Origin of the sequence: Achromobacter sp. ES-001 (genome assembly GCF_019448355.1) — a bacterium.
GTDB lineage: Bacteria > Pseudomonadota > Gammaproteobacteria > Burkholderiales > Burkholderiaceae_B > Achromobacter > Achromobacter spanius_B.
Window position 1 is genome coordinate 2,742,898 of record NZ_CP079940.1, and the last position, 56,569, is coordinate 2,799,466.

Annotated in this window: 51 protein-coding genes and 1 pseudogene; 18 read left to right on the forward strand and 34 right to left on the reverse strand. The window is 66.2% G+C overall.

Features of this window, described 5'->3' with window-relative positions:
- The first annotated feature begins 119 nt into the window (after positions 1-119).
- The 4 genes from KYT87_RS12440 to sodC all read left to right on the forward strand — a co-directional run bounded on the left by KYT87_RS12440 (position 120) and on the right by sodC (position 4,564).
- Positions 120-1,049, forward strand: coding sequence for a LysR family transcriptional regulator (locus tag KYT87_RS12440; protein WP_104143790.1), 930 nt, complete (start codon positions 120-122; stop codon positions 1,047-1,049).
- A 60-nt stretch (positions 1,050-1,109) separates the two neighbouring features.
- Complete coding sequence (locus tag KYT87_RS12445; protein ID WP_255594087.1) at positions 1,110-2,525, forward strand: AI-2E family transporter; 1,416 nt, start codon at positions 1,110-1,112, stop codon at positions 2,523-2,525.
- Positions 2,526-2,649: 124 nt separating this feature from the next.
- Complete coding sequence (locus KYT87_RS12450; protein ID WP_143215434.1) at positions 2,650-3,894, forward strand: DUF445 domain-containing protein; 1,245 nt, start codon at positions 2,650-2,652, stop codon at positions 3,892-3,894.
- A gap of 145 nt (positions 3,895-4,039) precedes the next feature.
- The gene (sodC, locus tag KYT87_RS12455; protein ID WP_046805909.1) at positions 4,040-4,564 is read left to right on the forward strand and encodes a superoxide dismutase family protein; all 525 of its coding nucleotides are present in this window, start codon (positions 4,040-4,042) and stop codon (positions 4,562-4,564) included.
- A 69-nt stretch (positions 4,565-4,633) separates the two neighbouring features.
- Here the strand turns inward: sodC and KYT87_RS12465 are convergent, their stop codons facing one another.
- The 9 genes from KYT87_RS12465 to KYT87_RS12505 form a co-directional block, all read right to left on the reverse strand.
- Positions 4,634-5,404 carry a glutathione S-transferase family protein gene (locus KYT87_RS12465; RefSeq protein WP_255594088.1) on the reverse strand — a complete coding sequence of 257 codons (771 nt, stop codon included), beginning with the start codon at positions 5,402-5,404 and terminating at the stop codon, positions 4,634-4,636.
- A gap of 299 nt (positions 5,405-5,703) precedes the next feature.
- Positions 5,704-6,987 carry an MFS transporter gene (locus tag KYT87_RS12470; protein ID WP_255594089.1) on the reverse strand — a complete coding sequence of 428 codons (1,284 nt, stop codon included), beginning with the start codon at positions 6,985-6,987 and terminating at the stop codon, positions 5,704-5,706.
- Between the two features lie 153 nt (positions 6,988-7,140).
- Entirely contained in the window at positions 7,141-7,932 is a 792-nt protein-coding gene (gene map / locus KYT87_RS12475; RefSeq protein WP_046805911.1) for a type I methionyl aminopeptidase, read from the reverse strand.
- The gene (locus KYT87_RS12480; protein WP_046805912.1) at positions 7,933-8,175 is read right to left on the reverse strand and encodes a ParD-like family protein; all 243 of its coding nucleotides are present in this window, start codon (positions 8,173-8,175) and stop codon (positions 7,933-7,935) included.
- 175 nt (positions 8,176-8,350) lie between these two features.
- Positions 8,351-10,264 carry a radical SAM protein gene (locus KYT87_RS12485; RefSeq protein WP_219992361.1) on the reverse strand — a complete coding sequence of 638 codons (1,914 nt, stop codon included), beginning with the start codon at positions 10,262-10,264 and terminating at the stop codon, positions 8,351-8,353.
- A 111-nt stretch (positions 10,265-10,375) separates the two neighbouring features.
- Positions 10,376-11,047 carry a DUF2894 domain-containing protein gene (locus KYT87_RS12490; RefSeq protein WP_255594168.1) on the reverse strand — a complete coding sequence of 224 codons (672 nt, stop codon included), beginning with the start codon at positions 11,045-11,047 and terminating at the stop codon, positions 10,376-10,378.
- A gap of 148 nt (positions 11,048-11,195) precedes the next feature.
- Positions 11,196-11,846, reverse strand: a complete 651-nt coding sequence (locus tag KYT87_RS12495; RefSeq protein WP_219992363.1) for an OmpA family protein — start codon at positions 11,844-11,846, stop codon at positions 11,196-11,198.
- Positions 11,843-15,466, reverse strand: a complete 3,624-nt coding sequence (locus KYT87_RS12500; protein WP_219992364.1) for a DUF802 domain-containing protein — start codon at positions 15,464-15,466, stop codon at positions 11,843-11,845. Before KYT87_RS12500 ends, KYT87_RS12495 begins: the two co-directional genes overlap by 4 nt.
- A gap of 10 nt (positions 15,467-15,476) precedes the next feature.
- Entirely contained in the window at positions 15,477-16,355 is an 879-nt protein-coding gene (locus KYT87_RS12505; protein WP_219992365.1) for a DUF3348 domain-containing protein, read from the reverse strand.
- 503 nt (positions 16,356-16,858) lie between these two features.
- Here KYT87_RS12505 and KYT87_RS12510 point away from each other — a divergent pair.
- From KYT87_RS12510 to KYT87_RS12530, 5 genes are all read left to right on the forward strand, one after another.
- Positions 16,859-18,088 (forward strand): helix-turn-helix domain-containing protein, encoded by a 1,230-nt coding sequence (locus KYT87_RS12510; RefSeq protein ID WP_219992654.1) that lies wholly within the window; start codon positions 16,859-16,861, stop codon positions 18,086-18,088.
- A 32-nt stretch (positions 18,089-18,120) separates the two neighbouring features.
- On the forward strand, positions 18,121-18,753 hold the full coding sequence (locus KYT87_RS12515) for a glutamine cyclotransferase (RefSeq protein ID WP_046807488.1): 633 nt from the start codon (positions 18,121-18,123) through the stop codon (positions 18,751-18,753).
- A gap of 282 nt (positions 18,754-19,035) precedes the next feature.
- The gene (locus KYT87_RS12520; protein WP_219992366.1) at positions 19,036-20,160 is read left to right on the forward strand and encodes a TRAP transporter substrate-binding protein; all 1,125 of its coding nucleotides are present in this window, start codon (positions 19,036-19,038) and stop codon (positions 20,158-20,160) included.
- A 19-nt stretch (positions 20,161-20,179) separates the two neighbouring features.
- Positions 20,180-20,806 (forward strand): TRAP transporter small permease subunit, encoded by a 627-nt coding sequence (locus KYT87_RS12525; protein ID WP_104143796.1) that lies wholly within the window; start codon positions 20,180-20,182, stop codon positions 20,804-20,806.
- Positions 20,803-22,920, forward strand: coding sequence for a TRAP transporter large permease subunit (locus KYT87_RS12530; RefSeq protein ID WP_219992367.1), 2,118 nt, complete (start codon positions 20,803-20,805; stop codon positions 22,918-22,920). Before KYT87_RS12525 ends, KYT87_RS12530 begins: the two co-directional genes overlap by 4 nt.
- A 188-nt stretch (positions 22,921-23,108) precedes the next feature.
- On the opposite strand, the gene KYT87_RS12535 is transcribed toward KYT87_RS12530, so the two are convergent.
- A complete protein-coding gene (locus KYT87_RS12535) occupies positions 23,109-24,404 on the reverse strand; it encodes a hypothetical protein (protein WP_219992368.1) in 1,296 nt (431 codons plus the stop codon).
- A gap of 224 nt (positions 24,405-24,628) precedes the next feature.
- The gene (locus tag KYT87_RS12540; RefSeq protein WP_219992369.1) at positions 24,629-25,378 is read right to left on the reverse strand and encodes an SDR family oxidoreductase; all 750 of its coding nucleotides are present in this window, start codon (positions 25,376-25,378) and stop codon (positions 24,629-24,631) included.
- A 103-nt stretch (positions 25,379-25,481) separates the two neighbouring features.
- Between KYT87_RS12540 and KYT87_RS12545 the strand changes: the two genes are divergently transcribed.
- Positions 25,482-26,399, forward strand: a complete 918-nt coding sequence (locus KYT87_RS12545; RefSeq protein ID WP_219992370.1) for a LysR family transcriptional regulator — start codon at positions 25,482-25,484, stop codon at positions 26,397-26,399.
- A gap of 102 nt (positions 26,400-26,501) precedes the next feature.
- Here the strand turns inward: KYT87_RS12545 and gstA are convergent, their stop codons facing one another.
- A complete protein-coding gene (gstA, locus tag KYT87_RS12550) occupies positions 26,502-27,116 on the reverse strand; it encodes a glutathione transferase GstA (RefSeq protein WP_219992655.1) in 615 nt (204 codons plus the stop codon).
- 100 nt (positions 27,117-27,216) lie between these two features.
- On the opposite strand from gstA, the gene KYT87_RS12555 reads away from it, so the two are divergent.
- Positions 27,217-28,152: a LysR family transcriptional regulator gene (locus KYT87_RS12555; protein WP_219992371.1), complete on the forward strand. Its 936-nt coding sequence runs from the start codon at positions 27,217-27,219 to the stop codon at positions 28,150-28,152.
- A gap of 162 nt (positions 28,153-28,314) precedes the next feature.
- Positions 28,315-29,115, forward strand: coding sequence for a DUF169 domain-containing protein (locus KYT87_RS12560; protein WP_219992372.1), 801 nt, complete (start codon positions 28,315-28,317; stop codon positions 29,113-29,115).
- On the opposite strand, the gene KYT87_RS12565 is transcribed toward KYT87_RS12560, so the two are convergent.
- Entirely contained in the window at positions 29,112-30,137 is a 1,026-nt protein-coding gene (locus KYT87_RS12565) for a LysR family transcriptional regulator (RefSeq protein WP_219992373.1), read from the reverse strand. The two genes, KYT87_RS12560 and KYT87_RS12565, sit on opposite strands and share 4 nt — an antisense overlap.
- Positions 30,138-30,294: 157 nt before the next feature.
- Here KYT87_RS12565 and KYT87_RS12570 point away from each other — a divergent pair, with 157 nt between their 5' ends.
- Positions 30,295-31,479 (forward strand): CynX/NimT family MFS transporter, encoded by a 1,185-nt coding sequence (locus KYT87_RS12570; protein WP_219992374.1) that lies wholly within the window; start codon positions 30,295-30,297, stop codon positions 31,477-31,479.
- An 83-nt stretch (positions 31,480-31,562) separates the two neighbouring features.
- On the opposite strand, the gene KYT87_RS12575 is transcribed toward KYT87_RS12570, so the two are convergent.
- The 10 genes from KYT87_RS12575 to KYT87_RS12620 form a co-directional block, all read right to left on the reverse strand.
- Positions 31,563-32,522, reverse strand: coding sequence for a DMT family transporter (locus KYT87_RS12575; protein WP_219992375.1), 960 nt, complete (start codon positions 32,520-32,522; stop codon positions 31,563-31,565).
- A gap of 162 nt (positions 32,523-32,684) precedes the next feature.
- Positions 32,685-33,563, reverse strand: coding sequence for an AraC family transcriptional regulator (locus tag KYT87_RS12580; protein ID WP_255594090.1), 879 nt, complete (start codon positions 33,561-33,563; stop codon positions 32,685-32,687).
- 366 nt (positions 33,564-33,929) lie between these two features.
- Positions 33,930-35,204, reverse strand: coding sequence for an RNA polymerase sigma factor (locus KYT87_RS12585; RefSeq protein WP_219992376.1), 1,275 nt, complete (start codon positions 35,202-35,204; stop codon positions 33,930-33,932).
- Positions 35,201-35,653 (reverse strand): VOC family protein, encoded by a 453-nt coding sequence (locus KYT87_RS12590; RefSeq protein WP_255594091.1) that lies wholly within the window; start codon positions 35,651-35,653, stop codon positions 35,201-35,203. The genes KYT87_RS12585 and KYT87_RS12590 overlap by 4 nt, the downstream gene beginning before the upstream one ends.
- A 40-nt stretch (positions 35,654-35,693) precedes the next feature.
- Positions 35,694-36,104 (reverse strand): YciI family protein, encoded by a 411-nt coding sequence (locus KYT87_RS12595; RefSeq protein ID WP_219992377.1) that lies wholly within the window; start codon positions 36,102-36,104, stop codon positions 35,694-35,696.
- A gap of 346 nt (positions 36,105-36,450) precedes the next feature.
- Positions 36,451-36,870 carry a type II toxin-antitoxin system VapC family toxin gene (locus KYT87_RS12600; RefSeq protein WP_219992378.1) on the reverse strand — a complete coding sequence of 140 codons (420 nt, stop codon included), beginning with the start codon at positions 36,868-36,870 and terminating at the stop codon, positions 36,451-36,453.
- Complete coding sequence (locus KYT87_RS12605; protein WP_046807503.1) at positions 36,867-37,118, reverse strand: Arc family DNA-binding protein; 252 nt, start codon at positions 37,116-37,118, stop codon at positions 36,867-36,869. The genes KYT87_RS12600 and KYT87_RS12605 overlap by 4 nt, the downstream gene beginning before the upstream one ends.
- 96 nt (positions 37,119-37,214) lie before the next feature.
- Positions 37,215-37,568, reverse strand: coding sequence for a YciI family protein (locus KYT87_RS12610; protein WP_120155297.1), 354 nt, complete (start codon positions 37,566-37,568; stop codon positions 37,215-37,217).
- 158 nt (positions 37,569-37,726) lie between these two features.
- Complete coding sequence (locus KYT87_RS12615; RefSeq protein WP_219992379.1) at positions 37,727-38,791, reverse strand: OmpA family protein; 1,065 nt, start codon at positions 38,789-38,791, stop codon at positions 37,727-37,729.
- Entirely contained in the window at positions 38,788-39,678 is an 891-nt protein-coding gene (locus KYT87_RS12620) for a motility protein A (RefSeq protein ID WP_219992380.1), read from the reverse strand. Before KYT87_RS12620 ends, KYT87_RS12615 begins: the two co-directional genes overlap by 4 nt.
- A gap of 287 nt (positions 39,679-39,965) precedes the next feature.
- On the opposite strand from KYT87_RS12620, the pseudogene KYT87_RS30020 reads away from it, so the two are divergent.
- From KYT87_RS30020 to KYT87_RS12635, 3 genes and pseudogenes are all read left to right on the forward strand, one after another.
- Positions 39,966-40,797 (forward strand): annotated as a pseudogene (locus KYT87_RS30020) (NYN domain-containing protein); the annotation flags it as partial.
- 1,455 nt (positions 40,798-42,252) lie between these two features.
- On the forward strand, positions 42,253-42,759 hold the full coding sequence (locus tag KYT87_RS12630; protein ID WP_219992381.1) for a DUF523 domain-containing protein: 507 nt from the start codon (positions 42,253-42,255) through the stop codon (positions 42,757-42,759).
- A 301-nt stretch (positions 42,760-43,060) separates the two neighbouring features.
- Positions 43,061-43,261, forward strand: coding sequence for a hypothetical protein (locus KYT87_RS12635; protein ID WP_255444785.1), 201 nt, complete (start codon positions 43,061-43,063; stop codon positions 43,259-43,261).
- Positions 43,262-43,432: 171 nt separating this feature from the next.
- On the opposite strand, the gene KYT87_RS12640 is transcribed toward KYT87_RS12635, so the two are convergent.
- Complete coding sequence (locus KYT87_RS12640; RefSeq protein WP_255594093.1) at positions 43,433-44,347, reverse strand: tripartite tricarboxylate transporter substrate binding protein; 915 nt, start codon at positions 44,345-44,347, stop codon at positions 43,433-43,435.
- A gap of 123 nt (positions 44,348-44,470) precedes the next feature.
- A complete protein-coding gene (locus KYT87_RS12645) occupies positions 44,471-45,094 on the reverse strand; it encodes a hypothetical protein (RefSeq protein WP_046807508.1) in 624 nt (207 codons plus the stop codon).
- 172 nt (positions 45,095-45,266) lie between these two features.
- On the opposite strand from KYT87_RS12645, the gene KYT87_RS12650 reads away from it, so the two are divergent.
- Positions 45,267-45,881, forward strand: coding sequence for a TetR/AcrR family transcriptional regulator (locus tag KYT87_RS12650; RefSeq protein WP_317615887.1), 615 nt, complete (start codon positions 45,267-45,269; stop codon positions 45,879-45,881).
- A gap of 144 nt (positions 45,882-46,025) precedes the next feature.
- Here the strand turns inward: KYT87_RS12650 and KYT87_RS12655 are convergent, their stop codons facing one another.
- Entirely contained in the window at positions 46,026-47,006 is a 981-nt protein-coding gene (locus tag KYT87_RS12655) for a tripartite tricarboxylate transporter substrate-binding protein (RefSeq protein WP_219992382.1), read from the reverse strand.
- Positions 47,007-47,183: 177 nt separating this feature from the next.
- Complete coding sequence (locus tag KYT87_RS12660) at positions 47,184-47,579, reverse strand: hypothetical protein (protein ID WP_219992383.1); 396 nt, start codon at positions 47,577-47,579, stop codon at positions 47,184-47,186.
- Between the two features lie 111 nt (positions 47,580-47,690).
- On the opposite strand from KYT87_RS12660, the gene KYT87_RS12665 reads away from it, so the two are divergent.
- Positions 47,691-48,569, forward strand: a complete 879-nt coding sequence (locus tag KYT87_RS12665) for a LysR family transcriptional regulator (RefSeq protein ID WP_219992384.1) — start codon at positions 47,691-47,693, stop codon at positions 48,567-48,569.
- Positions 48,570-48,638: 69 nt separating this feature from the next.
- Here the strand turns inward: KYT87_RS12665 and KYT87_RS12670 are convergent, their stop codons facing one another.
- The 7 genes from KYT87_RS12670 to KYT87_RS12700 form a co-directional block, all read right to left on the reverse strand.
- Positions 48,639-50,033: a M20 family metallopeptidase gene (locus KYT87_RS12670; RefSeq protein ID WP_219992385.1), complete on the reverse strand. Its 1,395-nt coding sequence runs from the start codon at positions 50,031-50,033 to the stop codon at positions 48,639-48,641.
- Positions 50,030-51,067: an ABC transporter ATP-binding protein gene (locus KYT87_RS12675; RefSeq protein ID WP_046807227.1), complete on the reverse strand. Its 1,038-nt coding sequence runs from the start codon at positions 51,065-51,067 to the stop codon at positions 50,030-50,032. The genes KYT87_RS12670 and KYT87_RS12675 overlap by 4 nt, the downstream gene beginning before the upstream one ends.
- Positions 51,064-52,053: an ABC transporter ATP-binding protein gene (locus KYT87_RS12680; RefSeq protein ID WP_046807226.1), complete on the reverse strand. Its 990-nt coding sequence runs from the start codon at positions 52,051-52,053 to the stop codon at positions 51,064-51,066. Before KYT87_RS12680 ends, KYT87_RS12675 begins: the two co-directional genes overlap by 4 nt.
- 2 nt (positions 52,054-52,055) lie before the next feature.
- Complete coding sequence (locus tag KYT87_RS12685) at positions 52,056-52,973, reverse strand: ABC transporter permease (RefSeq protein ID WP_219992386.1); 918 nt, start codon at positions 52,971-52,973, stop codon at positions 52,056-52,058.
- 1 nt (position 52,974) lies between these two features.
- Positions 52,975-53,892 carry an ABC transporter permease gene (locus KYT87_RS12690; RefSeq protein WP_046807225.1) on the reverse strand — a complete coding sequence of 306 codons (918 nt, stop codon included), beginning with the start codon at positions 53,890-53,892 and terminating at the stop codon, positions 52,975-52,977.
- Between the two features lie 80 nt (positions 53,893-53,972).
- Positions 53,973-55,559: an ABC transporter substrate-binding protein gene (locus KYT87_RS12695; protein WP_219992387.1), complete on the reverse strand. Its 1,587-nt coding sequence runs from the start codon at positions 55,557-55,559 to the stop codon at positions 53,973-53,975.
- A 108-nt stretch (positions 55,560-55,667) separates the two neighbouring features.
- Positions 55,668-56,477 (reverse strand): GntR family transcriptional regulator, encoded by an 810-nt coding sequence (locus KYT87_RS12700; RefSeq protein WP_240434094.1) that lies wholly within the window; start codon positions 56,475-56,477, stop codon positions 55,668-55,670.
- Positions 56,478-56,569 lie beyond the last annotated feature (92 nt).

The window sequence follows — 56,569 nt, forward strand, 5'->3', positions numbered from 1 at the left end:
TGTCGCGTATCGCTGATCTCTTATTTCTTTATTCTTTCGCAGTAAAGATGTCTTGACAATGACATCTGGAATTGACACTACGGATAATAAAATTTGACAATGCCGCGCAAGGAGACACCATGGACACCAAATCCCTGACCTTGCTGGTCGATATCCTGGACGCCGGCAACCTGAGCGAAGCGGCGCGCAGGCTCAAGATGACGCGCGCCAACGTCAGCTATCACCTGAACCAGCTGGAACGGTCGGTGGGCATGCAGCTGGTGCGGCGCACGACCCGGCACGTTGAGGCCACCGAGATCGGCCTGAAGCTGTATCAACATGGCCGCAGCATTCAGGACGAGCTGGTGGCGGCGCGCGAAGCCGTCGATACGCTGGGCAAGACGCCGCAGGGCAAGGTGCGGCTGAGCGTGCCCAGCGGCTACGGGCAATTCGTGATGACGCCCTGGCTGCTGGAATTCAAGGCGGCCTATCCCGACATCGTGCTGGACGTGCTGTTCGAGAACAGCGTGGACGATCTGCTGCGCGACGAGGTCGACATCGCGGTGCGCATCATGTCCGAGCCTCCGCAAAACCTGGTGGCGCGCGAATTGGGCCTGGTGCGCTACGTGGCATGCGCGTCCCAGACCTATGCCGACGCCCGGGGCTTGCCCGAACGCCCGGAAGACCTGGCGCAACTGCCGGTCATCAGCGCCGCCGTGATCGGCAGGCCGCTGCGGCTATCGGCGTATTACGACGGCCAGCCGCGCCAGCACGTGGTGCTGGAACCGACGGTGATTTCCCGCAACTACGCATTTCTGCGCGATGCCATCCGGGCCGGGCTGGGCGTGGGCGTGGTGCCCGATTACGTGGTGCACGACGACATTGCGCGGGGCGAACTGCTGCCGGTGCTGACACCATGGCGTTTAAGCATTTTTGGACGCGGCATGTATATGCTGTACATGCCCAACCGACACCATCCGCGCGCGATTTCGATGCTGATCGAATTCATCCTGGAACGCGCGCAGCGCAGTCACGAAGGGCAGGCCGGCCTGCTGGCGGTGAAGGGCTGACAAGCGCCGGGCACGATACTTGCTGACCACCTCAACCAAAAAACGGAAAGTGGGGGCGGGATGGATAGCGCGACACCGGCGAACAAGACGCCGGACAACACGCGTGACAACACGCGGGATGACACGCGGGATGGCACGCGGGATGGCACGCGGGATGGCACGCGGGACGGCACGCGGGACGGCACGCAGGACAGCGCGCGGGACCGCACGCGCGACACCACAGTGCCTGACACGGCAGGCCCCGCAGCGGACGCCGCCCAGGCGAAGGCCGTGGCGGTTGCGGCCGGCGCGGCCGAGCCAAAATCACCCGAAGAACGCGCGGCGGAAAAGTCGGGGCCGGATGATCGTGCCTCGGACGAAAAAGCCACGGTCCAGGACGCCGGCATCGTCCCCGAGCCCGCGCCTGACGTCACGCACGTCTGGGCCCGCGGCGCCTGTCTGACCACGCTGACCGTGCTGGCCGTGCTGTTCTCACTGAAGATGGCGCAGGAATTCATCGTGCCGGTGGTCATGGCCATCGTGGTCTCGTATGCGCTGGACCCGGCCGTCGCGCTAATGGAGCGCGTCCGCGTGCCGCGTCCCATCGGCATCGTCATCCTGATGGCCGTGATCGCCTTCGGCCTGGCCGGGCTGGTGTATGCCACGCAAAGCCAGGTCACTTCCATCGTGGACGCCTTGCCCGAGATCTCGGGCAAGATCTCGCGCACGCTGGGCGGCTTTGCCAGCGGCGACGGCTCCATCATCGAACGCATCAAGGGCGCGGCCAGCGTGCTGCAGGAAACCGGCGGCATCCCGCCCGGCCGCCAGGTTGTGGTGACGAAGTCGGACGCGGGATTCAGCGAATTCCTGCTGTGGGGCTCCAAGGGCCTGGCCACCTTCCTGGGCCAGGCGACGATGAGCGTATTCCTGGTGTTCTTCCTGCTGCTGTCGGGCAACGCGTTCAAGCGCAAGTTCGTCAAGGTGGCGGGCAAGACCTTGTCGCAGAAAAAGATCAGCGTGCACATGCTGGACCAGATCAACAGCTCTATCCACATGTATATGGCGATGATGCTGGTGACCAATGTGGCGCTGGGCGTGCTGTCGTGGGGGGCGTTTCGGCTGCTGGGCCTGGAAAACGCCGCTACCTGGGCCGTGGTGGCGGGCGCGCTGCACATCGTCCCGTACTTTGGCCCGCTGCTGACGGCGGTGGGCACGGGGGTGGCCGCCTTGATTCAGTTCGGCGAGATCGGGCCGGCGCTTCAGGTGGCGGGCAGTTCGGTTGTGATCGCCTTGCTGATCGGCGTGCTGGTCACCACGTGGATGTCGGGCCGCATTGCCCGGATGAACTCGGTGGCGGTGTTTATGATGCTGCTGCTGTTCACCTGGTTGTGGGGCATCTGGGGCACGCTGCTGTCCGTGCCCATCGCCTTTATCGCGAAGGTGGTGGCCGACCATATCGAAGGGCTGGAGGCCGTGTCGGAGTTCCTGGGCGAATAGCGCTGTTGGTATGCTGACGCCTCGCCACGCCGGAACCGCCATGCCCGAAACTTCCTCGCCCGCCGCCGCGTTCGCCACGCATTCGTCCCTGGCTTCCGATGTGCGCCGCACGCAATTGCGGCGCATGAAAATCGCCGCGCTGGCGTTGCTGGTGGCCATGGTGTGCGGCTTCATCACCAGCCACGTCATGGGCGGACAAGGCGCGTGGGCCTGGGTGCGGGCGTTCTGTGAAGCCGCCACCGTGGGCGCGCTGGCCGACTGGTTCGCGGTGGTGGCGCTGTTTCGCCGCCCGCTGGGCCTGCCCATCCCGCACACCGCCATCATCCCCAGCAACAAAGACCGCATCGGCGACAACCTGGCGGTGTTCGTGCGCGACCACTTCCTGGACCCGGATACCTTGATGGAAAAGCTGCGCGTCTTTGATCCCGCCGCGCGGCTGTCACGCTGGCTGGTGCGGCCCAGGCAGGCGCAGGCCTTGAGCGACGGCGCGCGCCGCGTGGCGCTGCAAACGCTGGACATGCTGGACGACCACGCCGTGCGCGGCGTGATCCAGGAATTCGTCGTGAAGAACCTGCGCCGTTGGGACGCGGCGGGCACGGTGGGCGAAGTGCTGGGCCTGCTGACGCGCGACGGCCGCCATCAGGAATTGCTGGATGCCGCCATGGAACGGCTGGGCGGCTACCTGGGCCAGGACGAGGTCAAGGACCGCGCGTCGACGCTGTTGGTGAAATTCGCGCGCAAGGAATGGCCGCGCATCATCGCGGCCGTGAACGCGGTGAAGTCGGTGGACGGCATCGCCGACAACCTGGCGGACCGGCTGGCGATGGCGTTGATGGACGAGCTGCGCGACGTGCTGTCCGAACCCGACCATCCCGTGCGCCGCGACTACGAGGCGTGGGTGTTGAACTACATCGAACGCCTGAAGGCCGACCCGGCCTTGTCCGCCCAGGTTGAAGAACTGAAGCAGCGCGCCATTGACCACCCCAAGGTGCAGGAATACGTGCAAGGGCTGTGGGACGACATCCACGCGGCGCTGCGGCGCGATCTGTCCGACGAAGGCTCGGCGCTGGCGGCTCACCTTGAAAGCGCGTTGCTGGCACTGGGCCGCAAGCTGGGCGAAGACCCCGGCCTGCGCGAAGCCATCAACAGCCACGTGCTGGGCAGCGCGCGGCGGCTGACCGGGCGGCTGCGCATCGGCGTGACGGAGCACATCTCGCGCACGGTCAAGAACTGGGACGAACGCCATCTGGTCGATGAACTGGAACTGAGCGTGGGCCGCGATCTGCAATACATCCGTTTCAACGGCACGCTGGTGGGCGGCTTGATCGGCGTGGCGTTGCACGCGTTGGTGCTGCTGCTGAATCGTTAACAAGCCTGATGGCTTGTATCAGGAAGGAAGAGTGCTGGCGCGCGTTGGCGCGCCGGTGCTATTGTTTTCTGCGCCATCGGCCAGGCGGCACGGTCGCCGTGGCTGGGCATCCGCACCTTGCGTGCATGATTCCAGGAGGCACTTCATGAAGAAAATCTCGATGCTGGTTGCGGGCCTGACGTTGGCGGGCGCATCCAGCGCGGCCTTGGCCGAAGACGTCACGATGTCGTTTCTGACTGCCGAGGGCCTGGGCAAAAGCGCCGGCACGATTTCCCTGAAGGACACCAAGGGCGGCTTGCAGATCACGCCCCACCTGAAAGGCCTGCCGCCCGGCGAGCATGGGTTTCATGTGCATGAAAAAGGCTCGTGCATGCCAGGCATGGTGAACGACAAGATGGCGCCCGGCGGCGCGGCGGGCGGGCACCTGGACCCCAAGGGCACCAAGGCGCACAAGGGCCCCATGGCCACCGACGGCCATCAAGGCGATCTGCCTTTCATCGTGGTGGCCGCCGATGGCACCGCCAAAAAAGCCGTGGTGGCGCCGCATCTGAAGCTGGCCGACGTGAAAAAGCATGCGGTGATGGTGCACGTGGGCGGCGACAACTACAGCGACACCCCGGCGCCCTTGGGCGGCGGAGGCGGCCGACTGGTTTGCGGCGTGGTGAAGTAGCGCGGACAGGGCGTCAGGGCGGGGCGTGCGGACAGGGCATGCGGGCGCGGCGTCGCCCGCCTGCCAGGGTCAGGCCACGCCGTTGCGGCCGTACAGCCGATAGCCGTCGCGCTCGGTCAGGCGATCGTAGTAGGCCTGCACCGCGGGCAGCGCGGGCTTGTCGAAGGCAGGCAATGACGCCGCGGCGGATAGCGAGGCGGGCGGCGTCGTGGTCGGTGTGGCGGTCGGTGCGGCGGTCGGTGCGGCGGACGGTGCAGCGTTCGTAGCAGCGGGCGCTGCGGCGTTCGGCGCCAAGGTCGGCAAAGCGAAGGGCGTGGCGAACCAGCGGTTGACGGATAGGCCGATGGCGATGTCTGCCAGCGTGAATGCGTCGCCCGCGACGTAGGCCTTGGTCGCCGCCAGTCGCGCGTCCAGTATCCCCATATAGAACGCCCATGCCCGGCGCGAGGCGTCGATGCTTGCCGCGTCCTGGTGTGCCGGGGAATGCCGCGCCAGCGCCATGAAAGCGTAGCTCCATGACCGGTTCAGGTCAGTGGCCTGCCAGTCCATCCATTGGTCCACGCGGGCGCGTGTCTTGGGATTGGCGGGGTAGAGCGCATCGCCGCCATATTGCGCCACCAGGTAGCGGATGATGCTGTTGGACTCCCACAGCACGAAGTCGCCGTCTTCAATGACGGGCACCATGGCGTTCGGGTTCAGCGCCAGAAATTCCGGGTCGCTGGTGGGCCGAAAGCCCGCGCCCCAGTCTTCGCGGATGAAAGGCAGGTTCAATTCAGCACAGGTCCAAAGCACTTTGCGCACGTTGATGGACGAAGCTTTACCTAGAATTTTCAGCATCATGCGGGGGCGGCGTATTGTGGGGGGAGCGCAAATGAAGTGGGCGCAAATGAAGTGGGCGCAGATGAAGTGAGGGCAAATGAAGTGAGAGGCAGCTAAGGGGGTACGCCATCGGCTTACCGGCGCGCGGACAGGGGCGAGTCTAACGGGCCGTGTCGTGCCCCGCCAGATACAGAAACGCCCACCGACGACCGCAACAGCCCGCGTGGCATTCGTCGTAACGTCCGGCCAGCCAGCCACCAGCCACCAGCCACCAGCCACCAGCCAGCCATCCATCCAGCCCGCCTGATGGCAACGCCGCGCTATGCGCCCGCGCCGACGCTTTCCGGCTGACTGCGCAGCCGCAACACCGGCGACGCGAACAGCACCAGGAACTGAACCACGAACCCCGCCGTGGACGCCCACAGGCACGCTTCGACCCCCACGCGCGCCGCCAGACCCGCGCCGATCAGCGCGCCGACCGGGCGGGCGCCGAACGTGGCGGTCAGGATCACCGCCGACACGCGGCCCAACAGCGCATTGGGCGTGACGGCCTGGCGCAGCGTGGTGGTGGTGATCGTCCACAGAATCGGGCCCGCGCCGAACAGAAAGAACCCCAGGGCCGCCCACACGCCGGACGGGTAGGCCAGGGTGGACAGCAAGATGCCGCTTGCCACCAACGCCGTCAACGGCCCGGCCGCGATCATCGCGCCGAAGCTCAGCCGGCGCGCCAGCCACGGCGCCGCCAACGCACCGGCCAGCATGCCGGCGCCATACACGCCCAGCGTGATGCCCACGCCCGTGGCGCTCAGGCCCAGCCGGTCGATGGCGTACGCCACGTACACCGCTTGCAGGATGAACCAGGCGGTGTTGAAGAACACGGCGGTGATCAGCACGGGACGCAGCAATGCATGTGCCGTGACAAACGCAGCGCCTTCGCGCAATTGCGCCACGATGCCGGGGCGCAGGGGGGCGGCAACGGGAGGCGCATCCCGCGCAGGCGCTCCTGCATCAGACCCCGCCTCTTGCGGTAAGCCCGCCAGGCACACCGCCGCCAGCAGCGACAAGGTGGTGGCCAGCACATAGGCGATGGGCGCGCCCATCCAGCCCACCAGCGCGCCGCCCGCAGCCGGCCCGGCCGAGAACGCGCAGCTGCGCGCCAACTCCAGCCAGCGGTTGGCGTTGGCCAGGTCGCCGGCCCGCACCAGGCGCGGCACCAGCGCCGGGGCCGATACGTTGTACGCCACGGTGCCCACTGCACCCAGGAAACCCAGCGCCGCCAGCCACGTCAGGTTCAGCGCGCCCATCCAAAGCAGCGCCAGCAAGACCAACAGGCTGGCCGCGCGCACGCATTCGGCCCCCGTCATCAGCGCCTTGCGCGACATTCGGTCGGCCAGGACGCCCGCCGGCAGGGACAGCAGCAGAAACGGCAAGGTCTGCGCCGCTTGCAGCGCGCCGGTCTGCGCGGCCGTGGCGCCCAGCGTCAACACCGCCACCAACGGGGCGGCGGCCAATGCCATCTGTTCGGAAAACTGGGCGGCCAGGTTGGACGCGGCCAAGCGGCGAAAGGCGGCGGGCAGGGAAGACAGGACGGGCGGGACGGGCATGAAGGAATGGGGCAGGGGGCTGCAATCGCGCCGGAAACGGCAAGGGCACGATCATGATCGTGCCCTTGATGGCCTGCACTCCGGTCCTTGCCATGGACCCCGCGACGTTGGGGCGACAGGCCGCGCGGCCCGCCGCAACGGTCACACTTCCCGTCAGGGTATCGGCGGATAGTCGCCGTAGCCGTCGGGCCAGGGCGTCAGTACCTCGTAGCCGGTGTCGGTCACAACCACCATGTGTTCCCATTGCGCCGACAGCGAGCGGTCTTTGGTGACCACCGTCCAGCCGTCCGGCAACTGCTTGGTGGCCGGCTTGCCGGCGTTGATCATCGGTTCGATCGTGAACATCATGCCGGGTTGCAATACCAGCCCTTCGCCGGGGCGGCCGTAGTGCAGCACTTGCGGCTCGTCGTGATAGATCTGGCCGATGCCGTGGCCGCAATATTCACGCACGATGCTGAAGTGTTCGCGATGCGCCACCGTCTGGATGGCGTGGCCGATGTCGCCCAGCGTGGCGCCGGGCTTGACGGCCATGATGCCGGCGCGCGTGGCTTCGTACGTGGTGTTGACCAGGCGGCGCGCCAAGGGGCTGGGCTGGCCCACGTAGTACATGCGGCTGGTGTCGCCAAACCAGCCATCCTTGATGACGGCCACGTCGATGTTCAGGATGTCGCCGTTTTTCAGCACCTTGGCCGACGGGATGCCGTGGCAGATGACGTGGTTGACCGACGCGCAGATCGTTTTCGGAAAGCCGTGGTAACCGACGTTGGCCGGAATGGCCTTCAACACGTTGACGATGTATTCGTTGCAGATGCGGTCCAGCTCGTCGGTGGTGACGCCGGGCCGCACGTGTTCGCCGATCATGTGCAGCACTTCGGCCGCCATGGCGCCTGCCTTGCGGGCCATGGCGATATCAGCGGCGGATTTGATGGAAACCTTGCGCGCCATTTACGCAACCTCCTGGGCGGCGTCCGGCGTGCGCCGGGACAGCGATGCAATCGTGAAGCCTTCGCTTTGTTCGATGCGGATCAGCAACTGGCAGATGTCCGCGTGGCACATCTCGGGGTAAAGCTCGGACAGCATGCCGATGCGCATCCAATGTTCAGCTTGGGAATTGATCGAGCGGCTGAGCGCGCTGCTGGCGACACGCAGATTCTCATGCATCTGCTCGGAAATTTTGACGAGGCCCATGAAGGAATGATCCGTATATGGTTTGTATATGGATCGTATAGTACTGCGCGCGACGATAGCGTGCAAACGCGGCAAACGGGGCAAACGGGGCAGACGGGGCAACCGGGGCAATCCGGGCAAATCGGAGCAAACCGGAGCCACCCGGAGCCAGCCCCGGCCGGCGTGCGCCCCGGCTTCAGCCTTGCTGGCTGAGAGCGCGGGCGATGCGGTTTTTCGACACGGTGGTCTTGGGCACCTTGAACGGGAACCACGTACGCACGTCTTCGTCCAGGCCGATGCCATGCATGAAGTTGTAGATGGCCTTTTTTAGCGCGCGGCCCAGCGCGTCGTGGTCCACGCCCGTGGGGTCATGAAAGCCGATGTCGTTCTTGGCGAACGTGACGGGCGGCAGGGGTTGCAGCGTGACGCCGTATTCCTCGGGGTTCTTGCCCACCGGCGAATGCACCGTACAGGCAAAGCGGTGGAAGAAGCCGCTTTGGATGCAGTCGTTGGCGAACAGCTGGCGCACGTATTCCAGCGCGTCCACGGTGTCTTGCACCGTTTGCGTGGGAAAGCCGTACATCAGGTAGGCGTGCACCAGGATGCCGGCGTCGGAAAACGCCCGCGTGACGCGCGCCACCTGATCCACCGACACGCCTTTCTTCATCAGGTTCAACAAGCGGTCGGACGCCACTTCCAGGCCGCCCGACACCGCAATGCAACCGCTGTCCGCCAGCAGTTCGCACAATTCCGGGCTGAACGTTTTTTCAAAGCGGATATTGCCCCACCACGAAATGCCCGCGTTGCGGTCGATGAGTTCGGTGGCCAGCGCCTTCAGCGATTTGGGCGGCGCGGCTTCGTCCACGAAATGGAAACCGGTTTGCCCGGTTTCTTGCACGATGGCTTCGATGCGGTCGGCCAGCACCGAGGCGGATGCGCCCTCGTAACGGCCGATGTAGTCCAGGCTGACGTCGCAGAAGCTGCATTTTTTCCAGTAGCAGCCATGCGCCACGGTCAGCTTGTTCCAGCGCCCGTCGCTCCAGAGGCGGTGCATGGGGTTCAGCATGTCCAGCAGCGACAGGTAGCGGTCCAGCGGCAGGCCGTCCCACGTGGGCGTGCCGACTTCGGCAAAGGCCACGTCCGGTTCGACCAGGTTCACGTATTGGACGGCGCCGCTGTCCTTGTCGCGCAGAAACGTGCGCACCAGGCGCTGGCGCGACCGCTTGCCTTGCACGTGTTCCAACAGCGCCAGCAGCGGGCGTTCGCCGGCGTCCAGGCTGACGAAGTCAAAGTAGTCGAACACGCGCGGGTCTTTCAGTTCGCGCAGTTCGGTGTTGACGAAGCCGCCGCCCAGCACGGTGATGATGGCCGGGTCCTGCGCCTTGATGGTTTGCGCAATGCGGAATGCCGCGTATACCGCGCCCGGAAACGGCACCGACAGCAGCACCATCGTTGGCTGATGGCGGGCCAGGGCGTCGATCGTCAGGCCGTGCAACGTGTCGTCCACCAGCGTGGGCGCGCCGGCCAGGGCGTTGGCCAAAGGGTCGAACGTGGGTTGGCTGCCGGCCAGCGATTCGGCGTAGCGCACGAATTCAAAGCGCGAGTCCACCGCGTCGCGCAGCACATCCGCCAGGTCATTCAGGTACAGCGTGGCCAGGTGCTTGGCCCGATCTTGCAGCCCCAGGGCGCCGAACGCCCAGCCCAGCGGGTCGCCACCGTCTTCGTCCATATAGACGTCCAAGGTGCTGAAACGCGGGCCTTCCGGCAGAAAGTTACGGCCCACGATGCGGTGCGCCAGCGTGGAATCGCGGCCTTGCAAAAACGCGATGGTCGGGCCGATGGTGGCCAGGTAGCGCGGCTGCATCGCCACGAACGCCTGGATGGCGGGCGTGTGCTTTTCAAGCGGCAACGTGGCGATCCGGTCCGCCACGGCGCGCAGGCCGTCGCCCGACAACAGGCGCAACACCAGCGCAAGCGCCAGGTCTTCCTGATAGGCAGTGACCCCCCGCGACCGCAAAAAGCCGGTCAGATAGGCGGTGGAGGGGTAGGGCGTATTGAGCTGGGTCATCGGGGGGATGATCGACAGCACACGGATAGGCAAGGTGGACATGAGGTACGGCGACGGGGCCGTCAAAGCGGGTGGGGGCGATGGGTGGCCGACGGGGTGGCCGGATACGGATGGGCTTAATTATAGGCAGGGCCGGCAACCCGGCCGCAGCGGCTAGCCTTGCCGCGCCTTCGCCCGCGAGGTCTTTTTCGCGGCGCCCGAGCGCGTGCTTTCCTTGGGCGCGGGCGCCGTGGCCGCGTGGATCTGCTCCATCCACATCAACGCGTCCGTGTACGACAGAAACTGTTGCAGGTAACCGGGCGACAACTCGCGCATGAGCGACAGCGCACGGTGCACCAGCTGGTTGGAATTGAGCGGACCGGCGTTCTTGTGCACCTGCTCTTGCGACTGGCGCACCTGTCGGTCGGCGCTGACGCGCGACCAGACGCCGCGAAAATACTCCAGCATCTGCACGTCGGGATATGCCTCGCGCAGGCCAAGCGCATCGCGGTCCCAGGTCGGGTCGTTGTCCGGGGCGTCGGGGTACGTCAGGTAGGCCAGCAGCTGGGTCAGCGCGGCGGGGGCGGATTGGGGGGTGGCAGGGGCGGCAGGCGATGCCTCGGCCGAATCCATCGTCAAAGCGTCCGGCTCCACTGCCTCCAGCAGCTGCGCATAAGCGCGCAGATGCGTGTCCAACTTGTCCTCCAGCTGTTGGCGGGCAAGGCCTTGCAGGGGGGCGGTGCGCCGCGCCATGGCTTGAAGAAAGCGAAAGCGCACCGGGTCGAGGCGGTCGGCGCCGCTGTCGCCCCAGGCGTCCAGGGTGGCTTGTGCCGCCAGGGTGGGCACGTCAACGCCCGCTGCGTCCGCCGCGTCGGCGGCGCCCGCGGTATCCACGGCGTGGGCGGCCTGGACGGCATCGATCGGGTCCACGGCATCCGCCGCGTTCACGCCGTCCACGCCATTCACGGCATCCACCGCGCCGCCGATATCGTCGTTACTGTTCACGCGGCTTTCCCGGCTCATTGGACGGCTTCGGGATAGGCGTGATTTCCACGCGGCGGTTCTTGGCGCGGCCGGCTTCGTCGGCGTTCGACGCCACCGGCTGCTCGGACCCAAAGGCGGCGGCGAACACGGTGGCGGACGGCACGCCTTCGTCGATCAACGCGCGCGTGACCGTCAGCGCGCGCTGCGCCGACAAGTCCCAGTTGTCCGCAAAGCGGCGGTTGCCTTCGCGCACCTGCTGGTCGTCGGTGTAGCCGCTGACCATCAGGATTTCGTCGTGCGTCTTCAGGTACGCGGCCAGCGGTTCGATCAGTGTCTTCAAGACCTCGCGCCCTTCGGGCTGCAACTGGTCCGAGTTCAAGGCGAACAGCACGCTGCCGCTGATGCCGATGCGGCCGTTGATCAAGGTCACGCGGCCGGCGGCCAGCGGCCCCGCCAGCGCCTGCTCCAGCGTTTCGCGCCGCTGCGTTTCTTCCTGGCGTTGCTTGACCTCTTCTTCCAGCTGCGTCGACAGTTGCAGCTGCACGCCGATCACGCTGACCAGAATCAGCACGAAAGCGCCCAGCAGCACCGACATCAAGTCGCCGAAGACGGCCCAGGCCGGTGCGGCGGCTTCGACGCCGCCGTCGATGTCCTCGCTCATGCGATCTGCTCTCCGGCGGTGGCGCGCTGGGTGGCCAGCTGTTGCAGGTTTTCAATGATCTGCTTTTGCGACATCAGGCTCAGGTCCACCACTTCGCGCGCTTGCGCCACGTAGTACGACAGTTGCTCGTCGCCGCGCGCGATGGACTTGTCCAGCGCCGCTTCGATGCGTTGCAGGTGCGCCACCAGCTTGTCGTTGGACTCGCCGAACAGCTGCACCGCCGCGCCGAACGATTCGCCCAGGCTGGCCACTTCCACGGCGCTGCTGGTCACTGCCGCAGCCACATCGGTCAGCTTGCCGGTCTCGGCTTGGACGCGGTCGGTGAACTGCGTGCCCACGCGTTCCAGCAGCTCGGCCGACGAGGCCACCAGCGCGTCCACGGCCGTGCGCTGTTCGGCGGCGGTGTGGTTGACGGCGTTAAGCAAGGTGTCCAGCGTTTCCAAGAGGCGGTTGCGCTCTTGCAGCATGTCGTTGTCGCGCACCATGCTGTCGGACAGCTTCTGGCGCAGTTCGCCGATGACGTCGGCGGCGGCCTTGGGCGCTTCCGACGCGGCTTGCACCAATCGGCCGATTTCGGTGATGGTTTCGCTGGCATGCGCCTGCGTTTGCGCGGTGATGTCGTTGGCGGTTTGCGCCAGCGTGTCGGCAACGGCGGCCAGCTTGCCGGTCCACGCGGCCAAGCGTTCTTCGTCCTTGGCGGCCAGTGCTGCTTGCAGATCGGCGTGGGATTGGTCAAGCGTTTGCAGCAACGATGCCGAATGCTGTTCGAACGTGGCGGCGGCGGCCTCCAGCGCCTGCTGGTTGCCGTCGGCCAGTTGCTGGTTGACCTGCTCCTGGCGCGCCTGGGCGTCGGTCCAGGCCTGGGTGACCTGGCTTGCCGCCGTCTCCAGGCGGGTGGACGCGGTTTCCAGCACGCTTGCCTGCGCCTCGGCCTGCGCCGTGATTGTTTGCGTGGTGTGCGCCAGCGCCTGCGTCAATTCCTGCTGGCGGGTGGCGGCCTGCGCGCCCGCCAATTCCCATTCCTGGCCCAGCGCATCGGCCAGCGCGGCCAGCTTGCCGGTCCAGGCAGCCAGGCGCGCTTCGTCCTTGGACGCCAGCGCGGCTTGCAGATCGGCCTGCGATTGATCCAGCTTTTGCAGCAGCGATGCGCCGTGCTGCTCGAACGTGGCGGCGGCGGTCGTCAGGGCTTGCTGGTTGTCGGCGGCCAGCTTGGCGCTGACCTGTTCCTGGCGCGCCTGCGCCTCGGTCCACGCCTGCGTCACGCTGCTGGCGGCGGTTTCCAGGCGGGCAGACACGCTTTCCAGCAGGCGCGCCTGCGCTTCGGTCTGGCCGGTGACGTCCAGCGCCGTTAGCGCCAGTGCGTCGCTGATCTCCTGCTGGCGCGCCACGGTATGGTCGCCCGCGGCCTTCCACTCCTGCCCCAACGTGGCCGCCATGGCGGTCAGCGTGCCGGTCCAGGCAGCCAGGCGTTCGTGGTCCTTGGCGGCCAGCGCCGTTTGCAGATCGGCGTGCGACTGGTCCAGCTTTTGCAGCAGCGATGCCGAATGCTGCTCGAACGCAGCGGCGGCGGTCGTCAAGGCTTGTTGGTTGTCGGCGGCCAGCTTTTCGGCCACTTCGCTCTGGCGATCCAGCGCGGTGTTCCAGCGGTCCGACACGCTGTTGGCGGCGGATTCCAGGCGGGTCGATACGTTTTGCAGCAGCTGCGCCTGCGCTTGGGCTTGCGCGCCGATGTCGCGCGCGGTGCCGGCCAGCGCGGCGCTGATGGCTTCCTGCCGAGTCGCGGTCTGCGCACCGGCCTGTTCCCATTCAGCGCGCAGGGTGGCAGCCGCAGCGGCAAGCGATTCGGTCCAGGCGGCCAGACGCGCTTCGTCCTTGGACGCCAACGCCGCTTGCAGGTCCGCATGCGACTGGTCCAGCGTGCGCAGCAGCGATGCAGAATGCTGCTCGAAGGCGGCGGCGGCGGTGGTCAGGGCTTGTTGGTTGTCGGCAGCCAGCTTTTCGGCCACTTCGCTCTGGCGATCCAGGGCAGTGTTCCAGCGGTCAGACACGTTATTGGCGGCGGCTTCCATGCGGGCCGACACCGCTTCCAGCACGCTGGCTTGCGCGGCGGCCTGGGCGTTGATGTCGCGCACGGTCTGCGCCAGTGTGTCGCTGATGGCCTGTTGCCGGGTGGCGGCTTGCGTGCCGGCCTGTTCCCATTCTTGGCGCAGCGTGGCGCCCATGGCGCCCAGCGTTTCGGTCCAGGCGGCCAGGCGTTGTTGGTCGCGCGAGGCCAGTTCCGATTGCAGCAAACTGTGCGAATCGTTCAGTGTGCGCAACAGCGATGCCGAGTGCTTTTCGAAGCTGGCGGCGGCAGCCGTCAGCGCTTGCAGATTGTCGCCCGCCAGCTTTTCGCTGACGTGTTCCTGGCGCGACAACGCCGCCGTCCAGGCCTCGGACAGGTTGCCCGACGACGCTTCCAGCCGCGCCGACACACCGTCCAGCAAGGCAGCCGAGCGCTGTTCAAAGGTTTCGGCAAAGCGGTCCAGCGAGGCGCGCAGGTCTTGCGCCAGCGTCTCGCTGGCGCGTTGCTGGCCGGCCAGCGCCTGGTTCCAGATGTCGGCCACATTGCTGGTGGATGCCTGGAAGCCCGAGGTCAGGCTGCTCAGTTGCTGCTGCACGGCCTGGGCCACGGTGTCTTGCAGGCTGGCGGTTTCGCGCGACAGGCTTTCCATCGTGGCTTGCACCACTGGCTGCAAGGCCACGCCGGCAGAGCGCGCGCTTTCGGCCACGCCTTCTTTCATGGACTGCTCCATGACGGCAGCCAGGCGGGCGTACGCCGCCTCGGCTTTGCCCTGGAACGCGTCCTGGCTGGCCAACTGGCGTTCGTTCAGGGAACGCGTCTGCTGTTCCATGCCCTGCATCATGGCTTGCAGGCGGTCAACCAGCGTGGGCATGGCTTCGGCCTGACGCTGCATGACTTCGGCTTGGCGTTGCAGCAGCTTGAACGATTCTTCGCGCTGATAGCTTTGCGAGTACACGCGCAGCGTGGTGGCGATCTTGGCGTCAAGCAGCTGCGCGGCCTGGACGCGTTCGCGGCGGCACAGCGCGGCCAGCAGGCCCAGCATGGCGGATGTCGCCACGCCGGCAATCGAGGTGCCGAACGCAAAGCCCAGGCCCTTGACCGGCGCGGCGAGCGAGGCGCGGATGGCGCCCAGGTCAGTGGCGCTTTCCAAGGCCATGCCGGTGCCGCGCAGCGTCACAACCATGCCTAAAAAGGTGCCCAGCATGCCCAGCAAAACCAGCAGGCCGACCAGATAAGGGGCCAGCGCCGGGCCGGGCAAACCCACCCGTTCGCCTTCCACGCGCAGCCGGACGGCGTTGCGCAGGCTGGCCGGTAATTGGTCCAGCCACGAGGCCAGGCTGGCCGGCGGTTCGTTCAGTGACGTGCTGGCGCGCGCCAGTCCGCTGGTGGCCTGCTGATACCGCAGCAGTTCCCAAGCGCCCGCCAGATAGCAGATGCCGATCAGCAGCGTCACGGCCAGCGCCAGCGGGTTCGTCCCCGCATAGCCCGCGCCAATCCAGCCCACAACGGCCAAGCCGGCCACAAATACAACGAAATTGATCAGAGTCTTGGACATGGTGTCCTGGTTAGCTGGCGCGAAGGGCGGCAAGCAGCCCTTCGACCGGTTGTAGTCGAACATCCAATTCGGCAAGCAGGACGCTGCGCATATCCTTGCGGAAAACGTCCAGCCAGGCGCCGGGGGTGACAGGCGGTGGTGCGGTTGCCGGCGCGGGCGCCTTGCCGTTGCCGTTGCCGTTGCCGTTATCCAGCTTGGCGGCGCCATCGGTGGGCGGTGCAGCGTCGGCTTCGGCAGCGGGTGCGTCCACGGGCGCATCCACAGACGCATCCACGGGAGCATCCACGGGCGCCAACGCCGCCGCCTCGGCCAGCCGCAAGCGCTCGAAATGCCCCTGCAAAAGCTTGGGGATCGCGCCGAACAGCGCGCGTTCCTTGGGCAGCAGCGCCCGGTCCATGATGGCGTCCACCACGGCCAGACGGGTCATCTCGCCATTTTTGGCCGCGACCATTCCGCGCAGACGGCTGCGCAAGTTGCCCACGCTGGTCTCCATCGTGTGCTGCAACGACAGGTAGCGCTGACGAAAATTCGAGTAATCGGCCTCGGCCTGCTCGACGGCCGCCGACTTCTTGGCCGGCGCCTGTCCCGGCACGATCCGCTTGGCGCTTGTGGCTGCCGTGTCGCTGGCGATGGCGTCTGCCAGCGTCGTGCGCACGCGCGCGCATTCCCGCTCTTCGGCGCTGCTGAACATGCGCGCGCCGGGGGCGATCACCGGCGGGCTCGTGTTCAGGGCCGCGGACAGTGCGATCGCGTCCGTCCAACCAAGCCACTGGCTCAAATGGTCGGACAACGATTGCCTGGATTCCGGAACGTCGACATCCGTCAGGCGAGTCAGCAAGCGAATGAGCGTCGGGCCGCTTAAACCTGTGCGCTGTGGGGCTTGCAACATACCACCAGAGTCAAAAAGGGGGGAGTTTACACGCTGGCGGGCCGCCCAAGGGTGGGGGAACCATGGTGACTATGTAAATGGGGTCGCATCCCTTGCCCCCACGCACGCGTCGTGCTTGCCACGAGCGTTGCGCCTGAGCCGAAGGCGCGGGCCGCCAGGGCGGCTGGTGGCGGGCGGCAGGGGCAGGGCCGGGGCTGGCGGAACAGGAGATCAGGCCACGGCCAGCGGTGGTAGATTGATGCGCGGCCGAAGCCAAGGCCGAAGCCCGGACCCCGGCGAGACCGAGGCCAATGCCAAAGCCGAAGCCAAAGCTGAAGCCAAGCCAAAGCCGAAGCCAAAGCTGAAGCCAAGCCAAAGCCGAAGCCAAAGCCAAAGCCAAGCCAAAGCCAAGCCAAAGCCAAGCCAAAGCCGAAGCCAAGCCAAAGCTGAAGCCAATGCCAAGGCCCAAGCCCCAAGCCCAAGCCCAAGCCCATACAGGGAAACTTCAGTTGCCTGAGCACTCCATCGATTTGCCGATCACCCGCGCGGCGCGTGCCTTGGCCGCCGGCGACCCATTGACGGCGCTGAACCAGGTGTCGCTGCGTGACGATGCCCCGGCGCTGGCCTTGCGCGGCATCGCCATGGCGCAACTGGGCGACTTCGCCCGGGCCAACGCGCTGTTGCGCAAGGCCGCGCGTGCCTTCGGGCCAGCGAACCCGGCCGCGCGCGCCCGTTGCATCGTGGCCGAAGCCGAAGTCGCCTTGGCGTCGCGCGATCTGGCGTGGCCCGAAAAGTCGCTGGCCGCCGCTCGCACCGCCTTGTCCGTCCACGGCGACCCCGTCAACGCGGCGCACGCCGCCTACTTGCAGGCGCGGCGGCTATTGCTGCTGGGTCGCCTGGACGAAGCCGACCAGGCCCTGGCCGGCGTGGACGCCCCGGCCATGCCTGCCGCGTCCCGCGCGATCCACGAATTGATCGCGGGCGGCATCGCGTTGCGCCGGGTGCGCGCGCACGACGCCGCAGCGGCGCTGGCCCGTGCCGAGCACGCCGCGCGCCAGGCCGGCGTGCCCGCCTTGGTGGCCGAAGTGGACCACGCCGTGCAGGCGCTGCATGCGGTGGCCGCCCGTCACGTCACGCCGGACGGCACGCGCGACCTGACGCTGGCTGACGCCGAGGCGCTGCTGGCGTCCCCGGCGCTGATCATCGACGCGTGCCGCAATGCCGTGCGGCAAGGCGAACTGATCGTGCCTTTGGCCAGCCGCCCGATTCTGTTTGCCTTGGCGCGGTTGCTTGCCCAGGGCTGGCCACACGATGTCAGCCGCGAATTCCTGATTGCCCGCGCTTTTCGCACCGGCTTTCAAGACGATTCGCATCGCGCCCGCCTGCGTGTGGAAATCGGACGCTTGCGGACCGCGTTGCGGCCATTGGCGGCGGTGACCGCCACGCGTGACGGCTTTGCGCTGCAACCCCACGCCGATCTGGGCGTCATCGTGCTGGCGCGTCCGGTCGACGTGGCCGATCGGGATCATGCCGCAGTGCTGGCTTGCCTGGTTGATGGCCAGGCCTGGTCCAGCTCGGCCCTGGCGCTGGCGCTGGGCGCCAGTCAGCGCACCGTGCAGCGGGCGTTGGATGCGCTGGCCGCGTCGGGCCAGGTGCTGCCGCTGGGCCACGGCAGGGCGCGCCGCTGGACGACGCCCAGCGTGCCGGCGTTCACGACAAGCTTGTTACTCCCCACTCTCATGCCCGGTCAGTAGGATGAAGTTTCCCCTCTTTCAAGGAAGCAACCATGAAACGAAGCCAAGCTGAAATCGTCCGTGAATACGGCCCGTTCCCCGGTGCCGACGCCGTGCATGGCGTCAGCTACGACGGTCGCCATGTGTGGGTCGCGCTGGGCGAAAAGCTGATCGCGCTGGACCCTGAGTCCGGCGAAACCCTGCGCACGCTGGACGTCGTGGCCAACGCCGGCACGGCCTTCGACGGCAAGCATCTCTATCAGATCGCCGAAGGAAAAATACAGAAGCTGGACCCGGTCAGCGGCAAGGTGCTGGCAAGCATTCCCGCGCCGGGCGGCGGCGATGACTCGGGCATGGCCTGGGCCGACGGCTCGTTGTGGGTCGGGCAGTACCAACAACGCAAGATCCACCAGGTGGACCCGGAGACGGGCCGCGTCCTGCGCACCATCGATTCGAACCGCTACGTGACCGGCGTCACGTGGGTGGACGGCCAGCTGTGGCACGGCACCTGGGAAGAAAACGCGCGCGAATTGCGGCGTCTTGAGCCCGACACGGGCGCCGTGCTGGAAAGCATCGACATGCCCGAAGGCGTGGGCGTATCGGGTTTGGAATCCGACGGCGCCGACCGCTTTTTCTGCGGCGGCGGCAACGCGGGCAAGGTGCGCGCCGTGCGCCGCCCGACCTGATTCACCCGCACGCCGAACGGCGTTCTTGCCCGCGCGCCGCCATGTCCGCACATGGCGGCGCGCTTGCTTTATTGCAACCAAACGCGCTAGGTCATTCGGCTAGGGTAAGTCCTGACAAACAGCTGATTGTCAGCTGTTAGTCAGGAAGGTTTAATCAGCACAAAGTTGCAACGCAGTCGTAGCCCCGACACCGGGAAGCTCGCAGCAGGCGTTTCCCCGCGTCCCCCGCAGGTGCAGTTACTACACGCTGGTCCATGTAGTCCACCAAGGAGACAAGTAGCCATGCAACACGTCACAAAGCCCCGCCGCAAGTTCATCTCGGGCGCTGCCGTCGCCGGCGCCGCCGCACTGGGTTTCCCTGCCGTGACACGGGCGCAGAATGCGCCGGTGTCATTGCGGTTCCAAAGCACCTGGCCCGCCAACGACATCTTTCACGAGTTCGCGCGCGACTATGCGCAAAAGGTCAACGACATGGCCGTCGGCCAGTTGAAGATCGAAGTCTTGCCGGCCGGCGCGGTGGTCAAGGCGTTCGACCTGCTGGACGCGGTATCGGCCGGCACGCTGGACGGCGGGCACGGCGTCGTGGCCTATTGGTACGGTAAGAACACGGCCGTGGCGCTGTGGGGCTCGGGGCCGTCATTCGGCATGGATGCCAACATGTTGCTGGCCTGGCATGAATACGGCGGCGGCAAGGAATTGCTGACCGAAATCCAGAAGGCCATGGGCGTGAACGTGGTGTCGTTGATGTACGGCCCGATGCCGACGCAGCCGTTTGGATGGTTCAAGCGCCCGGTCACCAAGGTGGAAGACGTCAAGGGCGTGAAGTTCCGCACGGTGGGCCTGGCCATCGACATGTACACGGCCATGGGCGCGGCGGTGAACGCCTTGCCCGGCGGCGAAATCGTGCCGGCGCTGGATCGCGGGCTGCTCGATGGCGCCGAGTTCAACAACGCGTCGTCCGACCTGGCGCTGGGCTTTCAAGACGTGTCCAAGATCTGCATGCTGCAAAGCTTTCACCAAAGCGCGGAGCAGTTTGAAGTGCTGTTCAACAAGGCCAAGTACGACTCGCTGCCGCCGCACTTGAAGCACGTGCTTAGCTACGCGGCGCAGGCCAGCAGCGCCGATATGTCGTGGAAGGCGGCAAACCGCTATTCGCAGGACTACATCAAGCTGCAGAAGGAACACAACGTCAAGTTCTACAAGACGCCGGACGCCATCTTGCAGCAACAGTTGAAGATCTGGGACGAGATGATCGCCAAGCGTTCCGCCGAGAATCCGCTGTTCAAGAAAGTGCTGGATTCGCAGCGCGCATTTGCTGAGCGGGTGGGGCGTTGGCACGGGGATACCTCGGTCAATTACCGGATGGCCTACAACCATTATTTTTCGCGCACCAGCAAGCCGGCCTGACCTTATCCCAGGCCCATCGATGCTTCGTCTTATCCGCCTGATCGACCGCGTCTCCACCTTCGTCGGCAAGACCTTTGCCTGGCTGATCGTTGTGCTGACCCTGCACGTGTGCTGGGAGGTGGCGGCGCGGTATCTGCTGAACCAACCCAGCGCGTGGGCGTTCGACATGCAGATGATGTATTACGGCGTGCTCTTCATGATGGCCGGCGCCTACACGCTGGCCAAGAACGGCCACGTGCGCGGCGACATTCTCTACGGCTTTCTGCCGCCGCGCGTGCAGGCGGGGTTGGACGTGCTGCTGTACCTGGTGTTCTTCTTTCCCGGCGCCATCGCGCTGGTCTGGGCGGGCTGGTATTACGCCGGCTACTCCATCGCCATCGGCGAGCATTCCTCGCTGATGGCCAACGGGCCGCCCATCTATCCGTTCAAGGCGTTCATCCCCGTGGCGGGCGCGGTGTTGCTGCTGCAAGGCGTGGCCGAGGTGCTGCGCTGCGTGCTGTGCCTGCAACGCGGGGCGTGGCCATCGCGCGAGGAAGATGTCGAGGAAGTGGACGTGGACAAGCTCAAGAAAATGGTGCACGTCAAAGACGAAGACATCGTCCAGCTTGACCGCTACGTGACCCCGCCCGGGGAGCCGCGCCGATGAAAATCCACAAGGCCTTGTGGTTCGGCTTGTCGTGCATCGGAATCGTGCTGCTGATGATCGCGTTCCTGACGCCGTGGGGCGAACTGACCACGGGGCACATCGGGCTGTTGATGCTGGCGCTGATCGTGGTGGCGATCATGCTGGGCTTTCCCACGGCGTTCACGCTGATGGGCATGGGCGTGCTGTTCACGTTCCTGGCGTACTACATGCAAAGCGCCGACGCGGGTCGGTCGGTGGGGCAGACGCTGGACCTGATGGTGCAGCGCACGTACGCCACGATGACCAACGATTCGCTGATTTCGATTCCGCTGTTCGTGTTCATGGGGTACCTGGTCGAACGCGCCAACCTGATCGAAAAGTTGTTCCGGTCCATGCATCTGGCGCTGGCGCGCCTGCCGGGCGCGCTGGCGGTTGCCACGCTGGCCACGTGCGCGATCTTCGCCACGGCCACCGGCATCGTCGGCGCGGTGGTGACACTGATGGGGCTGCTGGCCATGCCCGCCATGTTGAAGGCGGGCTACAGCGTGCGCCTGACGGCGGGGTCGATCACGGCGGGCGGCTGCCTGGGCATCTTGCTGCCGCCGTCGGTGATGCTCATCGTCTACGGCGCGACCACCGGCGTGTCGGTGGTGCAGCTGTACGCGGGCGCGCTGTTTCCCGGCATCATGCTGGCCGGCCTGTACATGCTGTATGTGATCCTGGTGGCCAAGCTGCGCCCCGACATGGCGCCGCCGCTGCCCGTCAGCGAACGCGGCGTGCCGCTGTCGCCCGAAGCCAAGACGCTGGCCGCCGCCGGCTACACGCGCGCGTTGTCGGGCATGGTGGCGACGCTGTTCAAGGGCCGGCGCAATCACGGGGTGCCGTTCGGCTTCATGCTGCGCAACCTGGTCACGGTGCTGGCGCCGCTGGCGCTGACGGTATTGCTGGTGGCCGTGGTGCATCACGGCGTGACGCGTCCGATCGTGGAATACGACATTCCGGCGGAATTGCAGTTGGGATCGGGCGGGTTTGATTCCGGCCTGAGCGAGCCCGGGGCGGACGGCTTGGCAGAGCCGCCGGGCGGGGGGTTGGCGGAGCCACCCATCGGGGGACTGGCGGAGCCACCCGTCGGGGGACTGGTGGAGCCACCCGTCGGGGGACTGGCGGAGCCACCCGTCGGGGGACTGGCAGAGCCACCCGTCGGGGGACTGGCGGAGCCACCCGTCGGGGGACTGGCGGAGCCACCCATCGGGGGGCTGGTGGAGCCACCCATCGGGGGACTGGCGGAGCCACCCGTCGGCGGGTCGGCGGCGCCTTCCGCTGGTCAATTGGCGGAACCGCCATCGCCCGGCGCCGCGGACTCGTCCGCCTCTGCGTCCCGCCCCGCACCCACCGGGTTTTGGATATTCGTCGCCGTCTGCGCGGTGGTGCTGGCCGTGTTCTATGCCGCCCTGACGTGGGTGCGGCTGGAAATCTTCAAGATGCTGATGGGCTCGTTCTTTCCTTTGGCAGTGATGATTGCCGCCGTGCTGGGCTCGATCGCGTTCGGCCTTGCCACCCCCAGCGAAGCGGCCGCCATGGGGGCCATGGGCGGCGCCTTGCTCGCCTTGGCCTACCGCCGGCTGAACCTGCCCGTGCTGCGCGAATCCGTATTCCTCACCGCCAAGACGACCGCGATGGTGTGCTGGCTGTTCGTGGGCTCGTCGATCTTTTCCGCCGCGTTCGCGCTGCTGGGCGGCCAGCGCATCATCGAAGAATGGGTGCTGTCGCTGGGCTTGACGCCGATTCAGTTCCTGCTGCTGGCGCAGGTCATCATCTTTCTGCTGGGCTGGCCGCTGGAGTGGACCGAGATCATCGTCATCTTCATGCCCATCTTCGTGCCTCTGTTGAATGCCTTTGGTATCGACCCGCTGTTCTTCGGCCTGCTGGTGGCGCTGAACCTGCAAACCGCCTTTCTGTCGCCGCCCGTGGCCATGTCTGCCTTCTATCTAAAGGGCGTCTCGCCGCCGCACGTGACGTTGAACCAGATCTTCCTGGGCATGATGCCGTTCATGGGGATCCAGGTAGTGGCGATTTTCCTGTTGTACGTATTCCCGGGCATCGGCATGTGGCTGCCCACGGTGTTGTATCGCTAGGCCGGACGATCCGTGCGGTGGCGGAATGTGCCGACGCTGTCTCGGCGCTGTTTCGGCGCTGTTTCGGCGCTGTGTCGACGCATTGCCGGTGCTGTGCCGGCGCTTTGCCGGTGCTTTGCCGTGCATTGCCATGCCCATGCTTTGCCGTGCATTGCCATGCCCATGCCTTGCCGACCCTTTGCCCGCGCTTACTCGCGCACCAGATACGCCTGCCCACCCGGCGCCAGATACGGCGTCAGGTCCTTGAACGGCACCGTGGCGTGCGTGCCCAGGCACACGCCCATCGCGTGGCCCACGCCGGATACCGACAAGGTCAGCACGCCCGGTGCCTCGGTTCCCAAGGCCAGGTAGCTGGGCCAGAGGTCCGAGCATTCCTTCAGCGAATCATCGTCACCGCCCTCGATCTTCATGTCGGCTTGCGGGGCGCGGGCCTTGTCGATTAACGCAAGCAGCGCGGGGCTGGCTTCGCGCCATCCGTTTTCGCCCGGCACGTACGCATCCAGCACGCGGTTCCAATCCAGGTATTTGCCTTGAAGCAGGTCGAACGTGTAGGGCTCGAAATGGTTGTTGGGGTGCGCGCCGCCGCAGTACAGGCTGCCGGATTCGGTCACGGTCATCAGCGCGGTGGATAGCCATTGCACGGTGATGGCTTCCTCGTCATAGCTGCCCAGCGTGCCGGCGGCCGGATTGTCGTTGGTGTAGGCAGACGCCTTGCAAGCCAGCGCCGCCAGGCTCATCTGCCAGTGGCGCTGTTCAAGCAGCGCGTTGACGCGGGCCATCACCCGAGGATCGGGGTGGCGGCTCAGGCGCGGGTAGCTGAACTGTGTGCGGGGGTCGCGCCACATGCGGTAGGCGACGGCGCCGGTGCCGCTGTCAGCGCCGACCGGCACGGCGTGGCCGGCCAGCTTCAAGGTCTCGTAGGGGGCGTTGTTGGCGTTGATGCTTACGCCGTGATCGATGCCGCTGCCCATGCCGCCGCTGATGGCATCGGTAACGGCCTGCCCGCTGCCCGGCGCCAGCGCGCGAGGGTCGTACCGCGCCACGCGGCGCAGCGCGAAGGCGCGTTGTTTGCCCGTGCGGGCATCGACCCAGTGGCCGCGATACCCGTCAGCGTCGCGGTGCCCTTGCCAGGTGGCGGCTGCGGCGGCCTTGGCGTCCGGGGCGATGCCCGCTTCCTGTAGTTCATAAAACAGCCGGGGTTCCGCCAGGGCTTCGGGCGTGCCTTGCAAGGGGATGTCGACGCCGTGCTTCGGATAGAAATACCGGCCCGTCACGGGGCTGCCGTCCGACCCTTGACCCTCCAATTCCATCACCACCTCACCCGCGCCTTCAAGCGTGCCGACGTAGACGGTGCGTAAGCGGGTTTCGGCGGGTGCGGCCGCCACGGCACCGGCCGCCGCGGCACCGGCCGCCTCAACGTAGAGGGGCGATGCGATCAGCGCCAGTGCGGCAAGCATCAGACGGACAAGCGGGATAGGGGACATGGCGCAGTGTGGAAGACGGATGACAACGGGATGATAGCGGCCCCGTTCAGTCCGGATCACCGGCAGTGTCAATATCGTCACTTGCCAATCGGTGTGACGCCAGCAAAAACCGGCCCGCCTGGGTGCGCGAGGTATGCGCACGGCGGCTGGCGGGCACGCCGACCGCCGCGACCGAACGCCTGTGCAAGCGCGCACTGCGGTCGGTCGGGCCGTAGCGGCTGCGTTCAAAGCTGGCTCATGCCGCCATCCACGATGATTTCGGTGCCCACGATAAACGCGGATTCCGGCGCCGCCAGATGCAATACGGTCGAAGCCAGTTCCTGCGGTGTGCCGAAGCGGCCCAGCGGGATCTGCGCCTGGATGCCGGCGGCCGTTTTTTCCAGGGTGGCTGCGTCCAGGCCCAGCTTGCCGTAGATGGGGGTCGCGATCGGGCCGGGGCTGACCACGTTCACGCGGATGCCTCGGGGCAGCAGCTCGGCCGACAGCGTCTTGGCCAGCGAGATCAGCGCGGCCTTGCTGGCGGCGTAGATACTGGAGGCCGGCATGCCGATGTGGGCGTTGATCGAGCCGTTCAGCACGATGGACGCGCCCGGGTTCAACAGCGGGTCCAAGGCCTGTAGCTGAAAGAACACGCCCTTGATGTTGGTGTTGAAAGTTTGGTCCCACAGGTCTTCGGTGGCCTCGGCCAAGGTCGCAAACTTGGCGATGCCCGCATTGACGAAAACGGCGTCCAGCCGCACGTCCGCGTCTTTCAGTGCCTGGGCCAGCGCAGCCGAGGCGCCCGGCGCGCCGGCCACATTGCGGATGGCCAGCGTGTTGCCGCCCAGCGTGGCCCGCGCGGTTTGCAGCGCGGTTTCGTCGCGGCCCGTGACGATGACGCGGGCGCCTTCGGCTGCAAACGCTTGCGCTGCCGCCAGGCCGATGCCGCTGGTGCCGCCGGTGACCAATACGGTCTTGTGTTCAAAACGGTTCATGGTGATCTCCTTGGGAGTCGTTCGATAAGGTGTAGCCATGGTGCGCCTGGGGCGGCGCTTTGTCGTACCATCTTTCGAACGAACACGTTCGAAGGAATTGCACATGTTGACGGCTCACGAACTGGCGCTGCTGGAAGCCATCCGGGACAGCGGCAGCCTGTCTCGCGCGGCGGTAAAGCTTGGCCGAGCGCCATCGTCCGTGTCGCACGCGGCCCGCCAACTGGAAGAACGCTTTGACGCGCTGCTGTTCGACCGCCGCCGCTACCGGCTGCAACTGACGCCCGCCGGGCAGCTGCTGGCGGACGAAGCCGCGCGGCTGATGCTGGACGTGTCCCGGCTGACGCAACGCGTCAAGCAGGTAGCCAGCGGTTGGGAAGATCGGCTGCATATCGTCAGCGACGAGATCCTGGAATTTGAATTGATGTCGCCGTTGATACATGCGTTTGATCGCCTGGATTCCGGGGTGAGCCTGCGCTTGACGCATGAGGTGCTGGGCGGCACGTGGGAGGCGCTGCGTGAAGGCCGGGCCGACCTGATTGTGGGAGCGACGAACGAGCCCCAAGCTATGCCGAATCTTCAGTGGGCGCAATTGGGGGCAATGGAATGGTTGTTCGCGGTGGCGCCGCGCCATCCCCTGGCCAAGCTGAAAACGCCCTTGCGGCAAGACCAGATTCAGCAGTACCGCGCGGTGGTGGTGGCGGACACGTCGCGCGGGGCGGCGGCGCGCGGCTATGGCCGGGTCAGGGGTCAGCCGGTGCTGGCCGTGCCCAGCATGCGCGCAAAAATCCTGGCGCAGCGCGACGGCCTGGGCATAGGCTGGGTGCCGCGCCACCGTGTGGCGTCGTTGCTGGCGCGTGGGGAATTATTGGAAATGGCCACCGAGACACCGCGTGAACCGAACATGCTGTACCTGGCATGGCGCGGCGGTCACGAGGGCCGCGCGTTGAAATGGTGGCTGGAGCAACTGCGCCAGCCCACCATGGCGGCGGCGCTGATGCGGGGCGTGGATGCGTTTCGCTGATGTGCGAGTCCTGGCCTGTTAATCCGGCACATCACAAGGCACATCACAAGGCACATCACAAGGCACATCGCGCTGGCATGACACGGCGCGCCACATCGTCCGTCAAACTGCGCGGGCGATGCCTTCGGCCGCCAGCGCCGCCTGCACACTCGGCCGCATTTCAATGCGCGCCATATAGTCAGCCAGCGCGGGTCGGCCCGCCAGATCGATGTCAAAAAACCGGGCCCATCGCAGCACGGCATACAGGTAAGCGTCGGCCACGCCAAAGCGGTCGCCAAGCAGGAAGGGCACAGATTGCAAAACGCCCGCCAGATAATCCAGCCGCTTTTCCACCCGGGCCTGCCACCACTGGCGCGCCTCGGCGGGCAGGGCCCGGTTGAACAGCGGGCCAAAGCCGCCATGGATCTCGGTGCTGATGAAGTTAAGCCATTCCTGCAAGCGGCTGCGGTCCCAGGTGCCGTTGGGCGGCGCCAGCCCGGCTTGCGGGTTCAGGTCGGCCAGATATTGCACGATGGCGGGTCCTTCGGTCAGCACTTGCCCGTCGTCCCGTTGCAGCGCGGCAACGTAGCCCTTCGGGTTGATCGCCAGGAAGTCGTCGCCGTACTCGGTGCGCTTGGTTTGGTTGTTCACCCGCACCAGGGTAAAGGGCAGATCCAGCTCGCGCAGCACGATGTGCGGCGACAGCGAGCAGGTGTCGGGGGCGTAGTACAGCTTCATCGGTCGGTCCTTCGGTTCAGCAAGAAGGGCAAGCATGAGGCCGCGCCAGGCATGCGTAAAATTACTTCTTCAAAAATGTGGAATAAGCAGAGCTGATGCCATGATGAACCTGATGCACTGGCGGCTGGTGTTGGCCGTGGTGGACGCCGGCAACATCACGCACGCGGCGGCCGACGTGGGCATGACCCAGTCCGGCGCCAGCCAGGCCATCGCCAACTTGGAAGACATGCTGGGTGCGCCGCTGTTCACGCGCAACCGTCGGCAGACGCTGCCCACGGCATTGGGCCTGCGGGTGGCGGACGAGGCGCGGACCATGCTGGATGCGCTGGGGCGCATTCAAAATATGGCGCAAGACGCGTGCGGCACGGCGCGCGGCACCTTGCGCCTGGCCAGTTTTCCGATGGTGTTTTCCACCATCCTGCCGCCGGTGCTGCGGCGTTTTCGGCAGCAGCATCCGGGCATCGACGTGGTGTCGCTTGAAGCCTCGGATGACGAAGTCGAAGCCCTGCTGGCAGCGGGCACCGTGGATGCGGGCGTGGTGCTGAACGCCGCGCCCGGGCGGCACGTGTGTCCGCTTGGCCAAGACGAATGGATGGCGGTGCTGCCCGCCGCGCATCCGTTGGCCCGCGCGGGTAACGCCGTCGACCTGGCGGCGCTGGCGGCGCAGCCTTTCGTGTTGGCCACGGGTGGATGCAGCGTGCACGCGCAGAGCGTGGCGCAGGACGCCGGGCTTGCCATCGATGACGTGCGCGCCACGGTGCGCGACTGGAGCAGCGCCTTTGCGCTGGTGCGTGAAGGCGTGGGCGTGGCGCTGGTGCCCGCGCTGACCTTGCCTGAAAACCGTCGCGGCCTGCGCGTGCTGCGGCTGGCGCAGCCCTTGTACCGGTCGTTCGGGCTGGCGGCATCGGCGCAAGCGGCCGACAGCGCGCCGGTTCAGGCCTTGTTTGCAATGTTGCGATCCCAACAGGAGGACCGGCGCGCGCCTGCGCCTTTGTCCGCGCCTTTACTCGCGCCTGTGCCCACGCCTTTGCCCTGAGGCCTTTTCCTGATGATCGTGGTCGTCATGCGTGCCGAATTTGCCACATGTATACGGCGCGCCGATGCGTGTTTGCCTTTAAGCTCCGACGGATAAGCGGATCGCCACCAACGTCAATGCGCCAAACTCGATGCACCAAACACAACAGTCCCAAGGACGGATATGGAAGAGACAACAACAAACGCGGCCATGAACTGGCCGCAACTGGTGGACGACCTGAACAAGCTGCTGCGCTTGAAGACCACCGTCATCGGCATGAAGCTGTTCGAAGAAGAGGCCGACATGGCCGGTATCAAGGGATTGCGCCGGCCGCAAGCCACGCACACCACGGATCAAATCGTGGGCATGGCCGCGCGGCTGGGGTGGACGGTGGGCATCACCGGCAACGATCTGGTCGGCGCGCAATGCCGCGCCGTGATCGGGCTGGGGCCACAAGACGAAGACTGGAAAAGCGGCAAGGATTACGTGGGCGTGTGGCACGCCACCGAAGCCGATGCGCGGGCACGCCAGGAAGCCTTGTCCTGTGTGCCGGCGGGCAAGTATCGCGGGCTGGTGGTGTCGCCACTGGCGTCGGGCCGGCTCAACCCGCCCGACATCTGCCTGATCTACGCCACGCCAGGGCAGATGATCATTCTTATCAACGGCTTGCAGTGGAAGAACTACCGGCGCTTTGACTGGAGCGTGGTGGGCGAGACCGCCTGTGCCGACTCCTGGGGCCGGGCGCTGGCCACGGGTGAACCCAGCTTGTCCTTGCCCTGTTTTGCGGAACGCCGCTACGGCGGCGTGCCCGACGAAGAGATGCTGATGGCGCTGCCGCCGCGCTACCTGCCCATTGCCATCGAAGGCATGAAGGCACTGGCCGCCAACGGCTTGCGCTATCCGATTGCGCCGTATGGCATCCAGAACGACGTGCGGGCCGGCATGGGCGTCAGCTACGCACAGCCGCCCGCGCGCGGCGCTTAGAGGGGGTGGTGCAGCGCATCGGCAAAGGCGCGGGCGGCGGGCCCCAACGGCATGTCGATGCGGTGCGCCAGGTACGTCTCGGTTTCAACCTGGCTGCCGCGTCCCAGGCTGTGCGTGGGCAGGCGCACCAGCCGGCCTTCGGCCAGGTCGCGCTCTACCTGCCACAGCGGCAGACGGCCCCAGCCCAGGCCCGACAAGATCAGTGCGTGTTTGGTGTCCTGGCCGCTGACGCGGCAGGTCTGCGGCGACAGCACGGCAAAGTCGCGTCCTTCACTTAAGCCGGACGAGTCGGATTGCACGATCTGCAAGTGGTCGGCCAATTCCGGGGCGCCCAGCATGGCGTTGCCCGCCGGGTTGCTAGCCGGGTTGCCGCTCGGGTTGCTAGCCAGGTTGCTAGCCAAGTCGCCGGCTGCGTCGCCGGCTGCGTCGCCCGCCGCGTTGCCCATCGCGTTGCCCATCCGGTAGCCCACCACTTTGCGCGCCAAAGGATGGCCGGCGCCGACCACCGCCACCATCTGCACCGACGACAAGGCCTGCACGGCGATCCGTGGATGGCGGAAGTGCTCGCCCGCAATGATCCCAAGCGTATGGTTGCCCGACAGCAGCGCGTCGATGGGACCACCCAGCGGCAAGACCGCCACGCGCGTGGCCACTGTGGGATAGGTGGCGCGCATGGCCTTCAGCGCCGCGCCCACGTCGGCAATGGGAAACAAGGTGTCCACGACCAGTGACAGTTCCAGTTCGACCCCCGTGCCCATACCCTGAGCACGAGCGCGCATGGCGTCCACCCGCAGCAGGATGTCGCGCGCGTTGGCCAGCAGCGCCTGGCCTTGGGGCGTCATCACGGGGCGATGGCCGGCGCGGTCGAACAACGTCACGCCCAATTGCTGTTCCATATTCGCAATGGCGTGGCTGACCGCCGACTGCACGCGGGACAGGCTGCGCGCGGCCGCGCGAAAGCTGCCGGCATCGGCCACGGCGACGAACACACGCAATTGGTCCAGGGTCAGGGCATCTATCATCGGGCGGGCCGGTGGCCGGTTCGGTTCGGTTCGCTTCAGTCCGGTTAAATCGGGCAGCTTGATCTATTCGGTCGATCATTCTCATCGAAAAATAATCACTTCTCAAGATCGTGCGGGGCGGGCATGCTGGCGCCTTCGCATGGGTAATGAGGCAGGCATGAGCCAGGTTGAAACCCGTTGGGCCGGCGTGGGGGCCATTGTGGGCGCGGGCGTGGTGGCGTCGCTACAGGTGGGCAAGGTCATCATTGCCGCGCCGCTGTTGCGCCAGGACATGGGCCTGGATCTGGCGTCGATCGGCACGCTGACCGCCGTGTTTTCCCTATTAGGCGTCGTGGGAGGCATCGCCGCCGGCGGCGTGATCGCGCGTTTCGGCGCGCGCCGCATGCTGCTGCTGGGCTTGTTGGCCACGGCGCTGGGCACGGCCATGGGCGCCATCGCGCCCAGCTACGCGCTATTGCTGGCGTCCCGCGTGGTCGAAGGCCTGGGTTTTCTGATGATTACCGTGGCCGGCCCGGCCGCCTTGCAGCGCCTGGTGTCGGCGTCCGGTCGGGATTTTGCCTTTGCTCTCTGGAGCTGCTACATGCCCACCGGCATGGCCATTGCCATGCTGGCCTCGCAGGCGTTCGAGCACTGGCAGGCAGTTTGGTGGTGCGCGGGCGCGGCAGTGATCGTGTCGCTGGCCAGCGTGGCCGCGCTGCTGCCGGCTGGGCAAGCTGCCGCCCCCGCGCCCTTGTCCTGGCGCGGCATGCGGCAGGATACCGTTGATACGCTGAGCGCGGCCGGGCCGGTGCTGCTGGCCTTGTCGTTCACGCTCTACAGCCTGATGTTCTTCGCACTGTTCACCTTCCTGCCGGTGCTGCTGATGGATCAGCTTGGCCTGACGCTGGCCCAGGCAGGCCTGTACAGCGCCATCGCCAGCGCCGCCAACATCGTCGGCAACCTGGGCGCGGGCGTGCTGCTGGCGCGCGGCTGGCGGCGATCCACCTTGATTGCCTGCGCCAGCGTGACGATGGGCGTGGTGGCGCTATTGATTTTCCGTTCCGTGCTGCCGGCCATGCCGACCTTTCTGCTGTGCGTACTGTTCTCGGCAGTCGGTGGCCTGATCCCCGCCACCTTGCTGGGCACCGCGCCGCTGGTCGCGCCGCGTCCGGCGTTGACGGCGGCGTCGGTCGGGCTGGTGATGCAGGGAAGCAACCTGGGGCAGGTGATCGGGCCGGTCACCGTGGGCGGCGTGATCGACCGCTACGGATGGAGCGCGGCGTCGACCATCGTGCTGGCGGCGGGCCTGGGCGGCGTGTTGATCGCGGCCGTGTTGCGGCGCGTGCGTGCGGCACGCTTGTAGGGGCCTATCAAAGGCCATCCCGTGCAGGCTACGTTTTGCATGCTGAAGCTGATGCTGAGCGACTTGTGCGCGTGCAGAACCCGCTATAGCGCCACGGGGACCGGCACCGGCTTGACGCGCACCGCGCGCAACACGCCCACGATCAGGCACGCGATGCCCACCATTGTCAGCGGCTGCGGCATCGTGCCGCGCAGGATGAAGGCGTACGCCAGCGCGGCCAGCGTTTCGAAGACGATGAGCTGGCCGGCCAGCGCGGTGGGCAAGCGCTGGCTGGCTTCGTTCCAGCACAGCGTGCCCAGCCAGGAGGCGAACAGCCCGATGGCAATCATCAAGCCCAGGAAGCGTTCCGGGTTGGGACCCAGCGGCATGTCAAAGCCGCTATCGGCGGCGGCCATGCCGATCCACAGCAGCCCGTAGCCCGCCAGCGCCAGCGGCAACGTCGCCAGCCCTTGCGCGGTGGCCCAGGTGCTGGGGCTGCGGTCTGGGTGCGCCCGCAGCCAGTCGGCATTGCGCAGCGGATACCAGGTCCAGCAGGCGACGGCCACCAGCGCCAACAGGGCGCCCACTGCGTAGCGCGACAAGTCGGCATCCGCGTCCTGGCGCAACGCTTGCAGCTCTACCTGGTTGACGCAGCCGATGCCGAACGCGATCAAGGCCAGCGAGGGGGCCAGCCGCTTCCACGGCAGTTTGCCGTCGCGGCGCGCGTTACGCAGGTTGGCGCACACGGCAATCACGACCGGCAGCGTGCCGATGATCATCGTGGGCACGGGGCCGCCCGCGCGTTGGATGGCGCTGGCCAGGCACAGGTAGTACAGCAGGTTGCCGATGGCGGCCAGTTTCAGCGCCTCCATCCAGTCGGCACGGCGCAGTTGCCGCAGCCGGTTGTGGTCCAGCCATGCCAGCGGCAGCGCAATCAGGCCAAAGGCCAGGTAGCGCGCCACCGATTGCAGCGCGGCCGGATATTCCGGCAGCAACAATGGCCCCACGAATACCAGCCCCCACATCAAGCCCGCGGCCAGCGCGTAAAGGGTTCCTGCCCACATGCCTAGCTCTCCTGCGTATCGATGGGGCAGTCTAGCCAGGGCGGGCCGGCAAATCTTGTACCAGATTGCGGTGCGGCCGGCGCGTGCGCACAGCCGCTGGGCGCTTGGCGCTTGCGGTGGGCCCTTATCCTGTTGGGGTTTCGAACGTGGGCGCGCGCCTGCCTATCGGCGCACCTGCTTCTGATAGCGGGCGGGCGTCACGCCGTAGCGGCGTGAAAATGACCGTGTCAAATGCGCCTGGTCGGTCAGACCCGCTGCCAGCGCCACCTGCGCCGGCGCAATGCCGTGGGCCAACAGGCGCTTGGCTTCGAACAGCCGCAGTGCCATCAGCATTTGCTGCGGCGTGGCGTGATAGTGCGACTGAAAGCGTCGCAGGAAATGAAAGGGGCTGAGTCCGGCCACCGCCGCCAGCTCGTCCAGCGTCAAGCGGCGCGACAGGTTTGCCCGCAGATAGTCGATGACGGGCGTGAAACGGGGCGCGCCCTCGGTCGGTGCGTTATTCGGCACCCGGGCGTGACGGCGGAATTCATGGACCAGCGTATACAGCGCGCTGTCGAAAGCCAGCGGTTCATGTGCCAGCCATAAGCGGTCGAGCAGGGCGGTGACGCGCTGCGCGCTGGCCGCGTCATGGCCGACGGCCGTGTTGAACCACCAGCCGCTTTCGCCAGATACCCGCGCCACCACGTCGGGGTCGATGTACGCCATGCGGTAGCGCCAGCCGCCCACCGTTTCGGCGCGGCCGGTGTGCAGTTCGTCGGGGTTCATCAGCACGACCGAGCCCGAAGGCGCCAGGTGGTCCGCACCGCGATACCGGAAGCGTTCGACGCCGGATTCGATGGCGCCCAGTCCATAGGCTTCGTGCGTGTGGGGTTCGAAGGCGTGGCGGATGATGTGCGCGCGGTACAGCTCCACGCCGGGCTGATGCGCGGCGCGGCGGAATTCGGCGCGGTCATTGGGATGATCGAACGCCGCCGGCACGCCCGTCAGCGCGGGGGCGTCGGGGGTGGGGGAAGACGGGGAGGCGGCGAGCGGGGAAGCCATGGTTCGGATTTAAGCACGGTCCGGAATCGGTGGATGCGTCGGCGTGTATGGAGCCAATGCAGGCCCCGGGCCAAGGGGAAGTCGGAGCCGGAGCCGGAGCCAGAGCCGTAGCCGAAGTCGAAGCTGTAGCCGAAGTCGAAGTCGAAGTCGAAGCTGTAGCCGTAGTCGAAGCCGGAGCCAAAGTCGAAGCCGTAGCCGTAGCCGTAGCCGAAGTCGAAGCCAAAGTCGAAGCCGGAGCCGGAGCCGGAGCCGGAGCCGAAGCCAAAGTCGAAGCCAAAGTCGAAGCCGGAGCCGAAGCCAAAGTCGAAGCCGAAGCCGAAGCCGAAGCCGAAGCCGAAGCCCGAGCCAAAGTCGAAGACAAAGCGGCTATTCCCGCATCGCTTTCGCTCGCCCCTGCAACAGTTCGCGTTCGCGAGCGTTGCGCGTCATACCGGCCGCGCGCTCGAATTGTTCGTGCGCTTCGGCGATGCGGCCTAATTTGGCCAGCAGGTCGCCGCGCACGCTGGGCAGCCAGTGGTAGTTGGCCAGCGCGGGCTCGTCGGCCAGCGCGTCGACCAAATCCAGCGCCGCTTGTGGCCCGAACGCCATGCCCACGGCCACGGCGCGGTTCAGCGCGACCACGGGCGAGGGCACCAACTGCACCAGCGCGTCGTACAGCGCAACGATGCGCGGCCAGTCGGTGTCGCCGGGCGTTGCCGCGCGCGCGTGGCAGGCGGCAAGTTCGGCTTGCAGGACATAAGGGCCGGGCGGCCCGCCCAGCGCGGCGGCGCGGGCCAGGGCGGCCAGCCCGCGCCGGATCAGCAAGGGGTCCCAGCGGGCGCGGTCCTGGTCCATCAGCAGGACGGGCCGGCCCTGGGCGTCCGTGCGCGCGTGCAGGCGCGAGGCTTGCAGTTCCATCAACGCCGCCAACCCGTGCACCTCGGCCTCGTCCGGGCTCAGTTCGGCCAGGATGCGCCCCAATCGCAGCGCCTCGTCGCACAGCGCCGGGCGCATCCAGTGGTCGCCGGACGTGGCCGAATAGCCTTCATTGAAGATCAGGTATATGACTTCCAGCACAGAGGCCAGGCGCGCCCCGCGGTCTTGCGCGGCGGGGACTTCAAACGGCACGTTGGCCGCGGTCAGGTTGCGCTTGGCGCGCACGATGCGCTGCGCAATGGTGGATTCCGACGCCAGGAACGCGCGGGCGATCTCGGCGGTGGACAGCCCGCCCAACAGCCGCAACGTCAATGCCACGCGCGCGTCGGTGGACAGCACCGGGTGGCAGGCGGTGAACAGCAGGCGCAGCAGGTCGTCGCCGATATCGTCCTGGCGCGCGGCGTCCAGCGCATCGACAAAGTCGGGCTCCACGTCCGCCTGCAAGGCTTCAAGTTCGTGGCCGATCTGCTCGTGCTTGCGGGTGTGCAGCGCGTCCAGCCGCAAGCGGTCGCGGGCGCGGTTTTTTGCGGTCGTCATCAGCCAGGCTCCCGGGTTGTCCGGCACGCCGGTGTCGGGCCAGCGTTCCAGGGCGGCCACCAGCGCATCCTGCGCCAGTTCTTCGGCCACCCCGACGTCGCGCACCAGCCGAGCGACGCCGGCGATGACGCTGGCGGCCTCGATCCGCCAGACCGCCTCGATAGCGCGATGCGTGGCCGCTTGTGTCATGCCTGTCCGGTCTGATCGGGTTTGTCGGCTTTGTCGGTTTGGCCGGTTTGCTCGACGTGGCCGGGCTCCATGTAGACCAGCTCCCAGATATGGCCGTCCAGGTCCTCGAAGCCGTGCCCGTACATGAAGCCGTGGTCCTGCGGTTCGCGCGGCGCGGTGCCACCAGCCGCCACGGCGCGGGCCACCAGGTCATCAACTTCGGCGCGGCTGTCGCAAGACAGGCAGAGCAGCACTTCCGTTGACTGGGTGGCGTCCACCAACGGCTTGCTGGTGAAGCCCTTGAAGAAATCGCGCGTCAGCAACATGGCGTAGATGTCGTCGCTGATGACCATGCAGGCGCCCTGGTCGTTGGTGAACTGCGGATTGAAGCTAAAGCCCAGTTGCTTGAAAAAGGCTTGCGATTTCTGCATGTCGCCGATGGCGAGGTTGACGAATATCTTCTTGGGCATGGGGGGTCTCCGGGAAGGGGCGGTGGGATCAAAGGCGGGGTCAGCGGGTGGGGCCGGTCAAGTCACGAAAGCGTTCCACTTCCTTGCTGGGTTCGAATTCCTCCAGCTCAAAAAGTTGGCGCACTTCAATCTCGCAGGGCTGGCCGGGAAAGGGCTGCGGAAAGCGCAGCGCCCATTGCATCGCTTCCTCGCGCGAGCGCACTTGAATCAGGGTGTAGCCGGCAATCAATTCCTTGGTTTCCGCAAACGGCCCGTCGATGACCTGGCGCTGGCCGTCCGAGTACTGTACGCGCCAACCTTTGGACGTGGGGTGCAGGCCGTTGGCATCGAGCAGCACGCCGGCCTTGGCCAAGGCTTCGTGGTACGCCAGCATCGAGGCCAGCAGGCTTTCGTCGGGCATCATGCCGGTTTCGCTGTCGGGCGTTGCCCGGACGAGGATCATGAAACGCATGGGTCTCTCCTTGATGGGGTGGGTATCAAGACGACGAACGGCGTTCCTTCAAATCGACATCGATCGACATCAATCCGCAAATATTCGGGTAACTACCAGGATCAACAGCTTGTTACCAAGGTGCAGCCCTGGTTGCAGCCTGTCCCCATACACTGCCAGCGTTTCAAACCCCTTGCCCTGAATATCGACATGAGAATGCTCTGTAGTTTTGCCTTGCTGGTTTCGCTGCTGTCCGGCTGCGCCGTTTACACCCCCAGTGGGTCCGTGGTGGTTGATCCGCATGACGGGGGCGGCCGGGGCGGCTTCTGTCCGCCGGGGCAAGCCAAGAAAGGCAACTGCTGACGCGCTACGACTGCCAGGGATCGATCACTGAAACGCCCGCCGCCGTAAAAGGCGCCACGTCCCGCGTGGCGACGCTCATGCCGTGCGCAGCGGCGGTGGCGGCGATGTATCCATCCGCCGCGGCAATTGCCTGACCCGAGGCTCGCGCACGCGCCATTAAAGCCGCATATTGCTGGCTTGCGGCGGTGTCGAAAGACAGCACGCGCCCGGCAAATAACGCCAGCACTTGTTGTTCCAAACTGTCTTGCAAGACGTTGCGGCGTTTGCCGGCAGCCATGCAGGCCACGCCAAAGCGCAATTCGGCAACCGTGACCGCCGATAGAAACAGGGTTTCCAGCGGCTGCCTGTCGATCCAGGCAATGACGGCATCGGATGGCGCCTGGCGCAGCGGCTCGGAGATGACGTTGGTATCCAGCAGAATCATTCGAACCTCGGCGGCGCGGCAGGCGTTTTGTCGCGTTGGTCGAACAGGGCGGCTTCCTGATCGGTCAGTTTGGCTTGGTTGCCGATACGCGCAAGCAACGAACCCAGCTTGACCCGACCTTCGGGCTTGACGGCATCTTCCAGAATGGCGCGCACCTCGGCTTCCGTGCTGCGGCCATGCTGGGCCGCCCGCACGCGCAGCGCGCGGTGCACTTCGTCGGAGATATTCCTGACAGTCAACATAGGCATGATGCGTTACGTCCATATGCATTCGATGCATGCAGTTTATGTAAGTGCAGTCATTCGTGCAAATGGTGGGGGTGTCGTAATGACGACACTGCGTGTTCACATGAAACACGGCCCAAGCTCCCGGACTTCCACCGTGGCCCATTCGGCCGCCGGGCACTCGGCCGCCAGGGCCAACGCTTCTTCGCGCGTGTCCACGGTCAGCAGGAAGAAGCCGCCGATCATTTCTTTGGCTTCGGCAAACGGGCCGTCCATCAAGGAACGCTCGCCGTTGCGGACCTGTAGCCGGACGCTTTCGGATTCTGACTTCAGCGATTCGGCGCTGACCAGCAGGCCCCGGCCTTTCAGGTCTTCGGCGTAGCGCACCATTTGCGCGTAGGCCTCGCGGCCTTCGTCGGGCGTGCGCTGGGCGCGTTGGCCCACGGGTTCGACGATCAGCAACATATAGGACATGGTTTTTCCCGGTTCTGGCCGACAGGCCGATGGGGCGAGCTTAACGCCGCCGCGCGGCGCCACGCCACCCCAGGCGTGAGGCTTTTGTCAGCCTTTGCGCCGGGGAATCCGTGGCAAAAAAAAACCGGCTGGGCCGGTTTTTCTTTGACAAGCCACGCTCAGGATCGCGCGGCTGCGCTGTCCGCCGTGGCGGCCGGCTTGGGTGCTGCCGGCATAGGTGCGGCCGGCTGAGGCGCGGCCGCTTTGGCAGCGGGCACCGTCGCAGCCGTTGCCGCCTTTTCCCCGGTCGCCGGCGCCGAAGACGGCGCGGCCTTGGCGGCGATCTGCTTGGGCGCAATGTCCATGATCAGCTCGACGCGGCGGTTGGCGGCGCGGCCGGCCGGCGTGTCGTTCGATTCGATGGGCCGCGTTTCGGCATAGCCCACCGCGCGCAGGCGGTCGGCGGCCACGCCGTCGCGCACCAGCTCGCGCAGCACGCTGGTGGCGCGACTGCTGGACAGTTCCCAGTTCGAGGCGAACTGGCGCGTCTGGATCGGCACCGGGTCGCTATGGCCTTCCACCGACACCTGGTACGCGTTCTTGTTCAGGATGGTGGCCAGGCGCTTGATCACGTCCAGACCGGACGGGCTCAGCGTGGCCTGGCCGGACGGGAACAGCAATTCATTGCTGATGCGGAAGCTGACGGACTGCTCGTTGATGATCACGTCCACCGACTTGGCCAGGTCGCCCAGGCCCAACGATTCCTTGGACGGCGCCTTCAGCGGCGGCGCGGCATCGGCCACTTTCTCGCCGTCCTCGGCGGGGGCGGCGTCAGCCGTGGCGGCAGGGGCGGCAGGGGCGGGCGGCTCGGCCCAGCTGGCCGGAATGGCGACGGCGTCGAACTCGGCGTATTCGCCGTCGTACTTGGGCAGCCCGGCCGTGGCCAGCGTGCCCACCAATTCAATCGGCTTGCCCGATGCTTCCGTCGGCTGGCCATGCAGGCGCGAGACGGCCAGCATCACCACCAGCATCGCCAGCAGCAGGGTGATCAAGTCCAGATAGCTCAGCAGCCAGTTCTCGGCGTCTTGCTCGGGCGTTTCGTCCACGTGCCAGCGCGCGTAGCGGTCCTTGCGGTCGCTTTTGCTGGGGCGCCAGCCGCTGTTGTCCGCCGCTTTCTGGGCGCGCAGTTGGGCCTGGCGGGCCTGTTCGATCCGCTGCGCCAGGGAAGGTGAAATCAGGCTCATTGACGCACGGCGGCCGGACGGGTGATGGACACGGGCTGCGCGGCGGCTTGGGTGGACCCGGGGACCGGCTTGACCTGGCCTTCCGTCTTGGCCTTGGCCTTGGCTGCGCCCTGGCCGCCGTCATAGATTTCGTCTTCGACGTGCAGCACGAACGAATTGAGCGTTTCGCGCACCATGGCCGGGCCGCGCTTCTCGCACATCATCGAGATGCCTTGCAGCACCATGTTCATGGATTCGACGCGGCGCGCGGTGCGGCGTTCCAGCTTCAGCGCGATGGGCTTGCAGATCAGGTTGGCCAGCAAGATGCCGTAGAACGTCGTCATCAGCCCCACGGCCAGATGCTGGCCGATCATCGTCATGCTGCCGTCGCCCAGCACGGCCATCAGATTGATCAGCGCCACTAGCGTGCCCAGCATGCCGAAGGCGGGCGCGAACGTGGCCAAGACGCGGAACATCTGCGCTTCGGCCTGCTCGCGGGCGCGCAACCGCGCCACGCGCCATTGCAGCACTTCAATGATCTGGTCTTCGGGGGTGTTGTCGATAATCAGCTGCACGCCCGTGCGCAGAAACGGGTTCGACACCTTCTTCAGTTCCTGCTCGACCTTGTGCACATCCGTGTTCATCCACAGTTGCGCCATGGACACCAGCTCTTCGATGTCGCGTTGCTGGTCGTGCTGGTCGTTGCGGAACACGGTGCGCACCAGCTTGAAGATGCGCAGCACTTCCGGCAGCGGATAGGCGATGAAGAGCGCCGCGCAGGTGCCGCCCAGCACGATGGCCAGGCCGGGCAGGTTCAGGTACATGCTGGCGTCGGTGGCGGACAGCGCCACGACGATGACAAGGGTTAGCAGGCCGACGGCGGCGCCGATGAGGGTAGACGGATTCATGGATCTTGCCCGAAGGGAATGGCACGCCGAGCCGGAATGCCGGATTGTCGGGAATTCTAGCCAGCGCGCGGCCGAGTCAATCCACCGGAAAGCGGGGGGAAAGGGCCGGTAAGCGCCGGCTTAAGGGATGCTGTCAGGAACCCGACTGGCCGCGTTGAAAATAGGGCCGGGTCGAGGCGGCGCGTGGGGAAAATTGCGCCAAGGCGGGGGGGTGAAGCCGGATATGTATATCATGAGCGCTATCTGGCGGCCCGAAGCACGTGGCCGCCGCGGCTTTGGAGAAGAAAATGACTACCCCCAACGAAAACGTCAGCATGGCGCTTTTCTGCGACTTCGAGAACGTGGCGCTGGGTGTGCGGGACACCAAATACCAGAAGTTCGACATCCGGCCTGTGCTGGAACGGTTGCTGCTCAAGGGCAGCATCGTGGTTAAAAAGGCCTATTGCGACTGGGAACGCTACAAGGAATTCAAGGCCCCCATGCACGAGGCGAACTTCGAGCTGATCGAAATTCCGCACGTGCGCCAATCGGGCAAGAATTCGGCCGATATCCGGCTGGTCGTGGACGCGCTGGACTTCTGCTACACCAAATCGCACGTCAACACCTTCGTGATCATCAGCGGCGATTCCGACTTTTCGCCGCTGGTGTCCAAGCTGCGCGAGAACAACAAGAAGGTGATCGGCGTGGGCGTCAAGCAATCCACGTCGGACCTGCTGATCGCCAACTGCGACGAATTCATTTTCTATGACGACCTGGCGCGCGAAGGCCAGCGCACCGCCGACGCCCGCCGCGACAATCGCGGCGGCGCCGCCGGCACCGCGCAGCGCCGCACGCCTGACGAAGAGATTCGCCGCAAGGAAGAACTGGAAACCCGCAAGACCCAGGCCGTCGACATGGTCGTCGAGACCTTCGAAGCGCTGATGGCTGAACGCGGCGACAGCGGCAAGATCTGGGCGTCGGCGCTGAAAGATGCGCTGAAGCGCCGCAAGCCGGATTTCAACGAGTCGTACTACGGCTTTCGCGCCTTCGGCAACCTGCTGGATGAAGCGCAGTCGCGCGGCTTGCTGGACGTGGGCCGCGAAGAAAAATCGGGCACGTACGTGTATCGCGACAGCATCGACGCCGCGCCGCCGGTGAACCGCGCGGCCAATGGCAACGGTGCGCGCAACGCGCCATCGCGCCAGGCTGCCGTGGCGGATACCGACGACGCGCAAGGCGACGCCGCCCAGGAAGAATCTCAGTCCCAATCCCGGTCATCGCGCAAATCGCGCGGGGGCCGCCGGTCGGGCCGTGGCACCGGCTATTCGGCCGAGCAGGGCGCCAACGATGCCGGCGGTGAGACGCTGGCGCAGGACGAGTCTGCTTCGTTTGACGCCGATTCGGCCTCGCCCGTTGCCGCCGACGCCGATGAAACGTTTGCCGCGCCGCAGGCTTCGCCGGTGGCGGGTGTGTCCACAGAGGATGATGCGTCCACTACCGAGCAAGCCCCCGTCGCCACGCGTGAGGGTGAGCGCGAGGGTGAACGCCACGGTGAGCGCGATCGGGGCCGTGGCGGACGCGAAGGCGGGCGAGATCGCGGACGCGATCGTGGCCGAGACCGTGGGCGCGATCGCGCCCGTCACGGCACGCACGTAAACGCCCTGGCCAGTGAGTCTTCGGTGGGCGAATCGTCGCCGGGGAACCCGTCGGACGACGTCCAGGCCAATACTGCCAAGGCCGCCGACGCCGCCGCTGCTGCGGCCACCGCGGCAGCGGCTACCGCCGCAACCGCCGCCGCCGCCGAGCAAGCCGCGCAAGCCGCCGCTCGTGAAGCCGCCAAGGTTGACGCCATGCGCGCCGATGCGCTGGCCCGTGCCCAGGCGTCCAAGCCTGTGCAGCCGTCGCGCCTGCCGCCCATGCCGACGCCGTTGCCGCAAGCACGCCAACCGCTGCCGGCCGTGAACATTGCCGAGTGGACGTTTGTTGAAGCGCCCGCCGAGGCGCGCCGCGAGCCGGGCAACAAGGCGCCGGCCAAGGTCACCGACCCGTTCGAGGGCGCCGTGCTGCGCCGGATCACCGAACCGGCTGCGCCCACGTCCGCTTCCGCATCGGAATCGTCCAAGCCGCAAGCCAAGCCTGCCGCCAAGTCGGCAGCGAAGACGCCGGCCAAGTCGGCGGGTAAGTCAGCGGCCGATACGACGGCTGAGACGGCGTCGGACAAGACCGCCGGTAAGGCAAGCCACACGGCAAGCGACACGGCAAGCGATACGGCAAGCGACACGGCAGCCAAGTCCGCGGCCAAGACGGCAACGAAGACGCCGTCCAAAACCGCAACCGGGACCGCAACCGGGACCGCAACTAAGACCGCAACTAAGACCGCAGCCAAGACCGCAACGAAGTCGGCCTCCAAAACCGCAGCAAAAACGGCAGCCAAGCCCGCCGGCAAGCGCGCGGCGCAGTCGGCCGATAACGCCGCGCCGGCCGACGCGGATGCCGCGCCCGCCAAGTCGGCCAGCCGTACGCGCCGCACGCGCAAGTCGGACGACTCGGCGTCCTGATTCGTCAGGGCGTCATCGTCGGCCTGGGGGCTTGCCCATGCAATATGTGCTCGTCAGTTCGTGCCTGTTGGGCAACCCCGTGCGCTACGACGGGCGCGGGGTGCCTCACGGTGACGCGGTGCTGGCGCGCTGGCGCGACGAAGGCCGGGTCGTGCCCGTCTGCCCGGAGGTGGCGGGCGGCATGCCCGTGCCGCGCCCGCCCGCTGAAATCGAAGCGGGCAAGCGCGCCGCTGACGTGTTGGCCAGCGGCGCGCGCGTCATCGCGGTAACGGGGCAGGATGTCACGGTGCCTTTCGTGCAGGGCGCCCATGCCGCGCTGGCGCTTGCCCGGCAACACGGCATTCGCATTGCCGTCTTGAAGGAAGGCAGCCCGTCTTGCGGCAGCGGCTATGTCTACGACGGTCATTTTGCCGGCCGGCGCCTACCCGGCGTGGGCGTCGCAGCTGAATTGCTGACCCGCGCCGGCGTGCGCGTCTTCAGCGAAAAGCAATGGGCGGACGCCCAGGCGTGGCTGGCACAGCTGGAGGCCCAGAATGTGGGCTAGCGTTGGCGTTCTGCTGCTGCTGGGGGGCCTGGCGTTGGTGGTGTTGGTGGGGGTGGTGGCGGCGTCAGCTGTCCGCGCATCCCGCAAACGGCTCGGAACGCAAGCCGGCAGCGATTCCAGCGCAACGCAATCCGCCGCTGGGCGTCGGTCGCTTTGGTCGAATTCGTCGCTTTGGTCGAATTCGTCGCTTTGGTCGAATGCGTCGCTTTGGTCGAATTCGTCGCGCTCTTCGCAGCCCTTACATTCATCAGGATCGTCACGTTCATCACGATCGTCACGTCAACTGCTGCGCCTTGCCGCCGTGCTGTGCCTGGCCCTGTCCGCATTCTTCTTTTACGCCTGGTACGCGTTCTACTGGAAGTGGGACTTCAATGAGCTGGGCCGCTACTACGATCCGGTCGAGCAGGTGGTCTACACGTCGTCCGGCTTTGTCTGGATACTGCCGGCGACTTTGCTGCTGGCCGCCGGCATGGCCTTCATCTGGCGCGGTTGGCGGCGCTGAGCGGTCCGCCTCGCATGCGCGAGGTGGCCGCCGTTGCGGCGCGTATGCCGCAATTCCATGGCATGCGTTCGGCATACGTTCGGGATTTTTTCCGCGTTCTTTCCCCGCCTATTCCGCGCGGATGTTCGCCGCCTTCACGATCTTGCCGTTGTCCACGTATTCGCGTTGCACCTACGACGCGAATTGCTCGACGCTGCCCGGCGACATGATGTTCAGCGCATCCGTCAGCGGCTTGCTGATGTCGGGCATGGCCGCCACCTTGTTGATCACCGCGTTCATGCGCTGCCGAAACTCCGCGCTGGTGGACGCCGGCGCAAAAAAGCCGAAGGTGGACGTCATGTTCGCCATCGGGTAGCCCAGTTCGGCGAAGGTCGGCGTCTCGGGCCAGCCCGGCAACCGCTTGGGCGATCCCACGGCCAGCAGCTTCAGCTTGCCTTCCTGGATCAGCGTATTGACGGGGGCCGACGCGTTGACCAGCATCAGCGTGAATTGCCCGCCCAGCGCATCGGGCACCATCTGCGCCATGCCCTTGTAGGGCACGTGCGTGATGCGCACCTTGGCCTGCCCGTTGATCTGTTCCAGCATCAAATGCCCCAGCGACCCCACACCCGCCGTCGCCAGCGACAAACCGTCCGGGTCCGCCTTGGCCTGGTCCACCATGTCCTTGAAATTCTTGCCCGTGAACTTCGGCCCGCCCACCAGGTACACCGGCGAATACATCACGGCGGCCACCGGCGCCAGGTCCTTCAAGGGGTCATACAGCGTCTTCATCACGTGCGGCGACAGCGTAACCGGGCTGACGGCGGTAAAGCCCAGCGTGTTCTCGTCGTGGGCGCGGGCAACGGTATTCATGCCGATCATGCCGCCCGCGCCGCCCCGGTTTTCAACGACGACCGGCCGCGCCAGTTCCGTGGCCAGCTTCTGGGCAAACGCGCGCGCGGTGTTGTCCACGATGCCGCCCGCCCCGTAAGGCACGACGATGGTCAGCGCCTGTGGCTTGGCGTCGGCCTGGGCCAGGGCGGTGGATGAGACGGCGCAGGCCGCGCTGAATGCGCAAAGCCCCGCAAGCCGCTTGAAATTCAACATGGCTTCCCCTTGGTGTCGCGGCTGCGTCGCCGCGGATGTCGACGGCGCGGTAAAGCAACGCGCCGGCATGCAGTGTGTGCAGGCCGGCGCGCGGCGACAATCGGGATTACCCGGAAAGCGGCATCAGTTGGCGCGGTAGCCCCGGCTGCTCATGCACGAATCCAGCGAATGGTTGTAGGTGTCCACCATGACTTGCGTGGTCCATTGCGTGATGGTGGCCGGGTCGTACCCGCTTTGATTCATGGCCCAGCGCTGGCATTCGGCCGTGGCATTGGCCTGCGCCGAACTGACCTTGGGTGCTGCTTCGTACTGCACCGGCTTGTATTGCGGCTCGGGTTGCGCATAGGCAACGGGCGGTTCGGCGTACAGCGGCGCGGACGTCAGCGGGGCCGAATACACCGGTGGCGCCGCGTAGACCGGCGCGCCGTACACCGGGCTGGTGTAGGCCACGCCGGGCGACGCGTAGACGCTGGTTTGTGCGTAGGTCGGGCCGGAATCGGCCGCCAGCAACAGGCCCACCGCAGCCAGCGCAAAGGCGCCGCCGACCCACCATCCGGCCGAGCTGCTGCCGCCACCGCCGTGGTGGTGGTAATTATTACCACCGTAGTAACCGCCGTGATAGCCCCCGCCGTGGTATCCACCACCGCCGCCACCCCAGCCGCCGCCGTGTCCGCCCGCCATCACGGGCGCACTTGCCACGGCAAGCGCCAACGCTACGACGCGCATCCGGCCTGTAAACCGTTTCATGATCTTGCTCCTGTCCGCCGCGCGCGGGATTACGGTCAATATGCACGCGGCGATAGCGTTACTTTACTGCTGCGCGGGCACCAAAAGTTGTTGCAAAAGCTACGGGGATTTCAACTGACTTCAAAACGATTCAGTGGCGAAAAGCGGGGAAGCGGTGTACTTTCTCGCGATGATGACGGCACGACCCCTTTCTGCACCGCAAGACAAGCGTCTTACCAAAGGCGAACGCACCCGCCTACAGCTACTTGAAGTTGCCGCAGCCGAGTTCGCGGAGCGCGGTTTCCAGCACACGCGTATCAGCGACATCGTGGCTCGCGCCAGCGTGACGCAGCCGGTGTTCTACCAGTACTTTTCCAGCAAGCAAGCGGCCTACGATGAACTGGTGGGCATGTTCGCGCAGCGCTTGCGCCAGGCGATTACCGAAGCGCGCTTGCCCGCCGGACTGGAAGGCGCCGAATTGGCCGAGCGCATCCAGGGCGGCGTGCTGCGTTTGCTGGGCATCTTGCAGGAAGACTCCAACCTGACACGCATCGGTTTCTTCCAGGTGGCCGAGGCGGAAGCGCTCAAGGATGAGCTGGTGACGATGATTGCCGACAACGTCCGCGCCGAGCAGCAGGCCGGCCTGTTCCGGCCCGAAATATCCCCCGACTGGTTGGCGCAGTCCTTGATGGGCATCATCGAACGCTTCACGCGCCAGATGCCGGATGCGCCCCAGCAGCATGCGATAGCGGAATTCATTACCCGGCTGCTGCTCGATGGCATCCGGCATCAACGACCAGCCTCCTGACGGGGGCTTTTTTTTGTCCCCCGTTTTTATCGGCCCCTTTTTTTTTGGGGGCCACAGTCACACCTGGCTCTGTGCGCGTGCAAGGGGATAGTCATGGCATTCGCGGTGGCGGCGCCGGGCACTGCGCCGCCACCGCGCCCAGCGTCATTCCACCCGAGCGCCCGAGGCCGCGACCAGCTTGCCCGCCGCTTCCCAATCCGCCTTCAGCAGATCCTGAAACTGCGCGGGCGTCTTGGCGTCGGCCTCCACCCCCAACGAGGCCAGGCGCGCCTGCACCTTCGGGTCCGCCAATACCTTGTTCACCGCCGCGTTGATCTTGTCGCGTTCGGCGGCGGGCAGGCCGGCGGGCGCCAGCAGTCCCAGCCAGGAATCGAAGGCGTAGCCGGGCAGGCCGCTTTCGGCGACGGTGGGCAGGTCGGGCGCGAAGCGCGAGCGGGTCTTGCCCGAGTAGGCCAGGAACGTCACGCGCGGGTCGTTGCGATAGGCGGTTACGCCGATGGTGGCGGCGGTGACGGCCTGGACGCGGCCGGCCAGCAGTTCGGTGACGGCGTCGCCGGTGGACTTCATGGGAATGTGCTGCATCTGCGCGCCCGAGGCGGCCAGGAACGACGCCATGCCCAGGTGCGACGCGCTGCCGTTGCCGGCCGAGGCATAGTCGTACGCGCCGGGTTTGGCCTTGATGGCCTGGATGAAGTCGGCGGTGGTCTTCGCGTTCAGGCTGGAGGACGCCAGGATGATGTAGCCGGTGTTGCCCAGGTACGCCACGCCGGTGAAGTCTTTGTAGGGGTCGTAGCTCAGGTTCTTGTACAGATAGCCGGCAATGTTGTGGCTGGCGGCGGCCAGCACCAGGGTGTTGCCGTCGGGGGTGGCGCGCGCCACCTGCGAGGTGCCCACCGTGCCGCCGGCGCCCGCGCGGTTTTCCACCACGATGGACGCGCCCAACGCCTGACCCAGTTCGTCGCCGATGGCGCGTGCAATGGTGTCCTGCACGGCGCCCGTGCCGTAGGGCACGACGATGCGGACAACGCGCTGTTCGGCGTGCGCGGCGCCGGCGCCGGCCAGCGCCAGGGACAGGGCCAAGGTAGTCAGGGTGGTGCGGCGTACGGCTTGGAATCGGGTAGGCATGACAGCGGCTCGTTGGGATAGGCCCGCACCCCGTGTTGAGGCGGGCGAAGGCGTTGGACTCTAAAGAATCGCGTGGCGCCCGCCAACGATTTATTTGCCGCTTGTTTATAGCTGCCGGGGATATAGCCTCCGAGGGAATAGGCGCCGAGGAATAGGCGCCGGGGATATAGCCCCCCGTCAGGCCCAGGTCTCATGCAGATGCGCCCATTGCGGCTGCCCATCGGCGCCCGCCATGAACAGCGCGCTGGCGCGCCGCTGTGTGGCGCCGCCGTTCCAGGCGTGGCGTTCGCGATACGTCAACAGCGCCGCGCCGGCGTCCGCATGGCGCACGGCCAGCTCATCGATCTGGATCTTCAAGCCGGGGCGCAAGCCGCGCAGTCCGGCGAACAAGGCGGGCAGGGCGCCGGGTGGCAGCCGCTGCCCGTCTGCGGTAATCATGCTGAACTCGGGCGCAAAGGCGTCCAGCAGGGCGGCCAGCACCCGCGGCGGGGTATCGGCGTTGCCGATCCATTGCTCGATGCGGGCGTGGGCGTCCAGCGCCAGGCGCAGGCTAGGGGTAGACAGGTCGGTCATGAATAACGCCGTGTAATCAACAAAGAACGCCATTCTAGAAATTTCGATGTCGCGGAAACATCGCCTGTGGGCCGATATACTGTTCGTGTTTTTTTGACAATGAAGCGGGCCATGATCAATCTGAATCGTCTGTCGATGTTCGTCGCCGTGGTCGATGCCGGCTCGTTCACGGCGGCGGCCGATGCGTTGGGCACGACCAAGGCCGTCGTCAGTTTCAACGTCAAGCAGCTGGAACAGGAATTGGGCGTGGCGCTCTTGACGCGCAGCACGCGCCGGTTGGCGCTGACGCAGGCAGGCGAGGGCTTTCATGCTGACTGTGTGCGCCTGCTGCAAGACGCGGACGCGGCCGTGGACCAGGCAAGATCCGGCCAGGCGGCTTTATCGGGCAGCTTGCGCGTGACGGCCTCGGTGGACTACGGCAACCGTGTCGTCGTGCCCGCGCTGGCAGCGTTCGCGCGTTTGCACCCGGCGCTTCGGGTGGGTTACCAGGCCAGCTCCACGCAAGCGGATCTGATCGGCGAACGCCTGGACGTGGCGATCCGCGTGGGGGCGCTGGCGGACTCCAGCTACCGCGCCACGCGCATCGGCGAATTCAGGCTGCTGTTGGTGGCCAGCCCGGCGCTGCTGGCCGAACATGGCGCGCCGCGCTCGCTCCAGGCGTTGGCCGCCTTGCCTTGGCTGGCCAACCGGCCGGGTCGCATCGACCATTGGCGGCTGACGGACAGCAAGGGGCGCGACCACGCGTTGCGCGTGGCGCCTGTGGCGCATGCGGACACGGCGTCGGCGTTGCTGGCCTTTGCCGAGGCCGGCTGCGGCGTGGCCGCCTTGCCGGATTGGTTGCTGGAAGAGCCGTTGGCGCGTGGCACGTTGCAGCGGGTGATGCCGTCGTACACGTTGCCGCGCCAGCCGGTGCACGCCGTCTATCCCGACACCCGCCACGTCAGCGCCAAGGTGCGGCGGTTCATCGATTTCCTGCGAACGGGGAAGTAACGCGCGGCCCACCCGAAGCCCAACCCCAAGCCCGCTTCAAGCCCGCCCCGCGCCCAGCCTCGGAAAACCTCAGCGCGACAGCGGTGGCGTGTCGCCCGCGCCCAGGTCCCAGTACAGGCCCGTCATCAATCCCAGCGCCTGGCGCAGCAGTTCGGGCGGCAGGTGTTCGTTGGGCGCGTGCTGCGAGCAACCGGGGTAGGAATGCGGCACCCAGATCGTGCGCAGGCCCAGCACATCCGTGAAGATGTCGTTGGGCAACGAACCGCCCAGGTTGGGCAGCAGCGCCGTCTTCTGGCCCGACGTGCGTTCCAGCGAATCCACCGCCCATTGCACCCAGGCATCGTCCGGATCGATGCGCGTGGCGCGGAACATGGATTCGCGCGTCAGCGCAATCTTGACCATCGAAAAGCCGTGGCTGTCCAGATGCCGGCGCAGGGCCGGGATCAGGTCGTCCGGGTCCACGCCCACCACAAAGCGCAGCTGGCAACGTGCCCAGGCGCGTGGCGGGATGGCGTTGACGGGCGTTTCCGGGTTGCCGGTCTTGTAGGCCAACACTTCAAACGAGCACCAGCCGAAGACGCGCTCGGCGGGCGACAGGCCGGGCTCGCCCCAGTCCGGTTCGATCTCGGGGCCGTCCGCGCCGCCGTCCACCTGGCAGTCCGCCAAGGCGCGGCGCACGGCGGCGGGTAGTTCGGTCGGCACCCATTCCGGAATACGGATCTGCCCGGTGGGCGACACGATGGTCGATATGGCGTGCGCCAGCTGAATGCCGGGGTTGGAAATCAGCCCACCCCAGTTGCCCGAATGGTGGCCGCCGGCCCGTGCCTCGATAGACAGATCAACGTTCAGGCTGCCGCGCGCGCCCAGGAAGATGGTGGGGCGCTGGGGGGCAAGACGCGGGCCGTCGGATGCAATCAGCAAGTCGGCCGCCAGCATGTCGCGATGTTCGGCGCACAGTTCGCGCAAGCCCATCGAGCCCGTCTCTTCGCCCATTTCAATCAGATACTTGGCGTTGAAGCCCAGCTTGCCGCGCGCTTCCAGCACCAGCCGCAGCGCTTCCATGTTGACGGTGTGCTGCCCCTTGTTGTCGGCAATGCCCCGGCCATACCAGCGGCCTTCGGCTTCGGTCAGCGCCCAGGGCGTCAAGCCTTCCTTCCATTCCTTTTCCAGCCCACGGATGACGTCGCCGTGGCCATAGCCCAGCACGGTGGGCAGGGCGGCGTCTTCGATGCGCTCGGCGTACAGGAAGGGCGCCAGCGCCTTGGGATGCGTCAGGGTGCGGCAGGTGAATCCCAGCGCTTCGAAGGCCGGGCGGATCTCGGATTCCAGGTAGTCGGCCAGCACGGCGGCGCGCTCGGGGTTCTGGCTTTCGGTGGGCAGCGCCAGGCGCCGCGCCAGCAGGGCGCGGAAGGCGCCCGAATCAAAACACTGTTCTGCTTGGGCGATGGCTTGCTCGCGGGTCATGAGCGGGCTCCGGTGGAGTTGGGAATTGAAGAGGAAAGGGAAGCAGCACTAGAAATGGAAGCAGATGCCGCGGTCGATGCAGCGCCGGATTCAGGATACAGATGGCAAGCCACCACGGACCCGTCACGCAGCGTCAGCGCGGGCCGCTCCACCTTGCATTGCGGCATGGCATGTTGGCAACGCGGGTGAAACGGGCAACCGGGCGGCGGATGCAAGGGGTCGGGGAACGACAGGCCCAAGCCCATGTCCGGAATGCCCAGGCCCGGTTCGGGCGTCAGCACCGACGCCAGCAAGGCCTGCGTATAGGGATGGTGCGGGTCGTGGAACAACTTGGCCGTGGGCGCCGATTCCACCACACGCCCCAGGTACATCACCGCCACATGCGTGGCGATGTGTTCCACCACCGCCAGGTTATGGCTGATGAACACATACGTCAGGTTGAACTCGCGCCGCAGTTCCATCAGCAGGTTCATGATCTGCGCTTGCACGGATACGTCCAGCGCGGATGTCGGCTCGTCGCAGATGACGATTTCCGGGTTCATGACCAGCGCGCGCGCAATCGCCACGCGCTGGCGCTGGCCGCCGGACAGCTGCCCCGGCGTGTTGTGCGCCAGCCGGGGCGGCAGGCCCACGCGTTCCAGCATCTCGATGGCCTTGTGCATCTTGGGGTTGGCGATGCCGTGCACCTCCAGCGGCAGCGACACGATGGACGCGATGGACCGGCGCGGGTTCAAGGACGAATACGGGTCCTGGAAAATCGGCTGCACCCGGCGCGCCAGCGCGCGGCGGTCCATCTGCCGGATGTCTTGGCCGTCCAGCTTGATGGCGCCGTCGCTGGGCGGCGTCAGGCCCAGCAGCATGCGGGCCAGTGTGGATTTTCCGCAGCCCGATTCGCCCACGATGCCCAGCACCGCGCCGCGTTCCACGGCCAGGTCCACGCCGTTGACGGCGTGCAGCGTGCTGCGCGGCCGGAACATGCCCGAACGGATCGAAAATTGCCGGCTGACGGCTTCGGCTTGCAACAGCGCGCTCATGCCAGGACTCCTTCTTCAACGCGGATGCAGCGCCATTGTTGATGCGGCGGCTGGCCGTGCACGGGCACGGTGTCGCGGCATTGCGGCTGCACGTAGCGGCAACGGTCGGCAAAGGCGCAGCCGCGCAGCTCGCCCACCAATGACGGCACCACGCCGGGTATCGTGCCCAGCGATTCGCCGGGCGGGGTGCGGCCGGGCACGGGGATACAGCCCAGCAAGCCCTCTGTATAGGGATGGCGCGGCGTGGCGAAGATGTCCTTGACCGGGCCTTCCTCGACGATCTGCCCCGCATACATCACCGCCACCTGCTGTGCAATGCGCGCCACCACGCCCAGGTCGTGGGTGATCAACACCATGGCAATGCCAAGCTCGGCCTGCAAGTCCGCCAGCAAGCGCAGGATCTGCGCCTGGATGGTGACGTCCAGCGCCGTGCTGGGCTCATCGGCAATCAGCAGTTCCGGGCCGCACATCAGCGCCATGGCTATCATCACGCGCTGGCGCAGGCCGCCGGAAAGCTGGTGCGGATATTGCGTCAGGCGTTGTCCGGCCGAGGCGATGCCCACCTTTTCCAGCAGTTCCACCGCGCGGTCGCGCGCCTGTTGCTGGCTGGCATGGCGGTGGTGGATGTAGTGTTCGGTCAGTTGCTCGCCGATGGCGTAGGCGGGGTTCAGCGCCGTCATCGGTTCCTGAAAAATCATCGCCATCTTGCTGCCGCGCAGCGCATTGATACGCCGGCTGCGCGCGGTGGACAGGTCTTCGCCCAGCACCGCCAGCCGGCGTGTCGTGCGCTTGGCCGCCTTGGGCAACAGGCCCATGATGGCCAGCGACGTCATCGATTTGCCGCAGCCCGATTCGCCCACCAGGCACAGCGTTTCGCCGCGCTTGACCTGGAACGACACGTCGCGCACGGCGTGCAGCGGCCCGCGCGGCGTGGCGATGTCGACCGTCAGCCCTTGCACGTCCAGCACAATTTCTTTGTCGGCCATGGTCAGGCCCTCTCTTCAGGCGTCAGCAGTTGATGCAGCCCATCGCCGGCCAGGTTGATCGCAAAGATCAACAAGGCCAGCGCCGAACCCGGAATCGCGATCAGCCAGAACGAAAAGAACATGTACGCCTTGGCTTCGGAAATCATCAGCCCCCAGGACGGCAGCGGCGGCTGCACGCCCAGGCCCAGGAACGACAGCGAGGCTTCCAGCAAGATGGCGCTGGCCGCTTCCAGCGTGGCAATCACGATCAGCTGCGGCACCACGTTGGGCAGCACTTCGCCCCACACGATGCGCCACGTGGACGCGCCAGCCGCCTGCGCCGCCGCCACGTATTCCAGCGACCGCACCTGCTGCGTGGCGCTGCGCATGACCACGGCGTAGCGGTCCCATTTCAAAAAGCCCAGCACCAGGATCACCACCCACAGCGAACCACCGACGATGGCCACCGTGGCCAGCGCCACCAGGATCACGGGCATGGACAAACGGGTCGTGATCAGGAACGACACGGTCATGTCGACCTTGCCGCCGAAGTAGCCGGCGGCCATGCCCATGGCGGTGCCGATGATTCCGGATATCAACGCCACGCTGACGCCGATCAACAGCGAAATGCGCGCGCCGTAGAACAGGCGAGACAGATAGTCGCGGCCCAGCTGATCGGTGCCCAGCGGATGCAGCCACGTGCCCTTGGCGTACCAGACGGGCGGCGCGGTGCGGTAGGCCAGGTCCTGGAAGTAGGGGTCGTGCGGGGAAATCCACGGCGCCAGCAGCGCGATCAGCACGATGATGAGCAGGATGCCGCCACCGGCCAGCAGCGCCTTGTTGCGGCGCAGCCTGCGCCAGCGCAAGGTGGATGCGGACAGTTCCATCGCGGCGGGGGCGGGCGCGCCGGGAACGGAGGGGGTGAGGATAGGCGTGGTCATGTCAGGACACCCGGATGCGCGGATCGAGCCACGCGTTGGCGATATCGGCGGCTAGCGTCAGCAGCACGTACAGCACGGACAGCAGCAGCACAATCAGCTGCATCACCGGATAGTCCTTGTACGTAATGCTCTGGTAGGCCAGATAGCCCAGGCCGTCCAGCGCGAAGATGGTTTCGATGACGACCGAGCCGCCCAGCAGGTAGCCCAGCTGCACGGCGGCCAGCGCCACAACCGGCACGATGGCGTTGCGCAGTGCGTGCTTGAAGATGATCTTGCGCGCGGGCAGCCCCTTGGCGCGGGCGGTGCGGATGTAGTCCGCGCCCAGCACTTCGATCATGCCGGCGCGTATCAGTCGCATGAAGGCCGGCGCCACGTAGTAGCCCAGCGCAATCGCGGGCATCACGAAATGCTGCCAGGTGCCGCTGCCCGACACCGGCAGGATGCGCAGCGATATCGAAAACAGCATGATCAAAATCAGCGCAAAGAAAAAGTTTGGCAGCGCCTGGCCCAGCACGGCAATCGCCAGGCACACGCGGTCGATCACGCTGCCCTTGTAAATGGCGGCCAGCACGCCCAGCGGAATCGACACCAGCAGCGCAAAGCCCAGCGCGCCCATGCCCAGCAGCAAGGTGGTTTTGAGCTTGGACAGAATCAACGGCCCGGCCTCGGTCTTGAAGTACACCGACGTGCCGAAATCGCCTTGCATGATGTGCCACAGCCAGTCGGCGTATTGCACCACCAGCGGCCGGTCCAGCCCGTAGGTCTTGCGGATCATGTCGATATCGGCCTGACGCGCGCCTTCGCCGGCCAGCGCCAGCGCCGGGTCGCCCGACAGATGCAGCAGCAGGAACGCCAGGATCGATACGGTCAGCGCCACCAGCGCCGCCAGGCCCAGGCGCCTGATCGTGAAATAAAGCATAGGACTTCCTCTAACGTTTCAGCCCGCCGGACGGGCGTGGCGCCCGCCCGGCGTTACCCCGCGCGTGACTTCCCGCGTGGCTACTTCCAGCTCATGTCCCAGAAGCGGACCAGTTCGTCGGAATACGGCTTGAAGTTCACGTCCTTGGTGGCGACGTAGTAGGCGGGCAGCGTCCACAGGGGCACCGCGTAGGCCTTTTGCGCGATCAGGTCCAGCGCTTCTTTGTAGGCGGCCTTGCGCGGCTCGCTGTCGATGGTGTGGTCGCCCTTGTTGAGCAGGTCGCGCACCTTGGGGTCGCGCGTGATGTCGTCATTGCCGAAGGCGAAGTACACCGGCGTGGACGCCGACACGTCGTTGACCAGGTTGGAACCCCAGGTCTGGTGTGTCAGAGACGCCTTGTTGGCGCGGATCATGTCGCGCATGGCGGCGTACTGCAAGAAGTTGAGCTTGGCGCGGATGCCCACGGCTTGCAGGTAGTTGATGATGGCTTCGGTCTGGTTGCGCTCGCGGTAGGCCACGATGTCGATGTCGAAGCCATTGGCGTAGCCCGCATCGGCCAGCAGCTTCTTGGCCAGCGCCGGGTCGTACTTGTAGGTGGGCGCGCCATCTTGCGTGCAACCCACTTGCGAGGGCGTGCAGATGGTGTTGATCAGCCCACCGCCTTCACCCACGATGTTTTTCAACATGGATTCGCGGTCGATGGCGTGGATGATGGCCTTGCGCACGCGCTCGTCTTTCAGTTGCGGCGCGGGGGTGCCGTCCTGGATGTTCATCTGCATGAACACGATGCGCATGGTGTTGCCGGTGACCATTTGCAGGTTGGGCATCTGGCCCAGCTGTTCGGCCTGGTCCTTGGGCACGCTCATGATCAGGTCTTCGCCGCCCGAGATGACTTCGGCCATCTGCGTCTGGCGGTCGGGGATGAAGCGGATGACCACCTTGCCGATCTTCGGCTGCGCCTTGGGCGAGTCCTTGAAGTAGTCGGTGTTGCGTTCCAGCGTGATGGATTTGCCGGGCTGATAGTCCACCACCTTGTACGGGCCGGAGCCCACCGGCTTGGCGTTCATGCCCTTGGGGCCGACTTCCTGGTAGTACTTGGCGGGGTGGATGGCGGCGGTGGTGGACAGGTATTCCTTGGCGCCAGGGAAGGGCTCCTTGGTGGTCAGGCGCACCTTGTATTTGTCGATTTTTTCAACCTTGTCGATCCACGACACGTTCTGCTGCGTGACCGCTTTGTTCTTCGGGTCTGCCACGTAGTTCAGCGTGTACACCACCGAGTCGGCATCGAACTCTTCGCCGTTATGGAATTTCACGCCTTCGCGCAATTCGAATTCCATGGTCTTGTCGTCGATCTGCTTCCAGCTTTTGGCCAGCTGCCCCTTGTACTCGTTGGTGACGGGGTCGCGGTACAGCAGCGTGTCCCAGACGTTGGCGGCGATGATGACGCCGATACGCACGTTGTTGAAGTACGGGTCGACGCTTTCAGGCGCCTGGTCGTACGCCATGCGCAAGGTGTCGTCTTTCTTGCCCGCCAGCGCGGGCTGGGCGGCAAGGCCGGCGCAGGCGAAGAGGGCGGCGGCGACGGCGGCGCGTAGTGGGGCGGCGGCGGTGACGCGGTGGGTGCGGGGTCGGGCGGGTGAGGCAGGTGTGAAGCGACTATCAGCCATGGTGAAGGCTCCTGTGGAAGGCACTACATGTACTGCGTATCCATCATCTCGCTCCGGGCCGCGCCACCCTGGTTTTATCGTTATCGTCCTTGCGCTGGGAGGGCAGGCTCAACCAGAGTCGGACGACGGCGCGGTCTTGGGTGCCGCATTGGCGTTGATGCTTGCATCGGCGTTGATGCTTTTCAGCGCGGCCTCGCACTTGCGCTGCAAGTGCTGCCGCATGATGCCGGCCAGCCGGTCGGCGTCGCGCGCGTCCAGGGCCTCGGCCATGTCGATGTGTTCGCGCATGGCCAGATCCCATTTCTGGCGGTTCTCGTTCGACACGAACCGCAGGTTCTGGATGCGCGCGTTCTGCGCGTCGTACAGCTGCTTGAGCAGGCTGTTGTGCGAGGCCAGGCTGATGCGTTCGTGAATTTCGCGGTTGGTGCGAAAGTACGTGGGCAGGTCATGGCGCGCGTGGCTGGCCATCATTTCGTAGGTCAGCGCGCGGATCTCGGCAATTTCAAGATCGGTGGCGCGTTCGCACGCCAGCCGGCACGACATGGCTTCGAGCCCGCCGATCACTTCAAACGCTTCACGGATATTGGCTTCCGACAGCGCCACCACCTGCGCGCCACGGTTCGGTTCGATCTGCACCAGGCCCTCGGCCGCCAGCACGCGAAACGCTTCGCGCATCGGTGTGCGGGACACGCCCAACAGGTCGCACAGCGCCCGTTCGTTCAGGCGGGAGCCGGGGGGAAATTCCCCTTGGATGATGCGTTCGCGCAGCGCTCCGGCGACGGCCCCAGGCAGCGTGCGGCCGTTGCCGGCAACGCGCGGCGCCGGCGACACGGCCCCTTGCGGCGGCGCGTCGGGCAGGGCGGAATCGGCGTGTGCCGACCCGGCCAGATCCGGCAACAGGCTAGGATTGCTGCTCATTGGTATACCAACTTTTCCCCGAATTTTTTTAGACTATAAACCCCGCGCAGCGACTTCAATCATGGGTGTATACCCTAGGTTATCGGTGCAAA

Bases quoted from the DNA above. Each gene is read 5' to 3' on its own strand.
- KYT87_RS12440 (WP_104143790.1), top strand. From the start codon at position 120: ATGGACACCAAATCCCTGACCTTGCTGGTCGATATCCTGGACGCCGGC.
- KYT87_RS12445 (WP_255594087.1), top strand. From the start codon at position 1,110: ATGGATAGCGCGACACCGGCGAACAAGACGCCGGACAACACGCGTGAC.
- KYT87_RS12450 (WP_143215434.1), top strand. From the start codon at position 2,650: ATGAAAATCGCCGCGCTGGCGTTGCTGGTGGCCATGGTGTGCGGCTTC.
- sodC (WP_046805909.1), top strand. From the start codon at position 4,040: ATGAAGAAAATCTCGATGCTGGTTGCGGGCCTGACGTTGGCGGGCGCA.
- KYT87_RS12465 (WP_255594088.1), bottom strand. From the start codon at position 5,404: ATGATGCTGAAAATTCTAGGTAAAGCTTCGTCCATCAACGTGCGCAAA.
- KYT87_RS12470 (WP_255594089.1), bottom strand. From the start codon at position 6,987: ATGCCCGTCCCGCCCGTCCTGTCTTCCCTGCCCGCCGCCTTTCGCCGC.
- map (WP_046805911.1), bottom strand. From the start codon at position 7,932: ATGGCGCGCAAGGTTTCCATCAAATCCGCCGCTGATATCGCCATGGCC.
- KYT87_RS12480 (WP_046805912.1), bottom strand. From the start codon at position 8,175: ATGGGCCTCGTCAAAATTTCCGAGCAGATGCATGAGAATCTGCGTGTC.
- KYT87_RS12485 (WP_219992361.1), bottom strand. From the start codon at position 10,264: ATGTCCACCTTGCCTATCCGTGTGCTGTCGATCATCCCCCCGATGACC.
- KYT87_RS12495 (WP_219992363.1), bottom strand. From the start codon at position 11,846: ATGAGCGAGGACATCGACGGCGGCGTCGAAGCCGCCGCACCGGCCTGG.
- KYT87_RS12500 (WP_219992364.1), bottom strand. From the start codon at position 15,466: ATGTCCAAGACTCTGATCAATTTCGTTGTATTTGTGGCCGGCTTGGCC.
- KYT87_RS12505 (WP_219992365.1), bottom strand. From the start codon at position 16,355: ATGTTGCAAGCCCCACAGCGCACAGGTTTAAGCGGCCCGACGCTCATT.
- KYT87_RS12515 (WP_046807488.1), top strand. From the start codon at position 18,121: ATGAAACGAAGCCAAGCTGAAATCGTCCGTGAATACGGCCCGTTCCCC.
- KYT87_RS12520 (WP_219992366.1), top strand. From the start codon at position 19,036: ATGCAACACGTCACAAAGCCCCGCCGCAAGTTCATCTCGGGCGCTGCC.
- KYT87_RS12525 (WP_104143796.1), top strand. From the start codon at position 20,180: ATGCTTCGTCTTATCCGCCTGATCGACCGCGTCTCCACCTTCGTCGGC.
- KYT87_RS12530 (WP_219992367.1), top strand. From the start codon at position 20,803: ATGAAAATCCACAAGGCCTTGTGGTTCGGCTTGTCGTGCATCGGAATC.
- KYT87_RS12535 (WP_219992368.1), bottom strand. From the start codon at position 24,404: ATGTCCCCTATCCCGCTTGTCCGTCTGATGCTTGCCGCACTGGCGCTG.
- KYT87_RS12540 (WP_219992369.1), bottom strand. From the start codon at position 25,378: ATGAACCGTTTTGAACACAAGACCGTATTGGTCACCGGCGGCACCAGC.
- KYT87_RS12545 (WP_219992370.1), top strand. From the start codon at position 25,482: ATGTTGACGGCTCACGAACTGGCGCTGCTGGAAGCCATCCGGGACAGC.
- gstA (WP_219992655.1), bottom strand. From the start codon at position 27,116: ATGAAGCTGTACTACGCCCCCGACACCTGCTCGCTGTCGCCGCACATC.
- KYT87_RS12555 (WP_219992371.1), top strand. From the start codon at position 27,217: ATGATGAACCTGATGCACTGGCGGCTGGTGTTGGCCGTGGTGGACGCC.
- KYT87_RS12560 (WP_219992372.1), top strand. From the start codon at position 28,315: ATGGAAGAGACAACAACAAACGCGGCCATGAACTGGCCGCAACTGGTG.
- KYT87_RS12565 (WP_219992373.1), bottom strand. From the start codon at position 30,137: ATGATAGATGCCCTGACCCTGGACCAATTGCGTGTGTTCGTCGCCGTG.
- KYT87_RS12570 (WP_219992374.1), top strand. From the start codon at position 30,295: ATGAGCCAGGTTGAAACCCGTTGGGCCGGCGTGGGGGCCATTGTGGGC.
- KYT87_RS12575 (WP_219992375.1), bottom strand. From the start codon at position 32,522: ATGTGGGCAGGAACCCTTTACGCGCTGGCCGCGGGCTTGATGTGGGGG.
- KYT87_RS12580 (WP_255594090.1), bottom strand. From the start codon at position 33,563: ATGGCTTCCCCGCTCGCCGCCTCCCCGTCTTCCCCCACCCCCGACGCC.
- KYT87_RS12585 (WP_219992376.1), bottom strand. From the start codon at position 35,204: ATGACACAAGCGGCCACGCATCGCGCTATCGAGGCGGTCTGGCGGATC.
- KYT87_RS12590 (WP_255594091.1), bottom strand. From the start codon at position 35,653: ATGCCCAAGAAGATATTCGTCAACCTCGCCATCGGCGACATGCAGAAA.
- KYT87_RS12595 (WP_219992377.1), bottom strand. From the start codon at position 36,104: ATGCGTTTCATGATCCTCGTCCGGGCAACGCCCGACAGCGAAACCGGC.
- KYT87_RS12600 (WP_219992378.1), bottom strand. From the start codon at position 36,870: ATGATTCTGCTGGATACCAACGTCATCTCCGAGCCGCTGCGCCAGGCG.
- KYT87_RS12605 (WP_046807503.1), bottom strand. From the start codon at position 37,118: ATGCCTATGTTGACTGTCAGGAATATCTCCGACGAAGTGCACCGCGCG.
- KYT87_RS12610 (WP_120155297.1), bottom strand. From the start codon at position 37,568: ATGTCCTATATGTTGCTGATCGTCGAACCCGTGGGCCAACGCGCCCAG.
- KYT87_RS12615 (WP_219992379.1), bottom strand. From the start codon at position 38,791: ATGAGCCTGATTTCACCTTCCCTGGCGCAGCGGATCGAACAGGCCCGC.
- KYT87_RS12620 (WP_219992380.1), bottom strand. From the start codon at position 39,678: ATGAATCCGTCTACCCTCATCGGCGCCGCCGTCGGCCTGCTAACCCTT.
- KYT87_RS12630 (WP_219992381.1), top strand. From the start codon at position 42,253: ATGCAATATGTGCTCGTCAGTTCGTGCCTGTTGGGCAACCCCGTGCGC.
- KYT87_RS12640 (WP_255594093.1), bottom strand. From the start codon at position 44,347: ATGTTGAATTTCAAGCGGCTTGCGGGGCTTTGCGCATTCAGCGCGGCC.
- KYT87_RS12645 (WP_046807508.1), bottom strand. From the start codon at position 45,094: ATGAAACGGTTTACAGGCCGGATGCGCGTCGTAGCGTTGGCGCTTGCC.
- KYT87_RS12650 (WP_317615887.1), top strand. From the start codon at position 45,267: ATGACGGCACGACCCCTTTCTGCACCGCAAGACAAGCGTCTTACCAAA.
- KYT87_RS12655 (WP_219992382.1), bottom strand. From the start codon at position 47,006: ATGCCTACCCGATTCCAAGCCGTACGCCGCACCACCCTGACTACCTTG.
- KYT87_RS12660 (WP_219992383.1), bottom strand. From the start codon at position 47,579: ATGACCGACCTGTCTACCCCTAGCCTGCGCCTGGCGCTGGACGCCCAC.
- KYT87_RS12665 (WP_219992384.1), top strand. From the start codon at position 47,691: ATGATCAATCTGAATCGTCTGTCGATGTTCGTCGCCGTGGTCGATGCC.
- KYT87_RS12670 (WP_219992385.1), bottom strand. From the start codon at position 50,033: ATGACCCGCGAGCAAGCCATCGCCCAAGCAGAACAGTGTTTTGATTCG.
- KYT87_RS12675 (WP_046807227.1), bottom strand. From the start codon at position 51,067: ATGAGCGCGCTGTTGCAAGCCGAAGCCGTCAGCCGGCAATTTTCGATC.
- KYT87_RS12680 (WP_046807226.1), bottom strand. From the start codon at position 52,053: ATGGCCGACAAAGAAATTGTGCTGGACGTGCAAGGGCTGACGGTCGAC.
- KYT87_RS12685 (WP_219992386.1), bottom strand. From the start codon at position 52,973: ATGACCACGCCTATCCTCACCCCCTCCGTTCCCGGCGCGCCCGCCCCC.
- KYT87_RS12690 (WP_046807225.1), bottom strand. From the start codon at position 53,892: ATGCTTTATTTCACGATCAGGCGCCTGGGCCTGGCGGCGCTGGTGGCG.
- KYT87_RS12695 (WP_219992387.1), bottom strand. From the start codon at position 55,559: ATGGCTGATAGTCGCTTCACACCTGCCTCACCCGCCCGACCCCGCACC.
- KYT87_RS12700 (WP_240434094.1), bottom strand. From the start codon at position 56,477: ATGAGCAGCAATCCTAGCCTGTTGCCGGATCTGGCCGGGTCGGCACAC.